We start from the raw sequence: 53,598 nt of genomic DNA, 5'->3' as shown, positions 1-53,598 counted from the left end.
CAGTACCGTGTCTTCATCCAGGGTATCGATGAAGTGCTGCAAACCCTGCAGCAGGATTTCATCGCGGCATTCACTATTGGCGCACAGCACCGGATCTTTCAGGTTACTGACGTCGTCGAGGGTGACCCGATCGCAAGTGCCTTTGCAGCCCGATTGGTTATCGCGCCAGATCACGTCGAGGCCCGCGCGTTTGAGCACGTCCAGCAGGCCTTCCTGATTCTTTGCCTTGCTGGCGTTGTAATCTTTGCGGCCCATGTCGGAGAACATGCACGGCACCGACACCGCGGTTTCCGTCCCGCAGGAATGCACGTTGGTGAAAGCGATCAGGCCAGCTTCTTTATTCAGTTTGGGTGTGGTGTCGCGGTCATACCCTAGAATGCCGAAGTTCTCGGCCCGGGCACTTTCACCCACCACCAGCACCGTCAGGGATTTGCGGCCATGGGTTTGCCAGGCGGGATTTCGCTGGGCATCTTCGCCCAGTGTGACGAAGGGCTGTTGCGCCGACGCGACCTGCTCACGCAGATAGCCAGCCGAGGCACCAATGTAGTTGCTGGGTACTATCATCAGGCGCAACTCATGGTGATTGCGAAACAACGAAGACAGGCCCTGATAGTTAATCAGTGCAACACCTCCGATCACGGCAACCGACGCGACACTTACCAGAGCCTTACTCAATAGCTCACGGTGCCAGCGGCGGTAATCAACCGGAACCCCCCACAACAACAACGACGGCAAAACACCCAGCAAAAGTATATAAACAAGCAACTTCAATGACAGCAAGTCGCGCACTTCCGTCGCATTGGTTTGCGCAAAGTTACGCAACATGCCGGTGTCAATCAAAACACCATATTGGCTCATGAAGTACGCCACGCCCGCACTGACCATGAAGATCAGCGTCAGGACCGGTTTCATCATGGGCCGGAAAGCCAGCAGGGTCAGCACAATGTTAAAAGCGGCCAGGATCATCAATCCGAAAGCCACGCGCATGACGATGCCCTTACCGTCAGACGTCGTGATTTCAAACAGGTGTTGCCAGAGAACAAGATTGAAGCCCGTTAATAGAAAGGCGCTGGCAATCAGTGTCACCCACTCGGGGCGCACGGCTTTAATCTTCAACATGATGATCGGCTGTTCCTGAAAAGAAGTGCCTTCGGTAAATGTGAAAATTTCATTTACCGCGACAGCACTAACTTTAGGCAGCCAACCATCAATTTTTTGTGAAAAAAAAGCCAACAATTAGTTGGCTCATGGCACTAGGCCAAAACTTTTAACTTATTTGAGAATGGTTCAGGTTCTGTTCAGGCTTGATTCAAATACCAGCGCCAGTCCTGCTCACCGACTTCGCCCATGAACTGTCGATACTCGGCACGTTTTACCGCCAGGTAAACGCCGAGGAACTCACCGCCGAACGCTTCCCGTGCCCAGTTCGAACCTTCAAGCGCCCGCAACGTGGTCAGCCAGTCAGTCGGCAACAGTTCCGTGGCCTGGGCGTATCCATTGCCCTCCACCGGCGCGCCAGGATCGAGTTGTTCGCGTATACCGCGATGGATCCCGGCCAGAATCGCCGCGGCCGCCAGATACGGGTTGGCGTCGGCGCCACAGATGCGGTGTTCGATATGCCGGGAAAACGCCGGTCCGCCGGGCACGCGTAAACTCACGGTGCGGTTGTCCACGCCCCAGGTGGCCGCCAGCGGCGCATAGCTGTTGGTCTGGAAGCGACGGTAAGAGTTGGCGTTCGGACAGAACAGCAGCAACGAATCGAGCAAGGTGCTGAGCATCCCGCCGACCGCCTGTTTGAGTAGTGGCGTGCCGTCCGGGGCTTCGCTGGCGAACAGGTTGTTGCCCTCCTTGTCCGCCAGGCTGACGTGCATGTGCATGCCAGTGCCCGCCAAGTCATCGAACGGTTTGGCCATGAAGCACGCCGTCATCCCGTGCTTGTGGGCCACGCCTTTGACCAGCCGTTTGTAGCGCACCGCTTCGTCCATCGCCTGCAAGGCGTCGGTGCGGTGTTCGAGGGTGATTTCCACTTGCCCCGGCGCGTATTCGGAAATCGCCGTGCGCGCCGGAATGCCCTGGAGCTTGCAGGCGCTGTAGAGATCAGCCAGAAACGGCTCGATCTGTTCCAGTTCACGCAAGCCGTAGACCTGAGTCCCACGGGGCCGCCCGCCATCGACATCCCGCGCCGGCTGCGGCCGACCGTCGCTGTCGCGCTGCTGATCCAGCAGGTAGAACTCCAGCTCCGCCGCCATCACCGGGTAATAACCGTCGGCCTGCAAGCCCTCGATGACTTTCGCCAGCAGATGCCGTGGATCGGCAATCGTCGCGGGCATGCCTTCCTTCGGGTGCATGCTGACCTGCACCGCCGCCGTAGGAATCAGCCGCCAGGGCATGCGCGTCAAACTGCCACTGATCGGGTAAGCCCGGCAGTCGATATCGCCAACGTCCCAGACCAGGCCGGAGTTCTCCACGTCGTCGCCGTTGATGGTCAGGCCAAGAATGGTGCTCGGCAATGGCCGTCCGCTTTCGTAAACCGCCAGCAATTCATCGCGATGCAGCAACTTGCCCCGAGGCACACCGTTGTTGTCGAGGATGAACAACTCGAACATCTCGATATCCGGGTTCTGTTCAAGAAAGGTCAGGGCTTCTTGCTTGGAGGCGAAGGATGTCGTGGCAAAACTCATGGGAATTCTCTTATTTCCGCGTCAGGCAAACGCACAGGCGCCGCCACTTTGATCCCGGCGCGCAGCGCGGGACCTGTAAGAACAATCAACGGGAAATGCAGGAATCCGGTGGGCGCGCGTGACGGCAGTGCCACAGCGCCCAGAAGGCTAATTCGGAGGGAAGTGTGACGGGACAACCGTCCATAGAAAAAACCACAGAGAACAGATGACCAGCAGCGTCACACGGGAGGTTAAGTCGTTAAATCGGGATTTGAAGAACTTTGGTTACGGACTCGCTAAACATTGTTCGCGCCTTTCAGCTTCACACCGCCGTATTTAATTTCTAAATACTGCTCCGGACTTTCTGATTTGCGGCCTGCAGACCTCGCGCGCCTAATTGGCTCCTTGTCATTCAAGGTCCGATAGATGGAAAACGTTCGCGCAACCTCCCGCCCTGCCCTCTGGCTGATGTTCAGCATCATCCTGGTCGCCCTGAACCTGCGACCCTCCATCGCCGCCGTCGGTCCTTTGCTGTCGGCGATTCGTGGCGACATTGCGCTGAGTTTCAGCCTGGCCTCGCTGCTGACCATGCTGCCAGTGATGGCGATGGGGCTGGCGATGTTCTTTGGGCTGAGCGTCAGTCAACGAATCGGCGAACAACGCACCGTGGTGCTCTCCCTGCTGATCATCGGCGTGGCTACGGTGTCGCGATTGTTCCTCGATTCGGCGGCCGAACTGATCCTCAGCGCCGTGCTGGCGGGCATCGGTATCGCGATGATCCAGGCGTTGATGCCGACGCTGATCAAATCCCGCTTCAGCGATAACGTTTCCGTGTGCATGGGGCTCTACGTCACGTCGATCATGGGCGGCGCAGCGATTGCGGCGTCGTTTGCACCGCTGGTGATGATCCGCACCGGCAGCTGGCGCATGGGCCTGGCAATCTGGGCGGCGCTGGCGCTGGTAGCGTTGCTGTTTTGGTGCATGCAACGCGAAAGGATGCCGGCGCAGTCAGTTCAGGCGCAACGCAATGGGTCCTTCTTCGGTAATTCCCGCGCCTGGTTACTCGCAATCTTCTTCGGGCTGGGCACGGCGTCCTACACCTGTGTGCTGGCCTGGCTGGCGCCGTACTACGTCGAAAAGGGTTGGAGCGAACAAAACGCCGGGTTACTGCTGGGTTTCTTGACCGCCATGGAAGTGTTGTCCGGCCTGCTGACACCGGCCATCGCCAACCGCAGCCGAGACCGACGCGTGGTACTGGTGGTGTTACTGGCGCTAATCATGGCCGGTTTCTGCGGGCTTATTCTCAGCCCGCAACACCTGAGCCTGTTGTGGCCATGTCTGTTAGGGCTCGGCATCGGCGGACTGTTCCCGATGAGCCTCATCGTGTCCCTGGATCATCTGGATAATCCCCAGCGTGCCGGCGGCCTGACCGCGTTCGTGCAAGGCATCGGCTATCTGATTGCCGGTCTCTCGCCGCTGATTGCCGGGTTGATCCGCGATCAGCTCGGCAGCTTCGAATGGGCCTGGTGGTCACTGACCGGCGTCATGGCACTGATGATCCTGATGGTCTTGCGCTTCGATCCGCGACATTACGCCCAACACATTCACTGACCCGGAACCCACATCATGAAACACACCGGTTTCGTCGCCGCTCACGTCGGCATGTTGCTCTGGGCAATGTTGATCGCTGCATCGTTTTCTGCGGCAGCACAGGTCAGTCAGGCCATCGACCCGATCCTGTTGACCGGTTTGCGCCTGCTGTTCTGCGCCCTGGTGTTTTTGCCACTGCTGCTATTCAAGGGCGATACCACCATGGCCGCCGGCGGACTGATCGGCCATGCCGTGCTCGGCTTGCTGCTGGCGGTGTATTTCGGCTCGCTGTTCGAGGCACTGCGCTACACCTCGGCGGTCAACACCGGAACGATGTTCACCTTGGTGCCACTGCTGACATTACTTTTCGAAGCCGTTTTGATGCCCGACAGCAACCTGAAACAGCGGGTGCTGCCGATGCTGATTGCCGCTGCCGGGGCCGTGCTGCTGGTGTTGAAAGGCGTAGGCCCTGGTGAGGTGCCATCGCCGTATGCAGTGTCGGTCTATGGCGTCGGTTGCCTAGCGATGGCGCTCTACTCGCCCCTGAGTCAACGGCTCAAGGCCACCAGTCTCAAGGGTCGCGGCCCGGTGGGCATGACCTTCTGGAACATGCTGTTCGGCGCGCTGTTTCTGCTGGCGTTCTGTGGATTCAGCGGCGGCTGGCGATCGGCGTCATTGCTGACCGTGAGCGATTTCCGCTGGCTGATCTACCTGGCGGTGTTCGCCACGCTGGCGACCTTCTGGCTGCTGCATCGGGCAATCGGCGTCATCGCCCCTTCCTCGGTCATTTCCTACATTTACCTGAGCACGCTGTTTCTCACGTTGTTTCACTGGTTCTGGTTACGTCAGTCGCCGCTGCCGCTGGAAATCATCGGGGCGTTGCTCGTGGGAGTCGGTATGTTGGCGCTATTGATGTCCAGCCGCCGCGGGTTGCCTGCAGCCGTTCAGGGCTGAAGGCCTCTGGAACTACCCCACAACTTTCCATGAAAGTTCCTACAGGGCATTCTCCTGGCACCATCGTTCCGCTAGGATCACTCGCACAAATTTGCGCACAGTCAGCGCAAGGGGCACAGCGAGACGGAACGGATGCTGAACAGTAACTTGCTTAGAAAGCTCGATATGCAGGACCTCATGGTGTTTATCGCTGTGTATGAGCAAAGCAGCGTCACCGGTGTATCCGAGGCACTCTGCGTCAGCCAGTCCACTGTGAGCTACTGCCTGAAAAAACTGCGCGCCAGTTTCGAAGACGAGCTGTTCATCAATACCCGCGCGGGTATGCGCCCCACCTACAAAGCCAGCACCATGTACACCCACGTGCTGAAGATCCTCGAAAGCATCAACCAGTGCCACGCCGGTACGCAGGCGTTCGACCCGACCTTGCAACCCGTAACCTTCAATATCTGCGCACCTGAATACTTCGAGCAGTTGATCCTGCCGCGCCTGTTGAAAAGCTTCGATTTCGCCGACTTTCCGGTGATGGTCAACATGCACAAGTTCGAAACCGACATCCCGGCCGAAGAACTGCGCGACGGCAGCCTCGACCTGGTAATTTGCTTCGGCCCGAACTTTCATCGCAGTCACGGCGATTTCAAATCCCGGAGGCTGCTGGAGGATGACCTGGTCTGTGTCTTCGACAAACGTGCCACACCGCCGGAGCCGCGTTTAAGCCTGCAAGCCTTTGTCGAACGCCGGCACGTGTTCCCGACACCTTGGACATCCACCACCAACATGGTCGACGGCTGGCTGGCGCAGCAGGCGCAAAAACGGCAGATCGTCGCGCGCTCCAACAGCTACAGCGCGGCGCTGAAGATGATCACCGGCACCGACTTCATCGTGACCCTGCCTCGGCGCATCCAGCAATTGCTGGCCAACGAGGCAATCTTCAATCACTGCGAAGTGCCTGACGGCTTGCCGGGTTTCAGCCTCGACATGCAGTGGAGCCAGAATGCCGATCAGGACAGCGCCAACACCTGGCTGCGCGAACAAGTGATCAAAGCCTGCACCGAGCAGGAAATGACCTGAAACTCAGTGGCTGATGGCTATCTTGGTGTAGGACTCTCGATCGATGTCGAGGATTTCCACGGCCAACTGGACTTCAATGTCCGTCGGCCATTCACACAGCTCCTGCACCACAGCCAGCAAACTTTCGGACAACTGTTTCTTGATCTGCGGTGAGCGACCGCTCAACAGCGCCAGTTTCACATGCACAAAGGCTCGCTCACCCAACACCGTGCCGACCTTGAACGTCTCAACCTTTACCGCTCGGCTCTTGATGTCGTATTCGGCAGCAAACTGACCGGAAGCCACCAACGCATTGTTGAGCCGAATCAACGCCACGTCGGCATTGAGCTCGGGCAGGTTGGCGGTGTATTCCATGTGCAGGTGAGGCATGACGGCGCTCCTAAATTAATGGCAGTGCGAAAAAAAAAGAATGAAGACGATAGCCGCACATTCAATTGTTCCCCCAAATGCTCCGTACTCTACTATCGTTTCCAGATCAGGTCTGAAATTAGAAGTGTGCCGTTAATTGATCATGACGCTGAAACAGCAAGCGTCCTCTCCAGCAGTGAGGAGGTAACCCGGAAAAATCTGAATCAAGGATCGAACACCATGAATCGTCTCTACGTCGCAAGGGCCCTGTCCGTTATTTCTCACTACGCACATGCTCTTGACCCAGGTGAAGAAAGCCGGGAAGGAGCTCCTAGCGCAAACTTTGACTATCTCGCTTATGCCGTCACTTGGCAGCCGACATTTTGCCTGTTGAAACCCGCCACAGCCGGATGTAACAAACCGAAAAACGTCTTTTACACCCACGGTATCTGGCCGTATTACAACAGCACCGACCAATCGGCCAATCGCCACCCCTCTTCCTGCATCAAGTCCGCAGGATGTAATCAGACTGAAGCCGTTTGCGAACTTTCAACAACTGTCCAGGCACAGGCCCAGGCCGACAATCGCTTTTCTAAAATTGTCACCGAGTCACCTGAATACCTGATGAAACACGAATGGCAAAAACACGGCACCTGCTATGGAACCAGCCAACGTGAATACTTCGAGGATTTTGTGAAGTTGCGCAGCGCCGTCAACTACAGTACGGAGTTCAACGAATATCAGGGTAAATCCCTGGATCTGGAAAAATTAAAAGCGCTGTTTCCGTCCAACACCTCATTTCGTTGTGCGAGCCAAGGCGGCAAACAGTATCTATTCGAAGTGTTCTTTCTGATCAACAGGCAGGGGCAGCCGTACACCCAGGATAAAAAGCTGCAAATCGGAGAGAAGTGTCAGTTACAGGAAACCCATATCCCGGCAGCTTGATCACTTGCCTCTCGATCCGAGCGAGTTTCGGCTCGCTCGTCACCTGCCCCGCCTGGCAAAAATTCAGATCCGCAACTCAGGATGTTCACTCATGAACGCCTCCAGCCTCGACCTCAACCAGCGCTCGGCGGGGTCGGTATCGACATGGCTGAGCCAGACCATCGACAGATCCAGTGTCGGTGTCTTGAACGGAAACGGCTCCTGGAACAGCTGGCCGGACGCCGCCATCGCCTCGGCGGTGTAATCCGGCAGACTGGCGATCAGGTCAGTCCCGGCGAGTAAGGCCGGCAGCGAGCTGTATTGCGGCACGGAAAGGACTACCTGACGCGTACGACCAATCTCCGCCAGCCACTCATCGGCGTAGCCGCTGACATTGGCGGTGTGGGAAACCAGCACGTGCGGTCGCGCGCAATATTCATCGAGCGTCAGCGGTGTGTCCGATGCATCCGCGCGCAAAATGCTGGGCTGGATGTGCCGCAACAACTTGCGCTTGGCGTTGGCTGGCAAGCCACGAGTCTGGCTGATACCAACCGTGATATCGCCCGACGCCAGCAAGTCGGGAATCCGCCAGTAATCGACATGCTGCACCACGAACACCACCTTCGGTGCTTCCTGGCGCAAGGCACGCAGCAACGGCGGCAACAGGCCAAACTCGACGTCGTCCGACAGCCCGATACGAAACGTCATGGCGCTGCTGGCGGGGTCGAAATCGTGGGTCAGGCTCAACGCCACCGACAACGAATCCAGGGCCGGCGACAGGTGCAGAATGATCTCCTCGGCCCGCGCCGTCGGCTCCATGCGATGGCCGACGCGAATGAACAGCGGATCGTTGAACAGCGTGCGCAAGCGATTGAGCGCCGAACTGATGGTCGGCTGACCGAGAAACAACTTCTCCGCCACCCGGGTGACGTTGCGCTCGAGCATCAGCGTTTCAAACACCACCATCAGGTTGATGTCGGTCTTGCGTAGTTCGTTGCGATTCATCCACTGCCCCCGATCCCAAATCTTACGACAGTTTAGGTAGGTGTCGTAATCGGCGTCTATGCGACTCAAGCAGTTTGCGTTTAATCAAAACTCAGACAGCGGCTCTCACAACCGTAACGCCGCCTGATTAAAACGAAGCTGCTCTGACTGAGCAGCTTCACCGCCTGGAGCCTAGATTTCCTTGACCGGCGTCTGATCGTGGGTTCCTTTGATCAAACTGATGGCATGCACACAATCAGACTTATTGACGTAAGCCTCCCCGCTGGCAATCGTTTCATTGTTTCCCGCCCTCAAACGCCACCGCCATTGACCTTTGCCAGTCTGGGTGATGCCACGGGTTTGCCTGTAAATCTCAAAATACATTGCTCGCTCCTTGCGATTGCTGGTTACGGCAGATAAGTGACCTGCGAAACCAGAGTAGATGAGGATTTTTTGCCGCAGGGCCTTTCAATGTCAGGGGATATTTCGCAGATACAGCCTTGATTTGCGGGACGACCAATATATTCGGGGGGTGGTAAATTGAGTGACTGGGCTGAGTAACTTTTCCCCTGAAGAAGCATATTTTTCTTACGCTGCAGCGCTGCCTATTCCGACGCAAAAACTCAACGCAAAGGAGGGTCACGAAAAAATGGACGGTACCGGCTGGACGCTTTGAGACGTCCAGCCGACTGTGATGACTTGCTAGCCCAGCGTTGAAGCATGCTTCGATTTCTTCGCCGTGATCGCATCCGGCTGGTTAGCGAAGGCAATAAAACGCTTGGCCTGATCGACATGTTTCGAGCCTTTGATGATCGCCCAGTAATCCATGCCATACAGACTGCCCGGCCAGACCAGCCCGAGGTGGCTGCCACTTTGCGCGGGTTGCGCGCCGGCCTCCCACCATTGGATATAGGGCTTGAGTGCGGTGAGTTTGGCGAAGGTCCGGTCAACACCCTGCGGCGTGTTCAACACTGAATACACGTCCTCGACCTTCACCTCGTCGGCCAGCAAGGCGAATTCCAGGTTGTACGCCGCACGTTCAGCACCCGGAAGCCGGCTGCTAACTGATCTTTGGTCAGCGGCAACCGCAGCGAGTTCGGCGGCGCCAGCACCAACCTGCAACGCGAGATGGAACTGGCCGGTGTGCGCGTGCCGGCGAACTGCACAAACTCGGCATACCGACCACGCCATACGCCCGGCTGTATGGTTGCGACGACAACACCGTCTACCTGCAACACACCGCCAGCGGCGAACCGATGCTGTTCGAAAACATCGACACGCTGGTGTTCTGCCAGGGCCATCAACCGGTCGACACCCTAGGCGCAGAACTTCAAGGCCTGGTGGAGTTTCGGCGTATTGGCGACTGCCTCGCACCGCTTACTGCCGAGGAAGCGATTTACGAAGGGCTGAAAGTCGTCTGGGAGCTTTGAGGCTGTTTTATACTCCGGGACTTTTACGAAGATCCCGGTTTGGAGCACGCCATGAGCAACAGCAGCAACATGCCGCCTGCCACCAGTGCGCCCACTCAGGCCAGCGCGGCGGCAGCACCGCATTTTCTCGGCACACGGATTCGTGGCCTGCGCAAACGTCGGGGCATGACCTTGGCGGAACTGGCGCAGATGAGCGAGTTGACGGCCGGTTATATCAGCCAGTTAGAACGCAATCTGGCTTATCCCTCCATCCCTGCTCTGTTCAACATCGCTCGTAGTTTGGGCGTGACCATTCAGTGGTTCTTCGCCAGCGAGGCGAATACCGCGCCGGAAGATAATGGCGTTGTGGTGCGCAAAAACACCCGAATGAGCGTGCATTACGAAGACGGGATTGTGGATCAGCTGCTGACGCCGCAGCCAAATCGGCAGTTGGAGATGCTGCACTCCCGGTTTCCGCCCGGGACTTACAGTCAGCAAAGTTACAGCCATGAAGGGGAAGAGGCTGGGTATTTGCTGTCGGGGAGTTTTGCGTTGTGGGTGGGGGATCGGTATTTTCAGTTGGGTGAAGGGGATAGTTTTAGTTTTTCGAGCCAGGAGCCGCATCGGTATGGGAATCCTGGCGATGTGGATGCGGTGGTGATTTGGGTGATTACGCCGCCTTCGTTTTGAGCGTCGGCTGTTCGATACATTGTGATCACGGGCAAAATTTACGTGCCCCGTGAACTGCACAAAAAACCGGCGCCTGAAGGTGTAATTAGTCTGTTCCACAGCTTTAATGCAACGGCTCATGCGCTTGCTGAAGCTGCCTTATGACCTCCCGAATCTCCCGTTTCGCTTCCTTGTGCCGCTGACGGGCTGCTTGAATGCCAAGCTCATCAAGGCCGCCGTAACGGCTTAACCAGTGAACGATCATTTCCTCATCCGGGTAGAAGTAATCCTTGTGTTCTTTACCGCCTCTCGGGTAGTTGTTCATGTCGGTATCGAAGCGGCCTGCCGAGAACTCGTCAGGGGGTAAAGAACCTCGTTCGGCAGCACATCCTTCAAACACCCAGGCGATGTCATTGATGTGTTTCTGCGCACCGCGATGTCCGCGTTTGTAAAACACGTACTCACGACAACTCTCTTGGAATCGCTCCGCTATCAGTTCGTCGTTGAACCAACGAAGTATGTCGTGTTGCCCCGCATGCTGAATCACGCCGTTTATCCAGCGCTCGGAAAAACGTTGAAGGAAACCTTCGATGTCCGCTTTTTTCGCGTCCGCAAAAATCATGCAATAACGAGTTTTTACGTGAATGACGTACAACACATGCTTGCGTTGAACAGTGACGGCGTGAACCAGCCACTGTTCGTCTGACTCATCAGGCACATCATCTTCAATGACGGACGATGGCGGTTTGTGCACCGGGCTGATTTTTTTACCCTGGTGCACGCGGCTGAAGAAGTGACTTGCCGCTTCGGTGCAATTGAAGATCCACATCTATCGTTCTCTTATAAAAGGGCTGGTGATAACCGTTTTCAGTCCTCTCGCACGATCTCTTCAACCCATTCAAGCTTATAGGGCTGGCGAACAACGTCAGCGACCTCTTCTAACATTGCTTCGCTAAGAACCGACAGCTCCGCATCGGTCAGCAAGTCGTGCTTGACCATCAATCGCAAAGCTATGAATGCACTGGAACGACTGTAGGGGTCGAAAGTCTGGACGATGTCCTTGTCCCGATCACGCATCAGGCGATAAAGCATTCCATACCTGGCATGAGCCGAGAGCGCGTCATGCTGGGCAATTGTCTTGGCATCAGCCAGCACACCCTGGCAGAAACGATCGAGCGCAAGTTTGTGCAGTTCCTTGAATTTCTTCCAGTCACTTTCGATGATGGACATGACATCCTCCTGCGAAGAATTGTGGTCAGTGCAACGACTCATTCTTGCGAAAAAACTTACCAATACCAACCCCTGAAATAGCGGGATGATTTAGTTGGCCCACATACCCAGCATCACAAACATCAGCAAACCGATATACACCCGCGCATGGATTCGATCCGGTATCCGCCCAATCCAAGGCGCAGCCAACCGAATCCCCACCAGCGATCCGAGCGTCAAAATCGCAAACGCCAGCAGATCCACAAAACCGATAAACCACGGCCCCAGATCAAACTCGGTGAAGCCAGCCATGGCCATGTAAGTCAGCGTCCCAGCCAGCGCCACGGGCAAACTTAGCGGATTGGCCATGGACGTCGCCTGGGACATGCTCAATCCACAGCGCCGCAACAACGGCACGGTCATGACGCTACCGCCTACGCCGAGAAACGTGGCGATGGCGCCGATTCCTACACCGCCGCCAGACACTTCAGCCCTTCCCAATCGCCGTGGGATTGCGGTGTCGGACGCTGTAAGAAAGCCGCGTCGGAACAGGCAATCTGCGATGGTCACGCCCAGGTACGCGATGAACGCATTGCGAATCACCTCGCCACTCACCCACATCGCCGCCACCGCTCCAACCACCGCGCCCAAGCCGATGAACCCGCCCAACGGCCACAGGTAATGGCGAATGAGGTTTGCGGCACGGCGGTGTTTGCCGGTGGCGATCAGTGCGTTGACGATCATGACGCAGGTCGAGGTAGCCACAGCAATGTGCATTGCCGATTGGCCGACGGGGTCGTCTGTGCCGTGGCTGGCCATGAGCATGCGGTAGAGCAATGGCACGACGACGAAGCCGCCACCGAAGCCGAACAGCACCGCGGTGATGCCGGTCATGCAGCCGAAGAGTGCCAACAGGAGATAGAACATTGCGTGTCGTCCATTGGTTGAGGGCGGTCGACGATAGAACGATGCGCCTTGGCCTGCTTCAGCAAGTCAGCCAATAATGTTTGCGTTTACGCCAACCGTTGGGGCTGTTCGATGCGCAATGTTTCGATTGATCTGCTGGACCACACGCCACGGCCGGTGGTGGCCATCGGTACGGATTATTCCCAAGGCCATTTGTTGCCTCGTCATACACATCGGCGGGCGCAATTGTTATACGGCGCCACCGGGGTGATGCAGGTCAGCACGCACGACGGCAGCTGGGTGGTGCCGCCGCAGCGGGCGGTGTGGATTCCGCCGGGGGTGGCGCATGAAGTGCTGATGCTGGGGGTGAGCACGCGCAGTGTGTATATCGAACCGGCGGTGGTGGATCTGGGGGATCGCTGCCAGGTGATCAGCGTTTCGCCGTTGATGCGGCATTTGCTGATGGAGGCGGTGGAAATCCCCCTGGAGTATGACGAGCGCGGACGCGACGGTACGTTGATCGGCTTGCTGCTGCATGAACTTGGGCGCAGCACTCACCTGCCGTTGCACATTCCGCTGCCCGTCGATGCGCGGCTGCTCGCGTTGTGCCAAGGCTTTGTGCAGCAACCCGACGCTCATCAGTCGCCCCAGCAATGGGCCGATCGGTTGCACATCAGCCTGCGTACTTTCAATCGCCTGTTCCGCCAACAGACTGGCCTGAGTTTCAGCCAATGGCGGCAGCGGGCCTGCGTGGTGCTGGCTCTGGCGCGGCTGGTAGTGGGCGAACCAGTAACGCGGATTGCCCTGGATTTTGGCTATGACAGCCCGGCGGCGTTTTCGACGATGTTTCGTCGCGTATTGGGGCAGGCACCGTCTGTCTGGCTGGAGGGGGCGAAATAGCGAGCTCGCGACCAAGCGCAGAACCTGTGGGAGCGAGGCTTGCCCGCGAAGAATGCACCGCGGTTTTTCAGGTATTACGCGTCATCGTTCTTCGCGGGCAAGCCTCGCTCCTTGGTTCTGCGCTTGGCACTTCATTTCCTTTACTGATCGGTCTTAGCCGCTGCCTCGGCCTTACAGCAACTCAAAACTCTGCGCCTTCACATCCTGAGAGTCCAGACCGATCTGCACCTGGAACTCGCCCGGCTCGGCGGCGTATTCCAACTGAGCGTTGAAGAACTTCAAGTCGTTCTCATCAATGCTGAAGTGGACCGCTTTCTCTTCTCCGGCCTTGAGCATGATTTTTTGAAAGTTCTTCAGTTCTTTGACCGGACGGCTGAGGGAGCCAACGACATCGCGGATATACAGCTGAACCACCGTTTCGCCGTCGCGCTGGCCAGTATTTTTCACTATGACGCTGGCGACGAGCTTGTCGGTCTTGTTCAGTGTGGTCGAAGACAGAGCCATGTCGGTCAGGCTGAAATCGGTATAACTCAGCCCATAGCCGAAGGGATAAAGCGGACCATGGGATTGATCGAAATATTGAGACGTGTAGTTGCGAGGCCCACCCGGCAGGTAGGGGCGGCCGGTGTTCAAATGGCTGTAGTAATTCGGGATCTGCCCCACGGAGCGTGGAAAGGTGATGGGTAATTTGCCGGAGGGGTTGTAGTCACCGAACAATACATCGGCAACGGCGTTGCCTCCCTCAGAGCCGCTGTACCAGGTTTCCAGTATCGCATCGGCCTGCTTCTGCTCCTTGCCGATGGAAAGTGGCCGGCCGTTCATCAATACCAGTACCAGCGGCTTGCCGGTAGCTTTCAGGGCGGTGATCAATTCACTCTGGCGTCCTGGCAGATCGAGGCTGGTTCGACTGGCCGCTTCATGAGACATACTGCGGGGCTCACCCACTACTGCAATCACAACATCGGCTTGCTGTGCAGCCTTGACCGCTTCCTCAATCATTTCTGCTGCCGGACGAGCGTCATTCTCGATTTTGGACACTCCCTGGTATTCCAGGTATTTAACAACCTCCTGATCCTCCTCGAGATTGGCGCCTCGGGCATAGATCAGCGAGCCCTGGTTCATGGCGTTTTTCAGGCCGTCGTAGATCGTCACCGATTGCGCGGCCACGCCGCTTGCAGACCAACTGCCCATGATGTCGACGGTGCTTTTTGCCAACGGGCCTATGAGCGCGATCATGCTCTCTTTTTTTAGCGGCAAGAGCCCGTTTTCATTCTTCAGCAGCACCAATGTCTTGCGTGCCACCTCACGGGCTGCCGCTCTGTGCAGACGGTGTTCGGCATTGTTATCAGCGGGGTCTTCACTGGCAACGCCGATGCGCCGATAAGGGTCTTCGAACAGCCCCATGTCGTACTTGGCTCCCAGGACTTCCCGCACGGCGTTATCGATATTGCTCTGGGAAACAGCGCCAGACTCAAGCAGCCCGGGTAGCTCCGGACCATAGGAGAAGTCGTTCATGCTCATATCAACACCGGCCCTGATCGCGAGCCTGGCCGCTTCGCGGTGATTCTTCGCAACACCATGTTGAACCAGATCGTTTATCCCATTGTGGTCGCTGATGACCAGCCCCTTGAAGCCCCATGCTTTGCGAAGCAGGTCTTGCATCAACCATGCATTGGAAGCGGCTGGCACGCCATTTATCGAGTTAAGCGCCACCATCACCGCTCCCGCGCCCCCCTCAATCGCCGAACGATAAGGTGGCAGGTAGTCCTGGTGCATTCTGGCCAGGCCCATGTCGACGCTGTTGTAGTCGCGTCCACCCTCGACAGCACCATACAACGCGAAGTGTTTGGCGCTGGCCATGATGCTGTCGGGTGCATTCAGGCTTTTGCCCTGGTAGGCCTGAACCATCACTTTGGCAATGCGCGAAACCAGATAGGTGTCTTCACCGAAGCCTTCGGATGTACGCCCCCAGCGAGGATCACGGGCGATATCTATCATCGGTGCAAAGGTCAAATCGATACCGTCCGCACTGGCTTCTTTCGCCGCCGTTCGACCGCTCAACTCAATGGCGTCCATATCCCAGCTGGAGGCCAGCGCCAGGCCAATGGGAAAAATGGTTCGATGGCCGTGTATCACGTCCCAGCCGAAAAACATCGGTATTTTCAGGCGGCTTTGTTGAGCCGCGTCCTGCATGGGTCGGTTTACGTAACGGCTCACAGAGCCGTACGTACCCCCGATTCGCCCGGCGGTGATCTCTTGGCGCATCCTTTCGGGAGTCATCTTTTCATCAATAGCGATCAGCCGCAGTTGGCCGATCTTTTCCTCCTGGGTCATCTGATTTATGAGGTGGGTGACAAAGGCATCTTTGTTTGACGATTCCATATCGGCCAGGACCGGCAGACTTGTAAAACCAATCAGGGCACACAGCAGACGTAAACTTTTCATGATTGCCTTCCCTGTGACGCATACCACCTGCTTGCCTTTGAAACGCCACCTTTCCTTGTGTTGAAAATCAGAAAGCTGACGTTCAAACATTGCTGCTGACGGGGGCTGAAAGCCACGAGCTTTCAGGATCCCGCATAGAAATAGCGTAGTCGCTCTGACGCTCCTGCCTGAGAGAAAAAATATAACCGATCAAAAAATGAGTTTGATCCGGGCGCAAAACAACTGTACAAAAACACAGTATATTTTGAATCAGCACTATCGAGCCCGGAGAACCCATGGCCTCTCTTGCGATGAAAATCACCCTGGAACGTATCGCCCTTTTCCAATTCACCCCCGCGCATTGCGCTCAGGCCCGAGCGATGCTGGGTTGGAGTGTGGAGGAGCTGTCTCGCGAATCCGGGGTTTCGGTTGACGCTATTCAGCGTTTCGAGGCAGAGCGTGATGTGCTGGATGTCACCCGGCTTGCGTTGGCTTACCGGTTTGAATCGGAGGGTTTGGTTTTCTTTCCGGGGTTCGCGCCGGGGAGAGGGATTAATGTGAAGGGGTCTACACCGAATCCGGTGGGGCGCGGGGATTATGCGATGGTTGAGTGAGGTGTCAGCGAATGAGTGAAGTCGATGGAAGCGACAGCTGTGTTTATGAGGCGCTGAACTATCCCGATGCGGGTCAGAGGCGGGCCAAATCTGAGTACGTTATGAAGATTGGCATACTCCTCGAAACCGGTCGGCTGAGTAAGACGGAGGCGGCGCAAAAGCTCGGGCTGTCTCAGGAGGAGTTGAATGAAATGCTCCGTGGAAAATTTCGCGATTTGACCGTGGCAAAGATCTCGGAATATCTAAACCTGCTCCAGGATGAACGCAGGTAGTTGTTTGTGAAACTCGGGCCGCTCACGTGAGTCGGCCCGGCAACACATCATCAAGCGTTCTGAGCCGCGACCTGATCGCCTTCATTTTCCAACCCTACCCACCAAGCCCCACCCCGCTTCGGATGCATCACATTAAACGGCTCACCCATCTGCGGCGTGGTAATTGAAACATTCCGCTCCCAGGACAACGCCAGAATGCGGTCGAAGGGCTCGTACCAGGCGTGCATCGACAAATCGAAAGTGCCGTTGTGAATCGGCAGTAACCAACGACCTTTGAGGTCAATGTGCGCTTGCAGGGTTTGCTCTGGCTGCATGTGAACATGCGGCCACTCGACGTTGTAGGCACCGGTTTCCATGAGCGTCAGGTCGAATGGGCCGTACTGTTCGCCGATGCGTTTGAAGCCGTCGAAGTAGCCGCTGTCGCCGCTGAAGAAGATCCGCGTGTCGCCGTCGATCATCACCCACGAGGCCCACAATGTGCTGTTGCCATCGAACAGACCGCGACCGGAAAAGTGTTGCGATGGCGTGGCGATGAACTGGATGCCGTCAACTTCTGTGCCCTGCCACCAATCCAGTTGGCGCACTTTGCTGGCGTCGACGCCCCACTTGATCAACGTATCGCCCACGCCTAGCGGCGTCAGAAAGTACTTGGCCTTGTCCGCCAGTTTGAGCACGGCCTGATAGTCGAGGTGGTCGTAGTGGTCGTGAGACAGGATCACCGCTTCGATCGGCGGCAACTCTTCGAGGCTGATCGGCGGCTGGTGGAAGCGCTTGGGACCGGCCCATTGCACGGGTGAGGCGCGTTCGGCGAAGACCGGGTCGGTAATCCAGAATTTATCCCGCAGTTTCAGCAGTACGGTGGAATGACCGAGTCGGTAAACGCTGTGGTTAGGTGCGGCGATCAACGCTGCCTGAGTCAGGGTTTGCACCGGGACGGGTGCGGTCGGGCGGGTGTTACGCGGTTTGTGGAAGATCATGCTCCACATGATGCGCAGGGTTTTGCGAAAGCCTTCGCGCTTTACCTGCGCATGGTTTCGAAAGAGCCCTTCTGCCTGACGGGAAGCTTCAGGCGTAGAGGCGTTATCCGATGGGGAAGTTGATGTGGCCATGACTGAATGACTCCAGGAAAACCACATGATTCGCGGTTCTCCGCTTGGGACGATAAATGGCCAAGGCACGCACGCATCAGCCGGAGATTCTATTGTTCACTGTGCTGGACTAATCAAAGCATTACACTGCACAGTGTAGTTTCTAGGTTGCATCAAAGCCGATCACAAGTAAACTGCCAAGTGTAATTCTCACTTTTTCCTGCCGAAGCGTACTTATGACAGCTCCACAGCGCCTCACCGACCGAAAACGCGAAGCCATCATTCAGGCGGCGATTGCCGAATTCCGAGCCAACGGTTTCGACATCACCAGCATGGACAAGATCGCTGCCACCGCCGGCGTGTCGAAGCGCACGGTGTACAACCATTTCCCCAGCAAGGAAGAGTTGTTCGCCGAAATCCTCAATCAATTGTGGGCGCGGGTGACGGCAGAACAGGAAACGCTCTACCACCCTGACCTGCCGCTGCGCGACCAGATGCGCCGGATGCTAATGGCGAAAATGCAGATGCTGGGCGATGACAATTTTCTCGACCTGGCGCGAGTGGCCATCGCCGCTACGATCCATTCCCCCGAGCGCGCGCAGAATATGGTCGCCCGAATGGGCGAACGTGAAGAAGGCCTGACCGTGTGGATCCGCTCCGCCCAGGCTGATGGTCGCTTGAAACCGGTCGCTCCCGAATTCGCCGCTCAACAGATTCAGGGAATGCTCAAATCCTTTGCGTTCTGGCCGCAGATTTCCATGGGTTTGCCCGGCCTGTCAGCCGAAATGCAGAGCACTGTTGTCGAGTCGGCGCTGGACATGTTCCTGGCCTGTTATCAGCTCTGAATCGAGCTGCAATAAATGACAAGGTCTGCCGATATACCGATCACAGGTCGCTCTGAATAAAACACCGCAGTGTGTTTCAGAATGAAACTGGCGCTGGGGCTATAGTGAGCCTCAGTCCGAGCGCCATGCAGAGAAGCATCATGACCACCAAGACTTGCGACACTAAACCCGCCGCCCCCGTCGACCCAGCCTGACCTCGCAAATGCATCAGCACTTCGTGGGCAGGATCAGCCCAAGGTCTGATGCCCATCAAGGCAATTTCAACGCCCGCCCCAACTCATCGAACAACGTCACCACCGAGCGCAGGGCGCGGCAGTCAGGGCGGGTCAGCAACCAGAGCGCTGTGTCGTAACCGTGTAGTGGCTCGCTCAACGGTTGCAGCCCGTCACCGATGAGGAAGTCCGGCAATGCCGCGACACCGAGCCCGGCCCGCACCAGCTCAGTCACCGACAACATGCTGTTGCAGCGATAACCCGGCGTGACGCCGGGCAACTGCTGACGGCGCCACGCGACGGTGGGGTGATCGGGCAGGAAGTCGTCCGGGGCGATCCAGGTCAGCGACGCCAGGTCTTTGGTATCGACCGATTTCAGGTACGCCGCACTGGCACAGACTCGATACGACACCGCAGCCAATCGCCGGCCAACCAAGTGCTCGGGCGGTGTGCGGGTCAGGCGCAAGGCAATATCCGCATCCCGACGGCTGAGGTTGGCGAAGTCGTTGGAGGTGCTCAACTCGATGGTCAGCGCCGGGTAGGACGGCATGAACCGCGCCAACGCCGGCAACAGCAAACCTTGCAGGACCGAATCGGTGCAAGTCAGGCACACGGTGCCGCTGATGACTTCACCGCCCTGCTCCACGCCAATGCGCGCCGCCTCCAGCGCTTGTTCGGCCCGCTCAGCCTGCTCGGCCAGGGTCTGCGCCAAGGTGGTGGGCAAGTAGCCGGCGCGGCTCTTTTCGAACAATTGCTGGCCCAGCGCGGCTTCCAGTCGGCGCACGGCGCGAAACACCGTCGAGACGTCGACCTTCAACAGCGTCGACGCCCGCGCCAGAGAGCCGCCGCGCACCAGCGCGAGGATCAGGGACAGGTCGGGGTAGTCCAGTCGATAGTGCATTGGTGCATTGATCAATTGGGATAATGCCAATACTGAGTGCGTGAACGCCAATCTATAGTGGGTGCCAGGAATCAACAAGCGTGGAGCGCACACATGGAAACCCGCCCAATCCGCATCGCCCTGATCGGCGATTACGACCCGCACGTCACCGCTCACCAAGCCATTCCCGTCGCCCTCGGCATGGCCGCCGAACACGCAGGGCTAGACGTGCAGTTCCAGTGGTTGGCCACCGACCACATCAGCGCCGATACGCCGTTGGCTGAATTCGACGGTTTCTGGTGCGTGCCCGCCAGCCCTTACCGCGAAATGGACGGTGCGTTGCGGGCGATTCGTTTTGCCCGTGAACAGCAGCGACCATTCCTGGGTACCTGCGGCGGGTTTCAACACGCCGTACTCGAATACGCCCGACATGTTCTGGGCTGGGACAATGCCGAACATGGCGAGACATCGCCCGATGCGGCGCGAGCGCTGCTCACACCACTGACCTGCTCGCTGGTGGAGGCCGTGGACAGCATTCATCTGGTTGAAGGCTCGTTGATCGCCGAGGCGTACGAATGCGCTGAGATTGTCGAAGGATATCGCTGCCGCTACGGCGTTAATCCAGGGTTCGAACGTGAGTTGTTGACCCAACAGCTGTGCGCCGTTGGACACGACTCAACCGGCGACTTGCGGGCGGTGGAACTCAAAGGTCATCCGTTCTTCGTCGCGACGCTGTTCCAACCTGAACGCGCAGCGCTCAAGGGCAAACTGCCGCCGCTGGTCCGAGCGTTGATCGCAGCCTGCAAAAGGCAGAAATCATGATCGCCAAGACGGGTCAGCGAAGCGGCGATTCTGGCGTGGAAACATCATCCCGAGCACAGTGAAATTCGCGAGCGTGGGCGGTGGACGTGGTATTCGGCGTGTCATACGCGGGTGTGCAAGGTTGAGCGGGATTATCGGTTTCAGCAGTGATGATGTGCGGTGTCTTTCAGGTCGCCATCGCGAGCAAGCTCGCTCCCACATTGGTCTTGTGATCGACACATAACTAATGTGGGAGCGAGCCTGCTCGCGAAAGGGCCAGCGCATTCACTGCAAAAATATCAGCTCTGCACCAGACTGCGAACCGCCGAAATCTCCGGCACTTCCCGCCGATTCATGTACACCCGCAACGGTTCGGTGATGTTGATCCGGTCATCGATGTTCTGATCCAGCAACAACTGAATCAACTCACGTTTGAGCGTCATGGCCTGCCCGGAACCCGAGGTCCAGACGAATTCACTGGTAGGAATAATCCCGTCATCCGCCACGTCCATACCGAACGAGTCTTCGCTGAAACGAACAATGTACTGGCCGGTCTTGCGATTGAGGCCGACGAAGCCTTTGAGTTGGTCGGCGGCCTGGCAGATGAGCTCGGAAGTGATGCGCATGATAAACCTCACAAAAGGTCGTAATGGACCGGTGATCGATGGTTTACACGCAGGGCAAGCGAATGGATTTCCCTCTGCCGGGGAAATTGCCGGGGCCAAGAGTACTGCAAAGACGCGCACAAAAGCGCTGAAAAATATGCTTTAAACACGTTTATGTCGGTCTGGCGATAGCGCAAGCGGCGCTCAGTTGTTAAAAGAGACGTCTTTGTAAATCTGCGAAAGGACCTCGACCATGCCTGTTACCTTCACCAAGAGCGCCCTGTTGCTGAGTCTGATGCTGGGCCTCGGCCAGGCACAGGCCGCCAGCGAGCCAAGCCCCACTGCACTGGCAACCCGCACGGGCATCCCGCATCCGGCAGTGATCGCCCACCGTGGCGCGTCTTTCGATGCACCGGAATCCACCGCCGCCGCCTACAAACTGGCCCGTGATCTGGGTGCCGACTACCTGGAAATGGACGTGCAACGCAGCAAGGATGGCGTGCTCTTCGCCCTGCACGACGACAACCTGCAACGCACCACCGACGTCGCCAGCAAATTCCCTGAGCGCAAGGACCGCCCGGCCAACGAGTTCACCCTCGCCGAGCTGAAAACCCTGGATGCTGGCAGCTGGTTCAACTCCGCCTACCCGGATCGCGCGCGTCCTTCCTACGCTGGTCTGAAAATCCTGACCCTCGATGAAATCATCGATATCGCCCAAGGCAACCCGCTGCACAAGCCGGGCCTGTACATCGAAACCAAAGAGCCGAAGCAATTCCCCGGGATCGAGCGCGACCTCAAGGATAAATTGCAGGACCGCGGCTGGCTGAGCCCGGCGGGTTCGAAACTGGCGAAGAGCAATCTGGCGGTTGGCCAGGGCAAAGGCAAAGTTGTGCTGCAAACCTTCGAGAAGAGCAGCCTCGAACTGCTCGAGAAGGAAATGCCGAAAGTGCCGAAAATCCTCCTGCTGTGGGTCGGCGAAGGCAGCATCGAGCCGAAATCCAAGGTGACGTTTGCTGAATCCGGCGACAAAGACAAAGCCACCTATTACGCCAAACAACAACCGAAAGACAAAGCCGAATTCCAGCAATGGGTCGAGTACGCAAAAGCCCAGGGCGCGATCGGCACCGGTCCTTCTGCGGCGCTGACCAAGGGTGGCGATCAGAGCTACTCGGACCTGGTGCAACCGTGGATGAACCAGTACACCCACGATCAGGGTTTGCTGGTGCACGTCTACACCATCGACGATGCCGTGGATTACCAGAAAGTCATGGACGCCGGCGTCGACGGCATCTTCACCAACCGCGCCAGCGAACTGCTCAAGTTCTACAAGCGCCCGGCAGCTGCCAGTGTTGCGCAATTGCTGCAAAACAACGGTTATTGAACAATCCGAGAAACACTCGAAGGAATTAAGGGTGAATTAAGTTGCGCAAGCTAACCTGATCCCACTTAAACAGAACACCCAAGGAAAGAACCTCATGAAAACCCTGACTGCCCTGTTCACTGCCGCTGCCCTGACCCTCACCGCTGGCCTGGCCCAGGCCGATGTTCGCGTCGACCAGATCCCTGAGCTGGTCAAGAGCGGCAAGATCAAGCCTTTGGAAGAGATGAACCAGGCCGCATTGAAATTGCACCCGGGTGCGACCATCACCGACACGGACTTGGACAACCACTTCAATAACTATGAGTACGAAGTGGAACTGAAAACCGCTGACGGCAAAGAATTTGACGTGGACTTCGATGCCACCACCGGTAAAGTCCTGAGCGACAAGCAAGACACCTGATGCACAAAGACCAAGCCGCATGATCTTCAGATCGTGCGGCTTTTTTGCATGTCCGATTCAGAGAATGACGTGGTATTGACCGAGCAACAGGGCACGACATTTACCTTCGGCGCTTTCCTGCTTGGCCTGGGCCGCTTGCAGTTGCTGCTGTTGCTCCTGCAATTGCTTTTGCAGTTCGGCAATCTGCTTGCGCAGCTCTTTCAACGTATCGGATTCCGCGCTGCTGCGTTACGCGCTTAAACGCGCCGTCACTTCATTCAACTGCCCCGACAACCCATGCAGGTTGTGGCTGGCCGCTTCGGTGCGCTGCACGTTGTCCAGGTTGGTACTGGCGATGCTGGTGATTTCGGTGAGGTTGCGCGAGATGTCTTCGGCCACCGAGGTCTGCTCTTCGGCGGCGGTGGCGATCTGGCGGTTCATGTCGCGGATGGCTTCCACGGCATGGGTGATGCGCTCCAGCATGGCGCCGGCCTGAGTCACCTGCTCGACACTTTCTTCACTGCGCGACTGACCGCTTTCAATCGCTTGGGCCGCATCCACCGCACCGGTTTGCACGGTTTGGATGATCTGGTTGATTTCGATGATCGACGCCGCCGTGCGCTGGGCCAGGCTGCGGACTTCATCGGCCACCACGGCAAAACCGCGCCCGGCTTCACCGGCACGGGCCGCTTCGATGGCTGCGTTGAGCGCCAGCAGATTGGTCTGCTCGGCGATGCCGCGAATCACTTCCAGTACCTTGCCGATGCGCCCGCTGTCGGTTTCCAGACGACGGATGACCATGGCGGTATTGGCAATTTCGCCGCGCATTTGGGTGATGGTGTGAATGGTGCCCTGCATGACTTTTTCGCCCTGCTGAGCGGACTGGTCGGCATCGTCGGCGGCACGCGCGGCATCGGCTGCGTGTCGCGCGACTTCTTGCGCGGTGGCGGACATTTCGTTCATCGCCGTGGCCACCTGATCGGTTCTGTTGAACTGCTCGTTGGTGCCGCTGGCCATCAGGGTGGCGATGGAATTCAGTTCACCGCTGGCGCTGTCCAGATCCGAGGCACTGCGCTGCAAACGGCTGAAGGTTTCGGCGAGGAAATCGCGCAGTGTGTTGGCGGCCATCGCCAGTTTGCCCAGCTCGTCCTGTCGGGTGCTGGCCACGCGTTCGGCGAAACGACCGTGGCTGAGTTGCGCCACGTACTCGATCAGTTTGCGAATCGGTTCCACCAGGTTGCGGTTGACCAGCCACAGGCTCAACAGGCCGATCAGCAGACCCGAGGCGAGCATCACAATGATCCCCAGCAACACGGTGCGATCGGCGTCGGCGCTGATCAGCTTCGATTGCTCGGCACCCTGCTTGCGCAATTCGCTGACCAACTCGCTCATCTGATCGCTGGTCGCCCGGTCCACACCTTTGACCGCCGTGTCGCCAGCCCTTGGGTCGGCACCTGCCGCCACATAAGCGTCACGGCCCTTCTGATAAGCCGTACCCAACAGGCGATGTTCGTCCCGCAGGCGTTCGATGCGAGTCTTGAGTTGCGGCTCAATGCCCTTCTGCCCGGCCAGTTCACCGAGGATGCCCTGCACATCGCGCTGACGCTCCTCGAATTGCTTCCAGTATTTGTCCAGGTCTGCAGGCTGCTTGCCGCGCAGCAAAACGTTTTTCCACTCCTGAACTTGAACCTTGAATTGCAGGTTGGCTTCATCGATCAATTGCGAGGTGTGCAGCGGGCCTTCGATCAGATTCGCGTAGTTCTGAACACCGCTGGACAGAAAGTGAAAGCAGGCCAGGGCGATCAGCAACATGGCCAACAGGCTGCCGCTCAACAAGGCAAGGATTTGTGCTCTCAGGGATTTTTGCAAAAACATCGAGTGATCTCACGACAGGGATAAGGCACGCCCGGCAGGCGTGCAAGGTGTCCGGACATCCCTGTCAGCGACGCTGGCCCAAGACCGCATCGCGAAATTCAACATCAGCATCATCGGCGCGCCAGAGCCTTTCTTGAGCGCTTCCGACCACCGGTAGAAGGCACCTGGCCACCGATTTGCACCTGTCACAAAACCGTCAAAAATCCTTGCAATGATGCGGCTCAAGTGAACCTGTGAAACCCGTGACAGGCACCTCCCCTTGCGAGCCCTCATGAACCACAGCATCGACCAAAGCCATCGAGACCCGGACCTGTTCGGTCTGCTGTACGGTTTCAGTTTTCGCCCCGGTGAGCGCGGCCGGGAGATCAATTCGGCCAAGGCATTGCAATGCCTGCAACAACCCGGCGACAGCGACCAATTTCTCTGGCTGCACCTGAACCTCGCTCATGCCGCCTGCGAGCGCTGGATGAAAAGCCATCTAGAATTGCCGGACGAGTTTTTCGAAGCGCTGCATGAGGGTTCACGTTCGACGCGCATCGAGCATGTGGATTCGGCGTTGCTGGCGGTGGTCAACGACGTGGTGTTCAACCTCAGCAGCATGGTTTCCTCGGATGTCTCGACGCTGTGGGTCTGCGCCCGCAGTCGGCTGATCATCAGCGCACGCCTGCAACCGCTGCACTCGGTGGACAAGCTGCGCTCCTCGGTGAAGGCCGGTGAGTGCTTTCGCTCACCGCTGGAATTGCTGGTGCATTTGCTGCGCGATCAGGGCGAAGTGCTGACCCAGATCGTGCGCAAGACCAGCCTCAGCGTCGATCAGATCGAAGATGAGTTGCTGTCCTCGAGGTTGTCGACCAACCGGGCTGAGTTGGGTGCCAATCGTCGAGTGCTGGTGCGCCTGCAACGCTTGTTGGCGCTGGAACCGGGCTCATTGCTGCGCCTGCTCAATCGCCCACCGCAGTGGTTGCAGAAGGAAGACGTCAAGGAGCTGCGCAAGTCCACCGAGGAGTTCGCGCTGATCATCAACGACCTCACGGCGTTGGGCGAGCGGATCAAACTGTTGCAGGAAGAAATCGCCGCCAACCTCAACGAACAGAGCAACCGCACACTGTTCACCCTGACCGTGGTGACGGTGCTGGCGCTGCCGATCAACATCATCGCCGGGTTCTTTGGCATGAACGTCGGTGGAGTGCCGCTTTCCGGTGATCCGGAGGGGTTCTGGATTCTGGTGGCATTGGTCGCTACGTTTACCGTGATCGCCGGGCGTTGGGCGTTTCGTAAGCGCCAGGGGTGTTGACCTTGCCGGCAGCGATTCTGTTGTCGGGCAGTTTGTATTGGTTGTTCACCCAGCTGCTCTAAGGTCAGTCGATGCGAATCCGCCCAACGAGCGATGCCTCGTCCTGGCGAAACAGCCCTTCGATTTCGTCCATGTGCGACAGCAAATCCTTGCTGCGCTCGTACAACACCAGGCCGTCCTGAGTCGCCTGAACCTTGCGCGTGGTGCGTTGCAGCAAGCGCGTGCCTACGAGCGTTTCGAGGGCCTGGACGTGCTCGGACACAGTGGACCTCGGCAACCCCAGGCTTTCACCGGCGAGGGTAAAACTCGACATCTCGCTGACACGAACGAAGGTGCGCAGCAGTTCCAGCTTGTTCATGGCCCGACCTTCTATTGTTCGGATTAACCGACCAGTGATTCCGATTTCAGCCTGTTTATCACTTCAGGGCGGATAAATAAACTTCCTCCACATCATCACTCACTGCTCTGGAGCAAGTCCCATGAACCGTAAAATCGTACTGATCACCGGCGCCAGCCGCGGCCTTGGCAAAAACGCAGCCCTGCATTTGGCAGCCCAAGGTATCGACGTCATCGGTACCTACAACAGTAAGGCCGATGAGGCGCACGCACTGGTCGCGCAGATCGAAAGCCTCGGCGGTCGCGCCGCCATGCTGCAACTCGACGTTGGCCAGAGTGAAGGCTTCGCAGATTTCGCCAGTCAAGTCGCCGATGTATTGCGCAGCCGTTTTGGTCGCGAGCACTTTGACTTTTTGATCAACAACGCCGGTATCGGCCTGACCGCGAACTTCGTTGACACCACCGTCGCCCAGTTCGATTTGCTGATGAACATCCATCTGAAAGGGCCGTTTTTCCTCACCCAGAACCTGCTGCCATTGATGGTTGACGGTGGCCGCATCCTCAACGTTTCCAGCGGTCTGACCCGCTTCAGCTTGCCGGGCTACGGCGCTTACGCGGCGATGAAAGGCGCGATGGAAGTGTTGTCGCGTTATCAGGCCAAGGAACTCGGTGCGCGCGGTATTTCCGTGAATACCCTGGCGCCTGGCGCGATCGAAACTGATTTCGGCGGCGGTACGGTGCGCGATAACAGCGACGTGAACAGCTACGTGGCCGGCAATACCGCGCTGGGTCGCGTCGGTCAGCCGGACGACATCGGTGCCGCCATTACGTTGCTGCTGGCTCCGGGTAGCCGGTGGATCAACGGCCAGCGCGTCGAAGCGTCGGGCGGGATGTTTTTGTAAGGACCCGCTCCCGCACCACGTCATACGTCCAGTGGTAGACGTAGGTGTATGGCAGGAAAAACAGCAACACACCGATGTCCAGCAGGAACGCTTGCCACAGGCTGATGTTCAGCCACCAGGCGATCAGTGGCACACCGACCGCAACCAGACCGCCTTCAAACAGCAGCGCATGGGCCACACGCACCCAGGCGTTGTGCACGATGGCAAAGCGTTTGAGCACTCGGTCGAACAGGCCGTTGAAGACCACGTTCCAGGCCAGGGCAAGGGCGGCGATGACTAGGGTGACGACGCCCATCTCAAGCATCGGTTTATCCATGATCCACGCCAGCAGCGGCGTACAGATCAAGATGGCCAGTACTTCGAAACCGATGGCCTGGAAAATACGTTCAGTGATGGATTTGTTGACGTTCATGACCAGAGTCTCCTGAGTGACTGTGGTTGCCATGATCCAGCCTCACGCCGATACTTCATAACCAATAACCATCGATCAAGGCGATAGTTCATGGCGTCTCAAGAAGTGCTGCAAGCGTTTGTGCAAGCGGCGACTCAAGGTTCGTTTTCCGCCGCGGCACGCAAACTGGGCCGCAGTCAGTCGACCATCAGCGCTGCGGTGGCGAGCCTTGAAATCGATCTGAACCTGACCCTCTTCGACCGCAGCAGTCGCAAGCCGAGCCTGACCCCGGCCGGGCACGTGATGCTGCGACGGGCCGAGGAAATTCTGGCCGCCACCAGCCGACTGGAAATGACCGCCAGCCAACTGTCTCAAGGGGTCGAGCCGAAGCTGACCGTGGCGATTTCCGACACCTATCAGTCCGACCGATTCGAAGCGGCGCTCAGCGCTTTCGAGCAGCGTTATCCGGACCTGGAACTCGAATGCCTGATCGCCGAATGCGATGACCTGGTGGCTCTGGTGCAACGCGGTCGAGCGCATGTCGCCTTCGCCGAAAAACAAGACAGTTACCCGCCGGACCTGGTCAGTTCGACCGTGGAGGAACGGACGGAGATTGCCCTGTTCGTGTCTCGAAAGCATCCGTTGGCGGCGCTGAGCCACATCAATCAAGACGTGTTGCAACACCATCGGGAACTGCGTCTGGCGACGATCGTCAATCCTTATGAAAGCCGTGCAAAGGGGCGCGTCTGGTCGGCACCGAGTTATCTGATGCTGCTGGAAATGGCCCAGGGCGGATTCGGCTGGGCGCCGTTACCCCGGTGGCTGGTGGAACGGTTTGGTGCAGGGACGCTAGAGGAACTGGACGTGCGCGGCTGGCCGAAACCGGTGTTCGTCGATGCACTGTGGTCGCGGCTGCATCCGCCGGGGCCGGCGGGGAGTTGGTTGCTGAGCAAGATGCTGGAGTAGCGATGGCGATGGTAAGGGCCACCCCTCACCCCAGCCCTCTCCCCACGGGGGAGAGGGGGAAAGGGGCCGATCTCGGTGCTTTTCAAATTCTGAGTTCGGCTCAATTTCCCCGGTCGCAGAATATCTAAATATCGACTCGGTCAGTCCCCTCTACCCCCTGGGGAGAGGGTTAGGGTGAGGGGTCGATCTAACGCCTTGATCCGGGCCTCGATAAACCGTCGTTCCGGTACTTGCTGCGTCAACTCAAGCGCCCGCTCATAAGCCGCCCGCGCCTCCTCAACCCTTCCCAACTGCCGACAAAACTCCGCCCGCGCCGAGTGCGCCAAGTGATAATCCTGCAAATCACCCCGAGCCAGAATTCCTTCAACCAACGTCAGCCCCGCCAATGGCCCATCCCGTTTGGAAATCGCCGCCGCACGGTTCAATTCAATCACCGGCGAAGGCACCGCCCGTAACAGCACGTCATACAGACCCACAATCTCCAGCCAGTCCGTTTGCGCCGCCGTGGGCGCTTCGGCATGCACCGCCGCAATCGCCGCTTGCAGGCAATAAGGCCCAAAACGCCGGGTCGTCAGCGCCCGCTCCACCAGTGCGCAACCTTCAGCAATCATCTCGGCGTCCCACAACGTACGATCCTGCTCATCCAGCACAATCAACTCCCCGCTCGCTGACGTCCGCGCCGGGCGTCGGGACTCATGCAGCAGCATCAGCGCCAACAGCCCCATCACCTCGGATTCGGGCAGCAGTTCCATCAACAAACGACCGAGCCGAATCGCTTCGCGGGTCAAATCCTCACGGGTCAGTTCGGCGCCGACTGACGCGGAATAACCTTCGTTGAACACCAGGTAAATCACCCGCAGCACGCTGTCCAGGCGCTCGGGCAATTCCGCCAGGGTCGGCACCTGATAAGGAATTTTCGCGTCACGGATTTTGGCCTTGGCGCGCACGATGCGCTGAGCGATGGTCGCTGGCGCCGACAGAAAGGCCCGGGCGATTTCCTCCGTGGTCAGGTCGCAGACTTCCCTCAGCGTCAACGGCACCTGCGCGTCCGCCGCCAGTGCCGGATGGCAACAGGTGAAGATCAAGCGCAGGCGATCGTCTTCCACGTCTTCGTCACTCCAGTCGGCCTGCTCCAGCGCCTCCAGTTGAGCGATCAGCATCGGTTGCGACGCGATGAAGCGTGCGCGCCGACGCAACACATCGATGGCCTTGAAGCGCCCCGTGGACACAAGCCAGGTGCGCGGATTGTCCGGCACTCCATCACGCTGCCAGCGCTCGACCGCGATGAAAAACGCTTCGTGCAAGGCCTCTTCGGCGAGGTCGAAATCGCCGAGCAAACGGATCAGGGTCGCCAGAATCCGCCGCGAGTCTTCGCGGTAAACCTGCTCGACCTGCGCCCGTACCGACTCGCCAGACATCAGCCGGGCATGCCTTTGGTCAACTGGCGAACGGGACGCACCTCGACACACCCAACCCGGGCCGCCGGGATGTTGCCGGCGACCTGGATGGCTTCATTGAGGTCCTTGGCATCGATCAGGTAGAAGCCGGCCAACTGCTCCTTGGTTTCGGCGAACGGGCCGTCGGTGATCGACATTTTGCCGTTGCGCATGCGCACGGTGGTCGCGGTCTGCACCGACTCCAGCGCCTCGGCGGCGACCATTCGGCCGCTGCCCTGGATCGACTCGGCATAGGCCATGCACTCGGCGTCTTTCGGGCTGTCGGGCAGCGAGTGCAACACGTGCTCGTTGCTGTAGACCAGGCATAGATATTTCATGTGGTACTCCCTAATCGAACTGATCAACTATGGCTGCTGATTGAGGCTTTAGCGCTGTTTCCCGACGATCAGCCCGACAAATCAGTCCGACGCTCACGGTTCCAGGTTGAACAACGCGGTGCCGCTCATCATGTCGAACGGGGCCGACCAGTGTTCGTGGACGATGCGCCATTGCCCATCGTCGCGCCGATAGCAGGCGGTCACGCGCATCCAGCAGGCCTGGGTTTCGCCCTTATCGTTAGTGCCGCCGCAATGGGCCAGCCAATGGGCGAAGGCGATGTGCTCGTCCGCCACGATGTTCATTTGGTCGAAGTCAAACTTGTGCGCGCCCTGGCACATTTCCAAGCATTCCTGCCAATGCGCGCGGTAGGCCGCTTTGCCCCGAAATTGCAGGGCCTTGACCGCGTCGTAGGAGACGATGTCGTCGGCATACAGGGGCATGAGTTTCTCGACATCCTTGGCGATGACCGCCTGACGATAGGTGTCGATCAGGGTCTGGATCTCGTGTGTAGCGTTCATGGTGGTTCTCCGTGGTTTTTGTAGTGAAGACACCCTTAGTCGTCTGGCGAAAAGCCAAATCGACAGCCGAAATAAAAATAATCCAGGAACGCAAACTCGTTAGAATCCGAAACACATTTATGTTGGAAAAAGGACACTCCAGTGACAGCCCGACTCGTGCCTTACGAAAGCCTGAACGCGCGCCAGCGCCATCAGGTCGAGGCCATTGAAGTTCACAAAGAACAAATCAAATTCTCCGGCGACATCCACGGTGCGTTGCACACCTTGCTGTCCAAACCCGGCCCCGGCGTCAAAGGATTTGCCCTGCTGGCCGAGGAGGTTCCCGTGGCCTTTCTGCTGCTCAAGCGTCCGCCCGTGTTGCCGGCGTGGGCCAATGAACACAGCGCCACCCTGCATGCGCTGCAAGTCGATCATCGGGCCCAGGGCAAAGGCTATGGCAAGGCCTGCCTGCAAGCCCTGCCCGAGGTTGCGCGTCAGGCGTTTCCGGAGATCAAAGCGCTGGAATTGTCGGTGGATGCGGACAATGAGGCCGCCATTGCGCTCTACGCAAAATTCGGCTGGGTCGACAGCGGCGAGGCCTATAAGGGACGGATCGGTTACGAACGGCGGATGGGGCTGATGTTCAAAGAGCTCGATAGTCTCTGCTGACCGACGATCAACAAAAAACCAATGTGGGAGCGAGCTTGCTCCCACAAGGGGTCTTCACTGGGTTTACAACTCGAGCACCATCTCATGCCAAGCCATCCCGCCATGATCGGAGGCTGAAGGCTTGACGTAGACAAACCCGAACCCGGCATAGAGCGGAATGTGCCGCTCCTTGCACATCAGGTTGATGCTGGTCTTGCCCAACGCGCGCATCCGCTCGATGAATTCGCCCATCAAGCGTTTCGCCAAACCTTGACCCTGATAATCCGGGTGCACCACCACCGACATGATCACCACGTGCGGACCGGCCGGGTCGTGACCGATCAGTTCCTTGAACGCCTCGTCTGACATTTCAACCTGATAAGCCGCACCGGAATTGATGAAGCCGGCTACAACGCCGTCGACTTCAGCCACGATGAAACCTTCGGGCCAGGTGGCGATGCGGGTGGCGATTTTCTCGCGGGTGGCGGCTTCGTCGCCTTCGTAGGCAACGGTTTCGATGGCGTAGCAGCGGTCCAGATCAGCAGGTGTGACGTGGCGGATGACGGTGTTCATGGCAGCTCGAAATCAGCGAGGGAAAGGCTGAGGATCATAAATCAGCGCCACCACGACATCGAGAGGCGAATCGTCGATCCGCCTCTCGATGCAGTTATTGCGGCTTGAGTGGCAGCCAGATCTCCAGCACGCCGGTGTTGAGCTTCGGGTTGAAGTCTTCACTGTAGCGTTCGAATTCCGGGGCGTCTGCCGCTTGACGACCGGACTGCGGCAGCCAGGTTTTCCAGATGTACTGAAAGGTCGCAGGCAACTGTTCCAGTGTGCCTTTGTGCTCGAACACCGCATAGTGCTGAGGCTGGACCTCGACCCAACGGTATTTCTCCGGCAGGTCGTCGAGTTTTTCGATCTCGACGCCGGCAATGTATTCGAAGCCGCCCTTGCCATCCGGATTGCAGCAGATGCCGTAGGTCACTTCGCTTTTTTGACCGGGAATTTTGCCCATCTCGGGGATGAATTTCTCCCAGAGCTCGGGAATTGCACTGGTCGTATCCGCGGTAAATCTTCCGCCAAGCCCGGCAATGAGCAGGAAATGCCCATGTTCGAAGCGCGGCTTGGCCGATTCGACGCCTGTTTGCTCATCCATGACTCAACTCCTGGAACAAAAAAGTGGGTTCGGCTGGGAGTATAGAACTCAAACCCGATTCGCCCAGTTACAGCGCGTGCAATTGCTCGACGGCACCTGTGCCAACGAACTCGTTATAACCCGATAGGATCACGTAGACCGCGAAATAGCAGAAGATCGCCGCCGATGCCATGTAGGAGTAACGCAGCAGTTTGTCACCCAACAACTTGCCGCCGTGACTTGCTGCGAAGCACAAGGCGACGCACCAGAGCACGCCGGCGCAAAGAAACCCGCCGAGAAACAACGCCGAACTGAGTGCATCACCGCCGCCAGAACGCGCGATCAGAGTCCCGCCCACCGCTGCGAACCAGAGAATGGCGCTGGGTGACGACATGGCGAGGAAGATCCCGCGGAAAAACTCGCGCCGATGGGAGTTCTGACCCACCTCTTCGGCCTGCGCCAGTACCGCCTCATGGTGAATCGCCGAATAGATCATCTTCGCTGCGAAGTACAGCAACAGCGCCGAGCCACCGATCCACAACACCCAGCGCACGGTTTCGTACTGCAACAAAACAGTCATCCCGGCCAAGGCCAGCACGGCGTAGATCAGGTCGCCGACACACGTCCCCAAACCCAGCGCAAAGCCTTGAAAATAGCCGCGTTGCATCGCCAACGTGATCATCGCGACATTGGCCACGCCGATGTCCAGGCACAGCGAAAGGCTCAGCAAGAAGCCACTGGTAAATTCCATCAACCGATTTCCTTAGGACAAATTTGTGTACATAGTCGCTGGACAGTTTGCCACATCAGCCCTTACATTCCGCCACAGGTCACCGCAGTGACCAGCGTCGCTCGGACGGTTCCGGGCGCTCACGTTATCCGAGGCAACAATGGCTAACCCAGGTTCGCCGCGCCGCTTTGCGCGCATAGATCGACTCCCCCCTTACGTATTCAACATCACTGCCGAGCTGAAGATGGCCGCCCGTCGTCGTGGCGAAGACATCATCGACTTCAGCATGGGCAATCCTGACGGCCCGACACCGCCGCACATTGTCGAAAAACTCGTCACCGTCGCCCAGCGCGAGGACACTCACGGCTACTCGACGTCCAAGGGCATTCCGCGTCTGCGCCGGGCGATTTCCAATTGGTACAAGGATCGCTACGAGGTCGACATCGACCCGGAAAGCGAAGCCATCGTGACCATCGGTTCCAAGGAAGGCCTGGCGCATTTGATGCTGGCCACCCTCGACCAGGGCGACACCGTGCTGGTGCCGAACCCGAGCTACCCGATTCACATCTACGGCGCGGTGATTGCCGGCGCCCAGGTGCGTTCGGTGCCATTGATTCCGGGCGTGGACTTCTTCGCCGAACTGGAAAGCGCAATTCGCGGCTCGATTCCGAAACCGAAAATGATGATCCTCGGCTTCCCGTCGAATCCCACTGCTCAATGCGTGGAGCTGGATTTCTTCGAGCGGGTGATCGCCCTCGCCAAGCAGTACGACGTTTTGGTAGTTCACGACCTGGCTTACGCCGACATCGTCTACGACGGCTGGAAAGCACCGTCGATCATGCAAGTGCCGGGCGCCAAGGACATTGCGGTGGAGTTTTTTACCCTGTCCAAGAGCTACAACATGGCGGGCTGGCGCATCGGTTTCATGGTCGGTAATGCCGAACTGGTCAACGCTCTGGCCCGAATCAAGAGCTACCACGACTACGGCACGTTCACCCCGCTGCAAGTCGCGGCCATTGCTGCGCTGGAAGGCGATCAACAGTGCGTCAAGGACATCGCCGAGCAGTATCGGCAGCGTCGCAACGTGCTGGTCAAAGGCCTGCATGAACTGGGCTGGATGGTCGAGAATCCGAAAGCGTCGATGTATGTCTGGGCCAAGATTCCCGAGGTTTATGCGCACTTGGGCTCCCTGGAGTTCGCCAAGAAACTGCTGGCCGAGGCCAAGGTTTGCGTCTCGCCGGGCGTAGGGTTTGGGGAGTATGGGGATGATCACGTGCGCTTCGCGCTGATCGAAAACCAGGACCGGATTCGTCAGGCCGTACGCGGGATTCGCGGGATGTTTCGGGCGGATGGGTTAGTACCGAAAACTAACGGTTAACACATAACACTGTGGGAGCGAGCTTGCTCGCGATGAGGACCTGACATTCAGCGAAGATGTTGAATGTTAGTCCGCCATCGCGAGCAAGTTCGCTCCCACATTTGTTTTGCGGCGTGACTTAGACGAACAGCGACAACAACAGGATAAAGCCCAGCGCAACGATGGACAGGATGGTTTCCATCGCGGTCCAGGTCTTGAAGGTTTCCGCCACGGTCATGTTGAAGTACTGCTTCACCAGCCAGAAACCTGCGTCGTTGACGTGAGACAGGATCAACGAACCGGCACCGGTCGCCAGTACCAGCAACTCACGGTTCACACCCGGAATCATCCCCACCACCGGCACCACAATGCCGGCGCCGGTAATGGTCGCCACGGTCGCCGAACCGGTCGCGATACGGATCACCGCCGCCACCAGCCACGCCAGAAGGATTGGCGAGATCTGCGCTTCCACCGCCATGTTGCCGATGACATTACCAACGCCGCTGGTCACCAGCATCTGCTTGAAGCCACCACCGGCACCGATGATCAGGATGATTGCGGCGGTTGGCGCAAGGCTGGCATCCAGCCATTTGAGCATCTGGTTGGAGCCAATGCCCTGCTTGTAACCGAAGGTGTACAGCGACAGCAGCAACGCCAGCAGCAGTGCCGAGATCGGATGACCGATCAGGTCCATGAAAGTGCGGAAGAAGTTGCCGTCCGGCAGCGCCACATCGGCAAAGGTCTTGAGCAGCATCAGGAACACCGGCGACAGCACGGTGATCAAGGTGATGGAGAAGCTCGGGAGATCGGCAGAATCGTTATCACGCGCCAGTTGATCGACCAGTTCCTGGTTAGGATGACCCGGAATGTATTTGGCAATGAAGGTGCCGTAGATCGGGCCGGCGATGATGGCCGTCGGCAGTGCAACGATCAGGCCGTACAGAATGGTTTTACCGATGTCGGCACCGAACACGCCGATGGCGAGCAGCGGGCCCGGGTGCGGCGGAACAAGGCCATGCACGGCGGACAGACCGGCCAGCAGCGGGATACCGATCTTGATGATCGACACGCCGGTACGCCGGGCCACGATGAACACCAGCGGGATCAGCAGCACGAAGCCGATTTCGAAGAACAACGGAATGCCGACCAGGAAGGCCGCGAACATCATCGCCCACTGCACCTTGTCCTTGCCGAACGCGCGAATCAGGGTCTGGGCAATCTGATCCGCCCCACCCGACTCGGCCATCATTTTGCCGAGCATGGTGCCCAGCGCCAGGATGATCCCGACGAAACCGAGCACCCCACCGAAGCCGTCCTGGAACGCCTTGATGATGGTGCCGATCGGCATGCCGGAAGTCAGCCCGAGAAAGGCTGCGGCGATGATCAGGGCAATGAACGGGTGAAACTTGAACTTGGTGATCAAGACGATAAGTCCAATCACCGTGACCACTGCGTCTAGCAGCAGGAACGTCTCGTGGGACATGCCAAACATTAGGGGTGTCTCCTGGTTGTTGTTGTTATTGAAGCGAGTAATTCGCAAGCCATCAGGACAGCGCTATCTCTTCGAGAAAAACTCATACGGCGAGTTTCAGGCCATGCGCCTGCCACCAGACATGAGCTTGCTTCGCCAATTGCTCGACGCTGTGGTTCGAAGCGTCCAGAGCCAGGGTCAGGGGCTCGCCAACGGGCGACTCAAGTGTGGCGAACTGGCTTTCGATCAACGTCGACGGCATAAAATGGCCGGGCCGATGAGACACACGATCGGCGGCGACTTCAGGGGTCAGCTCAAGGAACACGAAGCCCAGGCCCGGCAAGGCGCTGCGCAGACGTTCGCGGTAAATGTGTTTGAGGGCCGAGCAGGTCAGCACCGGGCGTTCGCCCTTGGCGTCAATGCGGCGCAGTTCATCGCACAGGCTGTCGAGCCAGCCGGCACGGTCTTCGTCGTTCAGGGGGATACCCGCGCTCATCTTTTCGATATTGGCGGCAGGGTGGAAAGTGTCGCCTTCAATGGCGGTCGCGCCGCTGAGTTGGCACAAGGCCTCGCTGACGCAAGTCTTGCCGCAACCGGCAACACCCATGATGACCAGGGCGGTGATGGGATGATTCATGTAACACCTCAGCGCGCAGACAGCGCTACCTTTGCCAGTTATGACACTAGAAAAAGCAGAAGTTGCCGACGCCTTCTTGTCATTTTTGTGGGTTGCAGCATGTTCGTTCCCAACGCCAAAAAACGGGGATCAGGCAAACCCCGCTCACGCATTTGCAGCTGCGTCGAGACAGCGCTACCTTAGTGCCTCGAATTTTGTTTGGCAAGCCGTCCGATGATCTCCTCTAAAAACGATAAAAATACGCGCACCACTGGCCGCCCCACTTTGAACGAAGTCGCACGCCTGGCCGGTGTCAGCCCGATCACCGCCTCTCGCGCCCTGCGCGGGGTCAGTACGGTGGCCACCGAACTGGTGGAAAAAGTCCAGAAAGCCGCCCTCGACCTCAACTACGTGGTCAACCCTGCCGCCCGCGCGTTAGCCTCGGCCCAGAGCCATTCGGTGGTGGTTTTGGTGCCGTCACTGTCCAACTTATTGTTCATCGACACACTGGAAGCCATTCATCAGGTTTTACGCCCCAAAGGCTTCGAAGTGCTGATCGGGAACTTCCATTACTCACGTGATGAAGAAGAAAACCTGCTGCGCAATTACATGGCGTATCAGCCTCGCGGATTGCTGCTGACCGGTTTCGACCGCACCGAAAGTTCGCGACGGATGATCGAGGCCAGCAACATTCCGTGCGTGTACATGATGGAACTGGACAGTGCCGCCGGTCTGAATTGCGTGGGTTTCTCGCAACTCGCTGCCGGCGAGACAGCGGCCGGGCATTTGCTGTCACGCGGTCGTAAGCGTCTGGCCTACATCGGCGCGCAACTCGATCAACGCACATTGCTGCGCGGCGAAGGTTTCCGCAAAGCCCTGCAAAAGGCCGGTTTGTATGACCCGGCTCTGGAAGTACTGACGCCTCGTGCCTCCTCAGTCGGTCTCGGTGGCGAACTGTTCCTGCAGCTGCTCGCCAGTCATCCCGATGTCGATGCCATCTTCTTCGGCAACGACGACCTGGCCCAGGGCGCACTGCTCGAAGCCATGCGCTGCGGGATCAAAATCCCCGAACAAGTGGCGATCCTCGGCTTCAACGACCTGCCGGCCTCGGCCCACATGGTTCCGCGCCTGAGCAGCATCAGCACCCCGCGCGAGGCGATTGGCCGGCGCGCAGCGGAGCAGATGCTGACCTTGATGGCCGGCAACACGGTGGCGAAACCGGTGCAGGACATGGGGTTTGAGTTGAAGGTGCGCGAGAGTACCTGATGCAACACTGATCGTTCCCATTCTTGCCGTCAGTCCTTGCGGGGCACACTATTGAATATCCGTAGCAACCCGCTGAAGGAGTCGCTCAATGGAACATTCACTGAAGATTTTGGGTAAAGCCTCGTCCATCAACGTCAGAAAAGTCTTGTGGACGTGTGAGGAACTGGGTGTTGCCTACGAACGTGAGGACTGGGGCGGCGGTTATGCGTCGACCCACACGCCGGAGTTTCTCAGGCTCAATCCCAATGCTCAGGTGCCGGTGATCATCGACGATGCGGGCGTGCTGTGGGAGTCCAACACCATCTGCCGCTATCTGGCCGGCAAACACCACAACACCGATCTGTTACCGCACGAACCGGCGGCACGCGCTCGGGTGGAGCAGTGGATGGATTGGCAAGCCACCGAACTCAATGCCTCCTGGAGCTACGCATTCACAGCATTGGTACGCAAAGATCCGGAATTTCAGGACCTGCATCACATTGCCACCGGCGTACGCGGCTGGAACCAGAAAATGGGCATCCTCGAGCATCAGCTCGCGGCGACCAAAGCGTATGTCGCCGGGCCACACTTCACGCTGGCAGATATCGTCATCGGGCTGTCGGTCAACCGCTGGTTGATGACACCGATGGAGCGACCCGACTACCCCGCCATCGACGAGTATTTTCAACGATTGGCACAACGCCCGGGATTCCTCAAACACGTCTGCAATGGCCTGGCTTGAGCGGCTCCCGCACTACCCGAACAACATCCGCGACAGCATTCTGCAAGAGATGGGGCTGACGGAAGAAGAAGTAAAAGCCATGCCGCCGGAAAAACAACAGGCGATCACTAAAGAGATTGCCGAGCGCATGCAAGACAAGATCAAACTGGCGCAAGCCGAGAAAGAAAACAGCAGCGAAAACGGCAGCAGCCAGGTGGTCGACAAGTTTCTCGCTTCGCTTTAAAAGTGCGGAAATCAATAAAAAAGGGTCCCCTCGAGGGACCCTTTTCAATGTGCCGCGATCAACTTATCTGCAAGGTCGAGTTGAACTGACTGATCGCATCCACCACATGCCGAGACCCTTGTTGAATCTCCAGAATCACCGCTCCTGCCTCATTCGCCAGTTCTACCCCAAGCCCGGTTCGACTCAAACTGGACTGCATGCTCGAGACCGCACTCAATGACAAATCATGGTTCTTGCGCACCACTTCAACGATTTCCAGCGTTGCCTGGCTTGTTCGTGCCGCAAGGCTGCGAACTTCATCGGCGACTACCGCGAACCCGCGCCCGTGTTCCCCGGCCCGGGCCGCTTCGATCGCGGCGTTGAGTGCCAACAGGTTGGTCTGATCGGCAATGCCGCGAATGGTCTGAACGATAGTGCCGATGATGTCGGACTGTTTGCTGACGGCATCAATGCTCAGCGCCGCTTCGTTCAAGTTTTTGGAAATGTCCTGGATGATCTGCACCGTTTGCTGCACCACCTGAGAACCTTTCTGCGCACAAGCGTCGTTTTGAACCGAGGTGCTGTGGGCTGACTCCGCAGCGGTTTGCAGGGTGGTCACCTGATCGGTGATGTCGCTGGCGAACTTGACCACTTTGTACAATCGACCCTTGGTGTCGAACAGCGGGTTGTAGGAGGCCTCCAGGAAAACCGTATGACCCTGTTTATCTTTGCGCTCGAAACGGTGCGAGTGATATTCGCCGCGATTGAGTGAAGCCCAGAATGCTTTGTAGGCCTGCGATTCGGCCTCAGCACGATGGCAAAACAGACTGTGGTGCTGGCCAACCACTTCGTTGAGCGAGTAATGCATCGTCTTCAAGAAGTTTTCGTTGGCCGAGATGACTTTGCCATCCGGGGTGAATTCGATCACGGCCATGGAACGACCGATCGCCGCGAGCATGCTCTCGCTTTCGTGTTCCTTGTAGGCCCTGGCTGAAATATCAGTGGCGACTTTGATCACACTCCGGACCTGACGATCAGCGCCGAACACTGGCATATAGCTGGCTTCGAGCCACATCTCCTTGCCGCTCTTGTTCAAGCGCAAGAAGGTCCCGCTCACCGGTTCGCCACGGGCAAGGTCACGCCACAACTTGGCATAGGCATCGCTTCGATAAAACGCTTCTTCGCAGAATATCCGGTGATGTTTTCCGCGCACTTCTTCGGCGCTGTATCCCATGACACTGCAAAAGTTGTCGTTGGCATCGAGCACGATACCTTCGGGGGTGAACTCGATCATCGCCATCGAGCGGCTGACCGCGGCCAACTTCGCGTTAGCCTCGGTCAGCGCGCAACTGAATCGTTCGATTTCCAGCAGGTCAGTCTTGTGACGTCGATTAAACATGGTCGTATCACCTTCAGCGCGGTCTTTTGTTTGATGAAAGTTCTTTGGTCTTTCAACGGCTCCACCACTACGTTCCAAGGAACAGGCACACGCATCCCTCCACTGGAAGGACTGGGTCAGGTGATCAATGATGTTTAATTGGAGAGTCCATGCAGCGACGCTCTTATCAAGACATCCTTCTCTTGATAGCCTGGGATCGAGCCAGCCCTAACGTTCTGATAAATCGCTCCATTGACCGGACAGCTCCTTGTTGTTCAGTGTCGGCGCCTTGGGTTGCACACGCTTTTAACGTGTATGACGGCCTTCACATCGTGGTCGATATAGTTAGTCACGAGTCAGCATAGACAGGCGAGGCAGGTAAGCAAGGCCACTAGTCGGCCAGTATCGAGGACAAAATCGGTTCAGCGTCGGTTTGAGTCATTTCTCGGCAAGCAGACTCATCAGCGCCTGCACTGCCGCCGAGGGTGGCTTGTTCGCAGGGACCACCAAGGCAAATTCGCGATCGATACGCGGTTTGACCGGCACCACGCGCAGCCCTTGGCGGTGGCTCGGCAGCGTCATCTCCGGCACCAGCGTCACACCGATGTTTTCCCGCACCAGGGTGAACGCACTGCTCCACTCGCGGACCTCGACCCGAACATCGCGCAACTGCAGCCCGGCATCGGTTGCCAGGCTGCGAGCGTTGGTCGAACAACCGCCCGTGGCCAGTACAAAAGGTTGCTCCGCCAACTCTGCCAGGGAGACCCCTTCTTCATTCGAACGGCGAGCCAGGGCGTGGCCGCCGGGCACCACCGCCATCCAGGTATCACTGCCCAGGCGACCGGCATTGCGCTCAGGCGCTGGGTTCAACACCACGCCGACATCCACCAGCCCGGTGCCGAGCAGTGTTTCCACTTCATCGTCGCTGACTTCCAGCGCGACCACCTGAATGCCGGGATAAAGCCGATTGAACTGACGCAGCAGCGGCGGCAGGAAAGTCGCCAGCACCATGGGGAAACTGGCCAGGCGAATCGTCCCGCGCTGAATGTCTTTGGTGGCATCAACGCTGCTGCGGATGTTTTCCAGGGCTCCGAGCATGGTTCTCGCGTGTTCGATGACAGACAAGCCGATTGCCGTCGGCAAGGTCTGGCGGCTCTCCCGACTGAACAACTGAACGCCCAGGGTTTCTTCGATCAATGCCAAGGCCTGGCTGGCACCGGACTGGGTCATGCCGACCCGCTCGGCAGCCCGGGTAATGTTGCCCGTGTCAGCCACTGCCACCACCATTCGCCAGTGCATCAGATTCATCATGGCAGTAGCTTTCCTTATGGCCGTTTTCTGAAAGATTAATTTTACCGAGGGTGCAGCGCACTATGACACTGGCGCAAACCCCCAACCAGAGCCCTGCCGATGAAGTTGTATTACGCCCCACACGCCTGCTCGCTCGCGCCGCATATCGTGCTGCGCGAGTTGGACCTGCCGTTCGAATTGATCCGCGTCGACAACACCACCAAGAGAACCGCAAGTGGTGAGGACTTCCTCGCCATCAACCCAAAGGGTTACGTCGCGGCATTGCAACTGGACAATGGCCAAGTGCTGACCGAAGGCCCGGCGATCCTGCAATACCTGGCAGACCTGCGACCCGAAGCAAACCTGGCGGCAGCGAACGGGATGTTCGAGCGGGTACGGTTGCAGGAGTGGCTGAATTTCATCTCGACCGAGATTCATGGCGGGCTGGGTTGGCTGTTCAGTACGCAGTTTCCGAATGAGGTGAAAGCGCTCATCAAAGCGAAACTGTTCAAGCGATTTGTTGTGTTGAGCCAGACGCTGGAGCGCCAGGAATATTTGATGGCTGACGGGTTCAGCATTGCCGATGCGTATTTGTTTACGGTGTTGCGTTGGGTGCCGTTGTTTTCGATTGAGTTGAATCAGTGGCCGGTGTTGGCGCGGTTTCAGGCGCGGGTTGATCAGCGGCCTGCGGTGAAAACTGCGTTGGCCGCTGAGTTGGAGTAAGGCCTGCGTGAAGGCTATCTTCCTGGCGCCACTGAGTTACAAACTCGCACTCGCTTTGGTAGCCACTTCACCCGGCACCCAACCCTTCCACACCTGGGGCTGATCACGCAAAAACGCTTCGGCCACTCGGTGCGAGCGGTCAGGCGCTGGCGCAGGATTTCGATTTCTTTTCGGTGGGCAGCATCGAAGTAATGGGGCATGGCGTTGCTCAGATCGGGGACCAGTCCCCTTCTGTGCAATGGCGCAGGGTTTTCTTGCAGATTATTTGGTTATTTCGTTAGAAGCAGCGGGAGCCCGAGGGTCGGGCTCCCTTGTCACGGGATCAATGACCGAACACATCCACCTTCTTGGCCTTCTTGTCGGCGCGCTTTTCATCGGCGGTTTTTGCCGGTTTCTTTTTTGCTGCTTTTTTTGAATCCATGCCTTTGGCCATGATACGTACTCCACTCATACGGGATGTGAGATCAGGTATACACCTATCGCTGCGCGCGCGTTCTTTTATAATCGCCCGCTTTGCGCACCGACAGTCGAAGACCATGCCCAACACCCAATACACCTTGCTCGCCGAGCCTTTATGGCCCTTGATGAACAAGTTTTATCGCGCTCACCAATCGTCGATGAAAGCGGTCCGCGACGCTCAACTCTGGGTGGCCAGGCGCAACGAGATCATTGGTGCGCTGTGTTTGCGACCGGTGGCGGACGGGCATTGGCTAACGGGTTTGTTTGTCGATCCAGCCTGCCGTGAACAGGGAATCGCTGCGGCGTTGATCGCCGAGGCGCTCAAGGATCTTGAAGGCCCGGTGTGGCTGTTTTGTCATCCGGACCTGCGCGGGTTTTATGAACGTCGTGGTTTTACCTTCGACCCGCCACTGCCCTACTCCATGGCCGAACGCTTGAGCCGTTACGCACGCAGCAAGCCGATGATCGCCATGGGTATGGAACCGTCTGGATGATTCACGGAGTGTGTCAGTCGTCTGCAGCAGGATCGAGATCCGGAAACATCACGTCGGTAAACCCGAACTTGCTAAAGTCACTGATGCGCGACGGGTATAACCGGCCGATCAGGTGATCGCATTCATGCTGCACAACCCGCGCATGAAACCCTGAGGCAATGCGCATGACTGGCTGCCCCTTGGGATCAAAACCTTCGTAACGAATGTGCTGATAGCGATCCACCGCGCCGCGCAGGCCCGGCACCGACAGGCAACCTTCGAAACCCTCTTCCAGCGTCGGGCTCAACGGCGTAATCAACGGATTGATCAGAATCGTCTGCGGCACGGCCTCGGCATCCGGATAGCGCTCGCTGTGCTCGAAACCGAAGATCACCAGTTGCAGATCGACGCCGATCTGCGGTGCAGCCAGACCCACGCCACCGACGCTTTCCATGGTCTGGAACATGTCGTCGATCAGTTGCCACAGCTCGGGGCTGTCAAACATTTCGGCGGGCACCGGCGGGGCAATGCGCAGTAGGCGCTCGTCGCCCATTTTCAGAATTTCACGGATCATTTGATGACTTCGTCAGTGGTCGGTTTGATCGAGTGATCCCGACCCAGTCCCGACACGTGGTGTTTGGGTTCGTGGTCGTTCTCGCCGGGGGTCTTTTCGCCAGGGTCCTTGCCTTCAGTCGACATATGTTCGATCACGGCATTCATCTCGGCGCCCAGCAACAGCACCGCGGCGGAAATGTAGAAGTACAGCAACAGCACGATGATCGCACCGATACTGCCATACATAGCGTTGTAATTAGCGAATTCCTTGACGTACAGACCGAAGCCCAGTGACGCGATGATCCACACCACCACCGCCAGCACCGAACCCGGCGTGATGAAACGAAACTCTTGTTTGACGTCGGGCATGACGTAATAAATCAGCGCCACCGCCATCATCAACAGAATCACGACCACCGGCCAGCGCACGATGGTCCAGAGCGTCACGATGAAGTCTTCGAGGCCGACTTGCGAAGCGATCCAGCCCATCACCTGCGGCCCGAGCACCATCAGCGCAGCGGCGATCAGCAGCATGCCGGCGATGCCGATGGTGTAGAAAATCGACAGCGGGAAACGCTTCCACGCCGGGCGGCCTTCGACTACGTCGTAGGCGGCGTTCATCGCGCTCATCATCAGGCGCACACCGGCGGACGCGGTCCACAGGGCAATCACGATACCGACCGACAGCAAGCCACCCTTGGATTGCTGGAGCTGGTCAATGACCGGGTTGACCTGTTCCAGCGCCTGGGGTGGCAACACCAGTTCTGACTGCAGGCGCAGCCAGGAGAAGAAGTCCGGCAGGTGCAGGAAACCGATCAGGGCGATGAGGAACAGAATGAAGGGAAATAGCGAGAACAGCATCTGATAGGCCAGCGCCGAGGCATAGGTCGACATCTCGTCGTCGACGAACTCAGTGACCGTGCGCACCATGACACGGTGCAGGCGCAAACCTTTCATGTGAGGAAAAAACATTAGCGTCTCCTTTCGCCGCAAAATTTGGTCAAAGTCGTGGCGACTCAGGGGCCGTTTTTTACATCAAATTAGCCTACTTGGCGATTTTGATCTTGCTCAAGCTCAGACTGACACAAAAACGGCCATCCGCGGATGGCCGTTTCTGACACGCTTTAAAGGCCGGATCACGCCTTGTCGATGCCTTTCTTGATCGCATCCTTGGCTTTGCCGACCGCTTGCTGGGTTTCGCCTTTCTTTTCCTGCACCACGCCCTCGGCGCGCATTTTGTCGTTACCGGTGGCCTTGCCGACGCCTTGCTTGACGTTGCCGGCGGCTTCGTTGGCCATGCCTTTTACTTTATCGCCAGTGCTGCTCATGGTGTTTCTCCTGTGAACAATTCAACGGGGAAAGTTGTTACACAAAGATTGACCGGAGGCGTTTGCGCGGAGTTTCATTTATTTTTCACCGCGACATTTCATCGTTCAGTGCAGGTTGGGCTTTATGTTTGTCGACCAACCCCCGAGAATGCGCAACGTATTCAGGCCATGGCGCTGAAGATCCAATCCCGTAGGAATGTTATGAAACTCGATAAAAAGCAGGCCATTGCCCGCAGAAACCAAGAACTTGGCGGTGCTGTGCTTGGCGTCAATAACTGCCATTTCACCGAATTGAACCGCAACCGCAACATCTGGTGGTTCGATATTCCGGTCGCGCGCCTAGCCATTGGTCAGTACGAGTGGGTTCACCTGTTGATGCATACGCCGGACACCGACGAACTGCTGCACCTGAAAGTGCCGACGGTGTTCCTTCGCGAGAAGCTTGAAGGCCTGGTGGTGCGCAACGAAGGCAAGCGCAAAGCCGCTCTGAGCCTGGAACTGAGCGCCGACAAGGACTCGTACCTCCAGGACATGCGCCCGGCGGGTACCAACGTAAACTTCGCGCAGTTCCGCCTCTAAAGAGATCGTTCCCACGCTCCGCGTGGTAACGCATCCCGGGACGCTCTGCGTCCCTGCAGCAGCGGACGCGGAGCGTCCGGGGCGGCATTACCACGCAGAGCGTGGGAACGATCAGCTATAAACAAGAAGCCCCGCGTCTGCGGGGCTTCTTGTGTGTTACGCGCCTACCTTCTTGACGCCGAGCTTCTTCAATTCTTCGTCGCGCAACTCGCGTCGCAGGATCTTGCCGACGTTGGTGGTCGGCAGCGCATCGCGGAACTCCACGGAGCGCGGAACCTTGTAACCGGTGACGTTGGCGCGCATGTGCTCCATCACCTGTTCCTTGGTCAGTGTCACGCCCGGTTTAGCGACGATGAAGATCTTGATCGCCTCACCCGACTTCTCGTCCGGCACGCCGATGGCTGCGCATTGCAGCACGCCCGGCAGAGTTGCAAGCACGTCTTCCAGTTCATTGGGGTACACGTTGAAACCGGACACCAGGATCATGTCTTTCTTGCGATCGACGATGCGCATGTAACCGTCAGGCTGGATCAGCGCAATGTCACCGGTCTTCAACCAGCCTTCGCTGTCGAGGATTTCATCGGTGGCATCCTGACGCTGCCAGTAGCCCTTCATGACTTGCGGACCTTTCACGCACAGCTCGCCGATTGCGCCCAACGGCTGTTCAACGCCGGCATCGTCGATGATTTTGCACAGGGTCGACGGAACCGGAATACCGATGGTGCCGATCTGGATGTTCTGGATCGGATTGACGGTGGCCACCGGGCTGGTTTCGGTCATGCCGTAACCTTCGCAGATGGCGCACCCGGTGACCGCTTTCCAGCGTTCGGCGGCGGCCAGTTGCAGGGCCATGCCACCGGACAGGGTGACTTTCAGCGCCGAGAAGTCCAGCTTGCGGAAGCCTTCGTTATTGCACAGGGCCACGAACAACGTATTGAGCCCGACAAAACCGCTGAACTTCCACTTCGACAGTTCCTTGACCATCGCCGTCAAATCGCGCGGGTTGCTGATCAGCACGTTGTGGTTACCGATCAGCATCATCGCCATGCAATGAAAGGTGAAGGCATAGATGTGGTACAGCGGCAGCGGCGTGATCAGGATCTCGCAGCCTTCATGAAGGTTGGAACCCATCAGCGCCTTGCACTGCAGCATGTTCGCCACCAGGTTGCGGTGGGTCAGCATCGCGCCCTTGGCCACGCCGGTGGTGCCGCCGGTGTATTGCAGCACGGCAACGTCGCTGCTGGCCGGGTTGGCTTCAGCCACTGGCTGGCCATGGCCCTTGCTCAGCACGTCGTTGAACTTGATGGACTTGGGCAAGTGATACGCCGGGACCATCTTCTTCACATACTTGATGACGCTGTTGACCAGCAGACGCTTGAGCGGCGGCAGCAGGTCGGCCACTTCGGTGACGATCACGTGCTTGACGCCGGTTTTCGGCACGACAGTCTGCGCCAGGTGCGCCATGTTGGCCAGGCAGACCAGGGCTTTGGCACCGGAGTCGTTGAATTGGTGTTCCATTTCCCGCGCGGTGTACAGCGGGTTGGTGTTGACTACAATCAGCCCGGCGCGGATGGCACCGAAGACGGCGACCGGGTACTGCAACACGTTGGGCAGTTGCACGGCGATTCGATCGCCTGGCTGCAAGTCGGTATGCTGTTGCAGGTAAGCGGCAAAGGCACCGGACAATTCGTACAGTTCACCGTAGGTGATTGTCTTGCCCAGGTTGCTGAATGCCGGTTTGTCGGCAAAGCGCTGGCAGGACTGCTTCAACACCGCCTGAATATTCGGATACTCGTCCGGATTGATGTCGGCAGCAATCCCGGCAGGGTACTTATCCTTCCAAAAGTCTTCGATCATGGAAGCCCACTCCTCAGCAACGCGAATTCATCACCGCATTTGATGCGATTATTATTGGTGTGTGTTTGTTGGTGAGTCTGGCTTTTTAACAGGCCGAGAAGTCACAAAGCGCGCCGAGAGTAGCAGCTTTGCCAAGGGCCGACTAGAGCCAAAAGCGGCCTCCATAGTCACATTTATGACTCTTGAATATTTAATAGTCATTTTTAGAGCAAAGATTCTATAGCGCTCTGCAAGCCTCTGGATTCAGGCCTTCTGCCCCACAAAAAGCATCGCGAGCAAGCTCGCTCCCACAAGGTCATCGGTGATCCCTGTGGGAGCGGGCTTGCCCGAGATCCCCGCGAAGCGCGGCCATTCAACGATCAGGCGATATCCCGCAACTCCCGCCGCAATATCTTGCCCACCGGCGTCATCGGCAACGACTCACGCAAGACAATGTGCTTGGGCACTTTGTACGCCGTGAAGTTTTCCTTGCAGTAGGCTTTCAGCTCTTCAAGGCTGACACCCGTTTCACGGGCCACCACAAACAGCTTCACCGCCTCCCCCGACCGCTCGTCCGGCACCCCGATCACCGCGCAGTTGGCGACTTTCGGGTGAGCCATCACCACGTCTTCGATCTCGTTCGGGTACACGTTGAAACCCGAGACGATGATCATGTCTTTCTTGCGATCGACGATGCGCACAAATCCGTCCGGGTCGATCACCGCGATGTCGCCCGACTTGAACCAGCCCTCGGCATCCAGCACTTCGGCGGTGGCTTCGGGTTTCTGCCAGTAGCCCTTCATGATCTGCGGGCCCTTGATGCACAGTTCGCCGCGCTCGCCCAAGGGTTGCTCGACGCCTTCATCGTTGATGACCTTCAGCGTGGTGCCCGGCACCGGCAGGCCGACTGTACCGAGGCGCGACTTGTCGCCGTACGGGTTGGTGCAGGCCACCGGCGAGGTTTCGGTCAGGCCGTAACCTTCGGTGATGCGGCAACCGGTGAGCTGTTCCCAGCGCTCGGCGGTGGCCTTGACCAGCGCGGTGCCGCCGGAGTTGGTGAGTTTCAAGTTGGAGAAATCCAGGGTCTTGAAATCCGGGTGGTCCATCAGCGCGACGAACAGGGTGTTGAGCCCCAGCAGCGCCGAGAACCGCCAATTCTTCAACTCCTTGATGAAGCCCTTGATGTCTCGCGGATTGGTGATCAGCACGTTGTGGTTGCCCGAAACCATCATGCACATGCAATTCGCGGTGAACGCATAGATGTGGTACAGCGGCAGCGGCGCGACCATGACCTCTTGCCCTTCGCGCAACAGCGGCTGGCCGTCATTGCCGAACTGCTCCAGACACGCCCGCACTTGCTGCATGTTGGCCACCAGGTTGCCGTGGCTCAGCATCGCGCCCTTGGCCAGGCCGGTGGTGCCGCCGGTGTATTGCAACACGGCGATGTCGTCGAGACTGGCGTTCAGCGGCTTGATGCCCAGGCCCCGGCCCAGACGCAGCGCGCTCTTGAAGGAAATGGCCTGGGGCAAGGAGTACGCCGGGACCATCTTCTTGACCTTGCTCACCATCGTATTGACCAGCCAGCCCTTCGCGGTGGGCATCAGGTCGCCCATCCGGGCTTCGATCAGGTACTGGATGTCGGTGTCGGGCAGCACTTCCTGGACTTTGGCCCCGAACATGTTCAGGTACACCAGCGCCCGGGCACCGGAGTCCTTGAATTGATGACGCATCTCCCGCGCGGTGTACAGCGGGTTGGTGTTGACCACGATCAGCCCGGCGCGCAAGGCACCGAACACGGCAATCGGGTAATGCAGGACGTTGGGCATCTGCACCGCAATGCGATCCCCCGGCACCAGGTCGGTGTGGGCTTGCAGGTAACCGGCGAACGCTGCGCTGTAGCGTTCCAGTTCGGCGTAGGTCAGGGTTACGCCCATGTTGCTGAATGCCGGGCGGTCAGCAAATTTCTTGCAGGAACGCTCGAACACCTCGATCACCGACTTATAGGCCCCTTGAACGATGTCCAGGGGCACGCCGGCCGGGCGTTTGTCATTCCAGAAATCAGGTTGCATTGTTCTTGTCCTCTTTACCTGAACCTATCCGGGGCCGCTTTTCTGTCCTTCTTCAAAACAAAGAGCGAAAAGCGGGGCTCCACGGACACTAGCAGCTATGGCGAATCAGGCAAATATGCGCACGGTCGACATTGATCGTGTGAATCTTGCTGCCACGGCGTGGCCTGATCAGACGGCACGCTATGGATGCGCTATACAATGCAACGACGCCCATGCCACATGCAGCCCTATGCAAAGGAACCGCCATGATCCACGACACTTTCTGGCTGACCGCGAGCGACCGCAGCCGCCTCTTCGTCAACCAGTGGCTGCCCGCCGCGCCTTTAAAAGCAGTGATCCTGCTGGCCCACGGCATGGCGGAACACAGTGGCCGCTACGCGCGCCTGGCGGAAAAACTCTGTGATCAGGGCTACGGTGTGTATGCACCAGACCTGCGTGGACATGGCAAAACTGCTGAAAACGGGACCCTCGGCCATTTCGCCGACGATGACGGCTGGTGCAAAGTAGTCGGCGACCTGGCGAGCCTCAACCAGCACATCGGCCAACAACATGCGGGAATGCCGATTGTGTTGCTCGGTCACAGCATGGGCAGCTACATCGCCCAGGCCTATCTGCTGCATCACAGCGCCAGCCTGCACGGGGCCGTTCTCAGCGGTTCGAACTTCCAACCGGTGGCGCTCTATCGCGCGGCGCGGCAGATTGCGCGGGTAGAACGATTGCGCCAAGGCCCGAAGGGGCGCAGCGTGCTGATCGAATGGCTGTCGTTCGGCTCGTTCAACAAAAAATTCAAACCGGTGCGCACGCGGTTCGACTGGCTCAGTCGCGACCCGGCGGAGGTCGATCTGTACACCAGCGACCCGCTCTGTGGCTTTCGCTGCACCAATCAGCTGTGGATCGATTTGCTCGGTGGGTTGCAGCAAATCAGCAAAGCGTCCAATCTCGCTCAGATTGATCCGGGCCTGCCGTTGCTGGTCATTGGCGGTGAATGTGATCCGGTGAGCGATGGCAAGCGTCTGAAAGATCTGGCCCATGCGCTGCGCGCTGCCGGCAGCCAGAGCCTGCAACTGACTATTTACCCGCAGGCACGGCATGAACTGTTCAACGAGAGCAACCGTGATGAAGTGATCAATGACGTGTTGAGCTGGATCGCTCAGGCGCTGAGCCACCGTCGGCCACCCAGATCGGAATAGTTTTTCTGAATTTATTTATTCGTGACAGGAATTGAAACAGATGACCCAGGTTACCAACACCCCTTACGAAGCCCTTGAAGTCGGCCAGACCGCCAGCTACAGCAAGACGGTCGAAGAGCGCGACATTCAGTTGTTCGCCGCGATGTCCGGCGATCACAACCCGGTGCACCTGGACGCTGAATTCGCCGCCGGCACCATGTTCAAGGAGCGCATCGCTCACGGAATGTTCAGCGGTGCGCTGATCAGCGCTGCCGTAGCCCGCGAATTGCCTGGGCCGGGGACTATTTATATCGGTCAGCAGATGAGCTTTCAGAAGCCGGTGAAGATTGGCGACACACTGACCGTGCGTCTGGAGATTCTCGAGAAGCTGCCGAAGTTTCGGGTGCGGATCGCCACTCGCGTGTTTAACCAGCGTGATGAGCTGGTGGTGGATGGTGAGGCGGAGATTCTGGCGCCGCGTAAGCAGCAGACTGTGTCGTTGCCTAAGCTGCCGGCAATCAGCATCGGCTGATACCTGACACTGATCGTTCCCACGCGCAGCAAAGGAATGCCTCAACGGACGCTCCGCGTTCGGCTGTTGATGGAACGCGGAGCGTCCCGGGCTGCATTCCCACGCGGAGCGTGGGAACGATCACTTTGAACCCTCCTGCACCTGCACACTCGCCGTCATCCCCGAACTCAAATTAATCCCCTCCGGCAACTTATCAATCTTGATTCTTACCGGAATTCGCTGTGCCAACCTGACCCAGTTAAACGTCGGTTCCACCTCCGCCAACAACTGCCCATCCGGCGTGGTGTTGCGATCAGTAATCCCGCGACTGATGCTTTCGACATGCCCTTGCAACGCGTCGCCCGCGCTCATCAACCAGACCTTCACCGGATCGCCGACGCGAATCCGCGGCAGTTTGGTTTCTTCGAAATACGCCTGCACATAAAAAGTCGAATCGTCGATCAACGCCATCACCGGTTGCCCGGCATTCACGTAATTGCCTTCAGCGAGGCGCAGATTGGTGATGTGGCCGCTGCGGGGCGCGTGAACCTGACTGCGGGCGAGGTTGAGTTCGGCGACCTTGGCTTCGGCCTGAGCTTCACGCAGTTCACCACGGGCGATGCCGGCGTTGATTTGCGCGTTCTCGCGCAGTTCGGCACTGATCGCTTGCGGCCCGAGGCTGGCACGGCGACTGGCTTCGCGTTCACGCAGATTGAGTTGCTGTTGCCGTGTCTGGACCACCGCTTGAGATTTCTCCAGCGCGGCTTCGAAACGATCGCGGTCGATGCTCAGCAATAAATCGCCGGCCTTGACCGGCTGGTTATCAAAAGCCTTGAGCTCACGCACCCAACCCGAGACGTCCGGGGCGATCACCACCACGTCGGCACGGATCCGCGCGTCCCGGGTCCATGGGGTGAGCATGTAGTACTGCCACAAATGGATGCCGGCAAAAATCGCCACCGCCACCAGGCACAAGGTTACGGCGACACGTACGGGTGTACGCATTTTCAACTCCTTATAAAGGTCCGAGGACGACGGTGATCAGGGTCAATACACAGACGTACAAGGCGCAATCAAACAATGCTTCGTGCCAGATCCAGCGGCCCACCGGCGTCAGGCGCAAGAGCATGCGCAAGGCTGCGGTCACGAGCAGCGCCAGCAGCACATAAATCAGAAACGGACTGAGCAACACGCCGCCCACCGACCACTCACGCAAGCCCATGGCTTTGCTCCTGTTGATGGCACCAGGCACGCCAGCTGCTTTGCAACTGCAGCACCGCGCCTTGGGCCAGTTTCACCGCATCGCTGGGGGGCAACGCATACAAGGTCTTCAAGAACTCTTCACTCGGTGGAGCCAGCGCCTCGGCGCGCTTGCCGGCCGGGCGTTGCTCGAGGATTTTTTCCAGCTGTTCGAGATAACGCCGCTGAGGCGCGCTGACCGGCAGCTGCGCCACCGCCAGGCTCAAACGCAAATGCAGCAATTCGTCGCCGATATCGAGGCCGAGCAAGCCATCGTCCCAGCGGCTGCGCGCCGGTTCCGGCAACTCGGGATAGTGCCGCGCCAGTTGCAGCAGGCGGTCGGCCATGCGCCCGCCAAACCAGCTTTCGGCACCGCGCAGATTACGCCGGGTAAGGCGCACCAGATCGTGGAGTGTCGCCGCCAGCAAACGTCGGCCATGCCACGCCGGGTTGCGCAGGATCAACAAATGAAACGCCAGCACGGCGGCGCCAACACCGACCACGATGGATTGAGCGCTGTTGAAGAACGTCGCCACATCGAATTTCATCGCGTTGAGCGGCGAGACCAGCACGATGAAGTGCAGACAAAATGAGGTAGCTGTCGCACCGATCTGCGGTTTGGCCATGCCCAGCGCGCCGAGGAACAACGGCACCCCCATGCCCATGCACAGCAATGCAAAACCGC

Annotated in this window: 56 protein-coding genes and 8 pseudogenes (2 of these 64 running past the window's edge); 27 read left to right on the top strand and 37 right to left on the bottom strand. The window is 58.1% G+C overall.

Annotated features, from left to right (window positions below; translation table 11 throughout):
- Nucleotides 1–1,119, bottom strand: partial view of a phosphoethanolamine transferase gene (locus tag ACYZT7_RS08450; protein WP_462040678.1) — the 5' portion only. Its footprint begins 531 nt before the window's first position; only the first 1,119 of its 1,650 coding nucleotides appear in the window; its start codon is at nt 1,117–1,119; the stop codon falls past the left edge of the window.
- Nucleotides 1,120–1,298: 179 nt separating this feature from the next.
- Nucleotides 1,299–2,681 (bottom strand): glutamine synthetase family protein, encoded by a 1,383-nt coding sequence (locus ACYZT7_RS08445; RefSeq protein WP_462040677.1) that lies wholly within the window; start codon nt 2,679–2,681, stop codon nt 1,299–1,301.
- Between the two features lie 405 nt (nt 2,682–3,086).
- Between ACYZT7_RS08445 and ACYZT7_RS08440 the strand changes: the two genes are divergently transcribed.
- The 3 genes from ACYZT7_RS08440 (at nt 3,087) to ACYZT7_RS08430 (ending at nt 6,272) form a co-directional block, all read left to right on the top strand.
- Entirely contained in the window at nt 3,087–4,271 is a 1,185-nt protein-coding gene (locus tag ACYZT7_RS08440; RefSeq protein ID WP_462040676.1) for a cyanate transporter, read from the top strand.
- 15 nt (nt 4,272–4,286) lie between these two features.
- Complete coding sequence (locus ACYZT7_RS08435) at nt 4,287–5,204, top strand: DMT family transporter (protein WP_462040675.1); 918 nt, start codon at nt 4,287–4,289, stop codon at nt 5,202–5,204.
- A gap of 132 nt (nt 5,205–5,336) precedes the next feature.
- Nucleotides 5,337–6,272 carry a LysR family transcriptional regulator gene (locus ACYZT7_RS08430; protein WP_462040674.1) on the top strand — a complete coding sequence of 312 codons (936 nt, stop codon included), beginning with the start codon at nt 5,337–5,339 and terminating at the stop codon, nt 6,270–6,272.
- A 3-nt stretch (nt 6,273–6,275) separates the two neighbouring features.
- Here the strand turns inward: ACYZT7_RS08430 and ACYZT7_RS08425 are convergent, their stop codons facing one another.
- Nucleotides 6,276–6,641 (bottom strand): 5-carboxymethyl-2-hydroxymuconate Delta-isomerase, encoded by a 366-nt coding sequence (locus ACYZT7_RS08425; protein ID WP_462040673.1) that lies wholly within the window; start codon nt 6,639–6,641, stop codon nt 6,276–6,278.
- 219 nt (nt 6,642–6,860) lie between these two features.
- Between ACYZT7_RS08425 and ACYZT7_RS08420 the strand changes: the two genes are divergently transcribed.
- Nucleotides 6,861–7,565 (top strand): ribonuclease T2 family protein, encoded by a 705-nt coding sequence (locus ACYZT7_RS08420; RefSeq protein WP_462040672.1) that lies wholly within the window; start codon nt 6,861–6,863, stop codon nt 7,563–7,565.
- Nucleotides 7,566–7,628: 63 nt separating this feature from the next.
- Here the strand turns inward: ACYZT7_RS08420 and ACYZT7_RS08415 are convergent, their stop codons facing one another.
- The 3 genes and pseudogenes from ACYZT7_RS08415 to ACYZT7_RS08405 form a co-directional block, all read right to left on the bottom strand.
- On the bottom strand, nt 7,629–8,549 hold the full coding sequence (locus ACYZT7_RS08415) for a LysR family transcriptional regulator (protein ID WP_462040671.1): 921 nt from the start codon (nt 8,547–8,549) through the stop codon (nt 7,629–7,631).
- A 171-nt stretch (nt 8,550–8,720) separates the two neighbouring features.
- A complete protein-coding gene (locus ACYZT7_RS08410) occupies nt 8,721–8,912 on the bottom strand; it encodes a YegP family protein (protein ID WP_462040670.1) in 192 nt (63 codons plus the stop codon).
- Nucleotides 8,913–9,272: 360 nt separating this feature from the next.
- Nucleotides 9,273–9,569, bottom strand: a pseudogene (locus ACYZT7_RS08405) (ABC transporter substrate-binding protein); the annotation flags it as partial.
- 110 nt (nt 9,570–9,679) lie between these two features.
- On the opposite strand from ACYZT7_RS08405, the pseudogene ACYZT7_RS08400 reads away from it, so the two are divergent.
- Nucleotides 9,680–9,958 (top strand): annotated as a pseudogene (locus ACYZT7_RS08400) (oxidoreductase); the annotation flags it as partial.
- Nucleotides 9,959–10,027: 69 nt separating this feature from the next.
- Nucleotides 10,028–10,627 carry a cupin domain-containing protein gene (locus ACYZT7_RS08395; RefSeq protein ID WP_462041762.1) on the top strand — a complete coding sequence of 200 codons (600 nt, stop codon included), beginning with the start codon at nt 10,028–10,030 and terminating at the stop codon, nt 10,625–10,627.
- 103 nt (nt 10,628–10,730) lie between these two features.
- Here the strand turns inward: ACYZT7_RS08395 and ACYZT7_RS08390 are convergent, their stop codons facing one another.
- The 3 genes from ACYZT7_RS08390 to ACYZT7_RS08380 form a co-directional block, all read right to left on the bottom strand.
- Nucleotides 10,731–11,435, bottom strand: a complete 705-nt coding sequence (locus ACYZT7_RS08390) for a DUF6933 domain-containing protein (protein WP_462040669.1) — start codon at nt 11,433–11,435, stop codon at nt 10,731–10,733.
- Between the two features lie 38 nt (nt 11,436–11,473).
- Nucleotides 11,474–11,836 carry a hypothetical protein gene (locus ACYZT7_RS08385; protein WP_462040668.1) on the bottom strand — a complete coding sequence of 121 codons (363 nt, stop codon included), beginning with the start codon at nt 11,834–11,836 and terminating at the stop codon, nt 11,474–11,476.
- A gap of 90 nt (nt 11,837–11,926) precedes the next feature.
- Nucleotides 11,927–12,742 carry a sulfite exporter TauE/SafE family protein gene (locus ACYZT7_RS08380; RefSeq protein ID WP_462040667.1) on the bottom strand — a complete coding sequence of 272 codons (816 nt, stop codon included), beginning with the start codon at nt 12,740–12,742 and terminating at the stop codon, nt 11,927–11,929.
- A 111-nt stretch (nt 12,743–12,853) separates the two neighbouring features.
- Between ACYZT7_RS08380 and ACYZT7_RS08375 the strand changes: the two genes are divergently transcribed.
- Nucleotides 12,854–13,621, top strand: coding sequence for an AraC family transcriptional regulator (locus ACYZT7_RS08375; RefSeq protein ID WP_462040666.1), 768 nt, complete (start codon nt 12,854–12,856; stop codon nt 13,619–13,621).
- 171 nt (nt 13,622–13,792) lie between these two features.
- On the opposite strand, the gene bglX is transcribed toward ACYZT7_RS08375, so the two are convergent.
- The gene (gene bglX / locus ACYZT7_RS08370) at nt 13,793–16,066 is read right to left on the bottom strand and encodes a beta-glucosidase BglX (RefSeq protein ID WP_462040665.1); all 2,274 of its coding nucleotides are present in this window, start codon (nt 16,064–16,066) and stop codon (nt 13,793–13,795) included.
- 275 nt (nt 16,067–16,341) lie between these two features.
- On the opposite strand from bglX, the gene ACYZT7_RS08365 reads away from it, so the two are divergent.
- Together ACYZT7_RS08365 and ACYZT7_RS08360 are read left to right on the top strand one after the other, a co-directional pair.
- Nucleotides 16,342–16,659, top strand: coding sequence for a helix-turn-helix domain-containing protein (locus ACYZT7_RS08365; RefSeq protein WP_462040664.1), 318 nt, complete (start codon nt 16,342–16,344; stop codon nt 16,657–16,659).
- 11 nt (nt 16,660–16,670) lie between these two features.
- Nucleotides 16,671–16,931: an XRE family transcriptional regulator gene (locus ACYZT7_RS08360; protein ID WP_462040663.1), complete on the top strand. Its 261-nt coding sequence runs from the start codon at nt 16,671–16,673 to the stop codon at nt 16,929–16,931.
- Nucleotides 16,932–16,981: 50 nt separating this feature from the next.
- On the opposite strand, the gene ACYZT7_RS08355 is transcribed toward ACYZT7_RS08360, so the two are convergent.
- Nucleotides 16,982–18,040, bottom strand: coding sequence for an MBL fold metallo-hydrolase (locus ACYZT7_RS08355; RefSeq protein WP_462040662.1), 1,059 nt, complete (start codon nt 18,038–18,040; stop codon nt 16,982–16,984).
- A gap of 215 nt (nt 18,041–18,255) precedes the next feature.
- Here ACYZT7_RS08355 and ACYZT7_RS08350 point away from each other — a divergent pair, with 215 nt between their 5' ends.
- Nucleotides 18,256–18,864 (top strand): TetR/AcrR family transcriptional regulator, encoded by a 609-nt coding sequence (locus ACYZT7_RS08350; RefSeq protein WP_462040661.1) that lies wholly within the window; start codon nt 18,256–18,258, stop codon nt 18,862–18,864.
- Between the two features lie 249 nt (nt 18,865–19,113).
- On the opposite strand, the gene ACYZT7_RS08345 is transcribed toward ACYZT7_RS08350, so the two are convergent.
- Nucleotides 19,114–20,055: a LysR family transcriptional regulator gene (locus ACYZT7_RS08345; RefSeq protein WP_462041761.1), complete on the bottom strand. Its 942-nt coding sequence runs from the start codon at nt 20,053–20,055 to the stop codon at nt 19,114–19,116.
- 15 nt (nt 20,056–20,070) lie between these two features.
- On the opposite strand from ACYZT7_RS08345, the gene ACYZT7_RS08340 reads away from it, so the two are divergent.
- Complete coding sequence (locus tag ACYZT7_RS08340; RefSeq protein ID WP_462040660.1) at nt 20,071–20,778, top strand: CTP synthase C-terminal region-related (seleno)protein; 708 nt, start codon at nt 20,071–20,073, stop codon at nt 20,776–20,778.
- Nucleotides 20,779–20,793: 15 nt separating this feature from the next.
- Nucleotides 20,794–20,928 (top strand): annotated as a pseudogene (locus tag ACYZT7_RS08335) (antibiotic biosynthesis monooxygenase); the annotation flags it as partial.
- A 128-nt stretch (nt 20,929–21,056) separates the two neighbouring features.
- Here the strand turns inward: ACYZT7_RS08335 and ACYZT7_RS08330 are convergent.
- Complete coding sequence (locus tag ACYZT7_RS08330) at nt 21,057–21,383, bottom strand: DUF2025 family protein (protein ID WP_282375523.1); 327 nt, start codon at nt 21,381–21,383, stop codon at nt 21,057–21,059.
- A 232-nt stretch (nt 21,384–21,615) separates the two neighbouring features.
- On the opposite strand from ACYZT7_RS08330, the gene ACYZT7_RS08325 reads away from it, so the two are divergent.
- Together ACYZT7_RS08325 and ACYZT7_RS08320 are read left to right on the top strand one after the other, a co-directional pair.
- On the top strand, nt 21,616–22,743 hold the full coding sequence (locus ACYZT7_RS08325; protein WP_462040659.1) for a glycerophosphodiester phosphodiesterase: 1,128 nt from the start codon (nt 21,616–21,618) through the stop codon (nt 22,741–22,743).
- A gap of 94 nt (nt 22,744–22,837) precedes the next feature.
- Entirely contained in the window at nt 22,838–23,143 is a 306-nt protein-coding gene (locus ACYZT7_RS08320; protein WP_010457288.1) for a PepSY domain-containing protein, read from the top strand.
- 57 nt (nt 23,144–23,200) lie between these two features.
- On the opposite strand, the gene ACYZT7_RS08315 is transcribed toward ACYZT7_RS08320, so the two are convergent.
- Both ACYZT7_RS08315 and ACYZT7_RS08310 read right to left on the bottom strand, forming a co-directional pair.
- Nucleotides 23,201–23,347 carry a hypothetical protein gene (locus ACYZT7_RS08315; protein ID WP_462040658.1) on the bottom strand — a complete coding sequence of 49 codons (147 nt, stop codon included), beginning with the start codon at nt 23,345–23,347 and terminating at the stop codon, nt 23,201–23,203.
- Nucleotides 23,348–23,371: 24 nt separating this feature from the next.
- A complete protein-coding gene (locus ACYZT7_RS08310; protein ID WP_462040657.1) occupies nt 23,372–24,997 on the bottom strand; it encodes a methyl-accepting chemotaxis protein in 1,626 nt (541 codons plus the stop codon).
- 271 nt (nt 24,998–25,268) lie between these two features.
- Between ACYZT7_RS08310 and ACYZT7_RS08305 the strand changes: the two genes are divergently transcribed.
- Complete coding sequence (locus tag ACYZT7_RS08305) at nt 25,269–26,291, top strand: transporter (protein ID WP_462040656.1); 1,023 nt, start codon at nt 25,269–25,271, stop codon at nt 26,289–26,291.
- Between the two features lie 67 nt (nt 26,292–26,358).
- Here the strand turns inward: ACYZT7_RS08305 and ACYZT7_RS08300 are convergent.
- Nucleotides 26,359–26,649, bottom strand: a pseudogene (locus tag ACYZT7_RS08300) (LysR family transcriptional regulator); the annotation flags it as partial.
- Between the two features lie 121 nt (nt 26,650–26,770).
- Here ACYZT7_RS08300 and ACYZT7_RS08295 point away from each other — a divergent pair.
- Complete coding sequence (locus tag ACYZT7_RS08295; protein WP_462040655.1) at nt 26,771–27,529, top strand: SDR family NAD(P)-dependent oxidoreductase; 759 nt, start codon at nt 26,771–26,773, stop codon at nt 27,527–27,529.
- Here the strand turns inward: ACYZT7_RS08295 and ACYZT7_RS08290 are convergent.
- Nucleotides 27,486–27,941: a multidrug/biocide efflux PACE transporter gene (locus ACYZT7_RS08290; protein ID WP_449643506.1), complete on the bottom strand. Its 456-nt coding sequence runs from the start codon at nt 27,939–27,941 to the stop codon at nt 27,486–27,488. The two genes, ACYZT7_RS08295 and ACYZT7_RS08290, sit on opposite strands and share 44 nt — an antisense overlap.
- A gap of 90 nt (nt 27,942–28,031) precedes the next feature.
- Between ACYZT7_RS08290 and ACYZT7_RS08285 the strand changes: the two genes are divergently transcribed.
- A complete protein-coding gene (locus ACYZT7_RS08285) occupies nt 28,032–28,886 on the top strand; it encodes a LysR family transcriptional regulator (RefSeq protein WP_462040654.1) in 855 nt (284 codons plus the stop codon).
- Nucleotides 28,887–29,026: 140 nt separating this feature from the next.
- On the opposite strand, the gene ACYZT7_RS08280 is transcribed toward ACYZT7_RS08285, so the two are convergent.
- The 3 genes from ACYZT7_RS08280 to ACYZT7_RS08270 all read right to left on the bottom strand — a co-directional run bounded on the left by ACYZT7_RS08280 (nt 29,027) and on the right by ACYZT7_RS08270 (nt 31,179).
- Nucleotides 29,027–30,304, bottom strand: coding sequence for an RNA polymerase sigma factor (locus ACYZT7_RS08280; protein WP_462040653.1), 1,278 nt, complete (start codon nt 30,302–30,304; stop codon nt 29,027–29,029).
- Entirely contained in the window at nt 30,304–30,660 is a 357-nt protein-coding gene (locus ACYZT7_RS08275) for a YciI family protein (RefSeq protein ID WP_462040652.1), read from the bottom strand. Before ACYZT7_RS08275 ends, ACYZT7_RS08280 begins: the two co-directional genes overlap by 1 nt.
- Nucleotides 30,661–30,753: 93 nt before the next feature.
- On the bottom strand, nt 30,754–31,179 hold the full coding sequence (locus ACYZT7_RS08270; RefSeq protein ID WP_462040651.1) for a YybH family protein: 426 nt from the start codon (nt 31,177–31,179) through the stop codon (nt 30,754–30,756).
- 141 nt (nt 31,180–31,320) lie between these two features.
- Between ACYZT7_RS08270 and ACYZT7_RS08265 the strand changes: the two genes are divergently transcribed.
- Nucleotides 31,321–31,827 (top strand): GNAT family N-acetyltransferase, encoded by a 507-nt coding sequence (locus ACYZT7_RS08265; protein ID WP_462040650.1) that lies wholly within the window; start codon nt 31,321–31,323, stop codon nt 31,825–31,827.
- A gap of 63 nt (nt 31,828–31,890) precedes the next feature.
- Here the strand turns inward: ACYZT7_RS08265 and ACYZT7_RS08260 are convergent, their stop codons facing one another.
- The 3 genes from ACYZT7_RS08260 to ACYZT7_RS08250 all read right to left on the bottom strand — a co-directional run bounded on the left by ACYZT7_RS08260 (nt 31,891) and on the right by ACYZT7_RS08250 (nt 33,692).
- Entirely contained in the window at nt 31,891–32,379 is a 489-nt protein-coding gene (locus ACYZT7_RS08260; protein ID WP_462040649.1) for a GNAT family N-acetyltransferase, read from the bottom strand.
- Nucleotides 32,380–32,473: 94 nt separating this feature from the next.
- Nucleotides 32,474–32,962 (bottom strand): GyrI-like domain-containing protein, encoded by a 489-nt coding sequence (locus ACYZT7_RS08255; RefSeq protein WP_462040648.1) that lies wholly within the window; start codon nt 32,960–32,962, stop codon nt 32,474–32,476.
- Between the two features lie 67 nt (nt 32,963–33,029).
- The gene (locus tag ACYZT7_RS08250) at nt 33,030–33,692 is read right to left on the bottom strand and encodes a LysE family translocator (protein ID WP_462040647.1); all 663 of its coding nucleotides are present in this window, start codon (nt 33,690–33,692) and stop codon (nt 33,030–33,032) included.
- A gap of 139 nt (nt 33,693–33,831) precedes the next feature.
- Here ACYZT7_RS08250 and alaC point away from each other — a divergent pair, with 139 nt between their 5' ends.
- Entirely contained in the window at nt 33,832–35,049 is a 1,218-nt protein-coding gene (gene alaC, locus ACYZT7_RS08245) for an alanine transaminase (protein WP_462040646.1), read from the top strand.
- Nucleotides 35,050–35,167: 118 nt separating this feature from the next.
- On the opposite strand, the gene ACYZT7_RS08240 is transcribed toward alaC, so the two are convergent.
- On the bottom strand, nt 35,168–36,520 hold the full coding sequence (locus ACYZT7_RS08240; protein WP_462040645.1) for a GntP family permease: 1,353 nt from the start codon (nt 36,518–36,520) through the stop codon (nt 35,168–35,170).
- A gap of 82 nt (nt 36,521–36,602) precedes the next feature.
- On the bottom strand, nt 36,603–37,136 hold the full coding sequence (locus tag ACYZT7_RS08235; protein ID WP_462040644.1) for a gluconokinase: 534 nt from the start codon (nt 37,134–37,136) through the stop codon (nt 36,603–36,605).
- 213 nt (nt 37,137–37,349) lie between these two features.
- Here ACYZT7_RS08235 and gntR point away from each other — a divergent pair, with 213 nt between their 5' ends.
- The 3 genes and pseudogenes from gntR to ACYZT7_RS08220 form a co-directional block, all read left to right on the top strand.
- Nucleotides 37,350–38,381, top strand: a complete 1,032-nt coding sequence (gntR, locus tag ACYZT7_RS08230; protein ID WP_462040643.1) for an HTH-type transcriptional regulator GntR — start codon at nt 37,350–37,352, stop codon at nt 38,379–38,381.
- A gap of 88 nt (nt 38,382–38,469) precedes the next feature.
- Nucleotides 38,470–39,102, top strand: a complete 633-nt coding sequence (locus ACYZT7_RS08225) for a glutathione S-transferase family protein (protein ID WP_462040642.1) — start codon at nt 38,470–38,472, stop codon at nt 39,100–39,102.
- A gap of 25 nt (nt 39,103–39,127) precedes the next feature.
- A pseudogene (locus tag ACYZT7_RS08220) lies at nt 39,128–39,325 on the top strand (hypothetical protein); the annotation flags it as partial.
- A gap of 58 nt (nt 39,326–39,383) precedes the next feature.
- Here ACYZT7_RS08220 and ACYZT7_RS08215 read toward each other — a convergent pair.
- From ACYZT7_RS08215 to ACYZT7_RS08205, 3 genes and pseudogenes are all read right to left on the bottom strand, one after another.
- A pseudogene (locus ACYZT7_RS08215) lies at nt 39,384–39,815 on the bottom strand (methyl-accepting chemotaxis protein); the annotation flags it as partial.
- 111 nt (nt 39,816–39,926) lie between these two features.
- Nucleotides 39,927–40,598, bottom strand: a pseudogene (locus tag ACYZT7_RS08210) (PAS domain-containing protein); the annotation flags it as partial.
- A 522-nt stretch (nt 40,599–41,120) separates the two neighbouring features.
- A complete protein-coding gene (locus tag ACYZT7_RS08205; protein WP_462040641.1) occupies nt 41,121–41,993 on the bottom strand; it encodes a LysR family transcriptional regulator in 873 nt (290 codons plus the stop codon).
- 99 nt (nt 41,994–42,092) lie between these two features.
- On the opposite strand from ACYZT7_RS08205, the gene gstA reads away from it, so the two are divergent.
- Complete coding sequence (gene gstA, locus ACYZT7_RS08200; protein ID WP_462040640.1) at nt 42,093–42,695, top strand: glutathione transferase GstA; 603 nt, start codon at nt 42,093–42,095, stop codon at nt 42,693–42,695.
- A gap of 86 nt (nt 42,696–42,781) precedes the next feature.
- Here the strand turns inward: gstA and ACYZT7_RS08195 are convergent.
- Nucleotides 42,782–42,907 (bottom strand): annotated as a pseudogene (locus tag ACYZT7_RS08195) (fatty acid desaturase); the annotation flags it as partial.
- A 324-nt stretch (nt 42,908–43,231) separates the two neighbouring features.
- Here ACYZT7_RS08195 and ACYZT7_RS08190 point away from each other — a divergent pair.
- On the top strand, nt 43,232–43,648 hold the full coding sequence (locus ACYZT7_RS08190) for a GNAT family N-acetyltransferase (RefSeq protein ID WP_462040639.1): 417 nt from the start codon (nt 43,232–43,234) through the stop codon (nt 43,646–43,648).
- 13 nt (nt 43,649–43,661) lie between these two features.
- On the opposite strand, the gene def is transcribed toward ACYZT7_RS08190, so the two are convergent.
- The 3 genes from def to ACYZT7_RS08175 form a co-directional block, all read right to left on the bottom strand.
- A complete protein-coding gene (gene def, locus ACYZT7_RS08185) occupies nt 43,662–44,201 on the bottom strand; it encodes a peptide deformylase (RefSeq protein WP_462040638.1) in 540 nt (179 codons plus the stop codon).
- Nucleotides 44,198–45,154 (bottom strand): YihY/virulence factor BrkB family protein, encoded by a 957-nt coding sequence (locus tag ACYZT7_RS08180; protein WP_462040637.1) that lies wholly within the window; start codon nt 45,152–45,154, stop codon nt 44,198–44,200. Before ACYZT7_RS08180 ends, def begins: the two co-directional genes overlap by 4 nt.
- Before the next feature lie 164 nt (nt 45,155–45,318).
- Complete coding sequence (locus ACYZT7_RS08175) at nt 45,319–45,510, bottom strand: CsbD family protein (RefSeq protein WP_462040636.1); 192 nt, start codon at nt 45,508–45,510, stop codon at nt 45,319–45,321.
- Between the two features lie 201 nt (nt 45,511–45,711).
- Here ACYZT7_RS08175 and ACYZT7_RS08170 point away from each other — a divergent pair, with 201 nt between their 5' ends.
- Nucleotides 45,712–46,089 (top strand): hypothetical protein, encoded by a 378-nt coding sequence (locus ACYZT7_RS08170; RefSeq protein ID WP_033056806.1) that lies wholly within the window; start codon nt 45,712–45,714, stop codon nt 46,087–46,089.
- A 156-nt stretch (nt 46,090–46,245) separates the two neighbouring features.
- Here the strand turns inward: ACYZT7_RS08170 and fadD1 are convergent, their stop codons facing one another.
- Both fadD1 and fadD2 read right to left on the bottom strand, forming a co-directional pair.
- A complete protein-coding gene (fadD1, locus tag ACYZT7_RS08165; RefSeq protein WP_462040635.1) occupies nt 46,246–47,946 on the bottom strand; it encodes a long-chain-fatty-acid--CoA ligase FadD1 in 1,701 nt (566 codons plus the stop codon).
- A gap of 359 nt (nt 47,947–48,305) precedes the next feature.
- Nucleotides 48,306–49,994 (bottom strand): long-chain-fatty-acid--CoA ligase FadD2, encoded by a 1,689-nt coding sequence (gene fadD2, locus ACYZT7_RS08160; RefSeq protein ID WP_462040634.1) that lies wholly within the window; start codon nt 49,992–49,994, stop codon nt 48,306–48,308.
- Between the two features lie 245 nt (nt 49,995–50,239).
- Here fadD2 and ACYZT7_RS08155 point away from each other — a divergent pair, with 245 nt between their 5' ends.
- Nucleotides 50,240–51,184, top strand: coding sequence for a lysophospholipase (locus ACYZT7_RS08155; protein ID WP_462040633.1), 945 nt, complete (start codon nt 50,240–50,242; stop codon nt 51,182–51,184).
- 40 nt (nt 51,185–51,224) lie between these two features.
- Nucleotides 51,225–51,695, top strand: a complete 471-nt coding sequence (locus tag ACYZT7_RS08150) for a MaoC family dehydratase (protein WP_462040632.1) — start codon at nt 51,225–51,227, stop codon at nt 51,693–51,695.
- Between the two features lie 120 nt (nt 51,696–51,815).
- Here the strand turns inward: ACYZT7_RS08150 and ACYZT7_RS08145 are convergent, their stop codons facing one another.
- The 3 genes in view from ACYZT7_RS08145 to ACYZT7_RS08135 are tightly spaced (at most 10 nt apart) and all read right to left on the bottom strand, a layout consistent with a single transcriptional unit that may run on beyond the window.
- Nucleotides 51,816–52,679 carry an efflux RND transporter periplasmic adaptor subunit gene (locus ACYZT7_RS08145; protein ID WP_462040631.1) on the bottom strand — a complete coding sequence of 288 codons (864 nt, stop codon included), beginning with the start codon at nt 52,677–52,679 and terminating at the stop codon, nt 51,816–51,818.
- Between the two features lie 10 nt (nt 52,680–52,689).
- Nucleotides 52,690–52,896, bottom strand: coding sequence for a DUF1656 domain-containing protein (locus ACYZT7_RS08140; RefSeq protein ID WP_094471041.1), 207 nt, complete (start codon nt 52,894–52,896; stop codon nt 52,690–52,692).
- A protein-coding gene (locus ACYZT7_RS08135) for an FUSC family protein (protein ID WP_462040630.1) crosses the window boundary here: on the bottom strand, nt 52,883–53,598 show its final stretch. Its footprint extends 1,273 nt past the window's final position; the window shows 716 of its 1,989 coding nt (coding positions 1,274–1,989); its start codon lies beyond the right edge, outside the window — the gene reads right to left on this strand; the stop codon is at nt 52,883–52,885. Before ACYZT7_RS08135 ends, ACYZT7_RS08140 begins: the two co-directional genes overlap by 14 nt.

The sequence above is a fragment of the Pseudomonas sp. RT4P38 genome (genome assembly GCF_054897765.1).
This window is presented reverse-complemented; position numbering and strand designations above follow the sequence as displayed.

What these genes read in the sequence shown, in the direction of transcription:
- ACYZT7_RS08445 (WP_462040677.1), bottom strand. Translation starts at nt 2,681, where the DNA reads ATGAGTTTTGCCACGACATCCTTCGCCTCCAAGCAAGAAGCCCTGACC.
- ACYZT7_RS08440 (WP_462040676.1), top strand. Translation starts at nt 3,087, where the DNA reads ATGGAAAACGTTCGCGCAACCTCCCGCCCTGCCCTCTGGCTGATGTTC.
- ACYZT7_RS08435 (WP_462040675.1), top strand. Translation starts at nt 4,287, where the DNA reads ATGAAACACACCGGTTTCGTCGCCGCTCACGTCGGCATGTTGCTCTGG.
- ACYZT7_RS08430 (WP_462040674.1), top strand. Translation starts at nt 5,337, where the DNA reads ATGCTGAACAGTAACTTGCTTAGAAAGCTCGATATGCAGGACCTCATG.
- ACYZT7_RS08425 (WP_462040673.1), bottom strand. Translation starts at nt 6,641, where the DNA reads ATGCCTCACCTGCACATGGAATACACCGCCAACCTGCCCGAGCTCAAT.
- ACYZT7_RS08420 (WP_462040672.1), top strand. Translation starts at nt 6,861, where the DNA reads ATGAATCGTCTCTACGTCGCAAGGGCCCTGTCCGTTATTTCTCACTAC.
- ACYZT7_RS08415 (WP_462040671.1), bottom strand. Translation starts at nt 8,549, where the DNA reads ATGAATCGCAACGAACTACGCAAGACCGACATCAACCTGATGGTGGTG.
- ACYZT7_RS08410 (WP_462040670.1), bottom strand. Translation starts at nt 8,912, where the DNA reads ATGTATTTTGAGATTTACAGGCAAACCCGTGGCATCACCCAGACTGGC.
- ACYZT7_RS08395 (WP_462041762.1), top strand. Translation starts at nt 10,028, where the DNA reads ATGCCGCCTGCCACCAGTGCGCCCACTCAGGCCAGCGCGGCGGCAGCA.
- ACYZT7_RS08390 (WP_462040669.1), bottom strand. Translation starts at nt 11,435, where the DNA reads ATGTGGATCTTCAATTGCACCGAAGCGGCAAGTCACTTCTTCAGCCGC.
- ACYZT7_RS08385 (WP_462040668.1), bottom strand. Translation starts at nt 11,836, where the DNA reads ATGTCCATCATCGAAAGTGACTGGAAGAAATTCAAGGAACTGCACAAA.
- ACYZT7_RS08380 (WP_462040667.1), bottom strand. Translation starts at nt 12,742, where the DNA reads ATGTTCTATCTCCTGTTGGCACTCTTCGGCTGCATGACCGGCATCACC.
- ACYZT7_RS08375 (WP_462040666.1), top strand. Translation starts at nt 12,854, where the DNA reads ATGCGCAATGTTTCGATTGATCTGCTGGACCACACGCCACGGCCGGTG.
- bglX (WP_462040665.1), bottom strand. Translation starts at nt 16,066, where the DNA reads ATGAAAAGTTTACGTCTGCTGTGTGCCCTGATTGGTTTTACAAGTCTG.
- ACYZT7_RS08365 (WP_462040664.1), top strand. Translation starts at nt 16,342, where the DNA reads ATGGCCTCTCTTGCGATGAAAATCACCCTGGAACGTATCGCCCTTTTC.
- ACYZT7_RS08360 (WP_462040663.1), top strand. Translation starts at nt 16,671, where the DNA reads ATGAGTGAAGTCGATGGAAGCGACAGCTGTGTTTATGAGGCGCTGAAC.
- ACYZT7_RS08355 (WP_462040662.1), bottom strand. Translation starts at nt 18,040, where the DNA reads ATGGCCACATCAACTTCCCCATCGGATAACGCCTCTACGCCTGAAGCT.
- ACYZT7_RS08350 (WP_462040661.1), top strand. Translation starts at nt 18,256, where the DNA reads ATGACAGCTCCACAGCGCCTCACCGACCGAAAACGCGAAGCCATCATT.
- ACYZT7_RS08340 (WP_462040660.1), top strand. Translation starts at nt 20,071, where the DNA reads ATGGAAACCCGCCCAATCCGCATCGCCCTGATCGGCGATTACGACCCG.
- ACYZT7_RS08330 (WP_282375523.1), bottom strand. Translation starts at nt 21,383, where the DNA reads ATGCGCATCACTTCCGAGCTCATCTGCCAGGCCGCCGACCAACTCAAA.
- ACYZT7_RS08325 (WP_462040659.1), top strand. Translation starts at nt 21,616, where the DNA reads ATGCCTGTTACCTTCACCAAGAGCGCCCTGTTGCTGAGTCTGATGCTG.
- ACYZT7_RS08320 (WP_010457288.1), top strand. Translation starts at nt 22,838, where the DNA reads ATGAAAACCCTGACTGCCCTGTTCACTGCCGCTGCCCTGACCCTCACC.
- ACYZT7_RS08310 (WP_462040657.1), bottom strand. Translation starts at nt 24,997, where the DNA reads ATGTTTTTGCAAAAATCCCTGAGAGCACAAATCCTTGCCTTGTTGAGC.
- ACYZT7_RS08305 (WP_462040656.1), top strand. Translation starts at nt 25,269, where the DNA reads ATGAACCACAGCATCGACCAAAGCCATCGAGACCCGGACCTGTTCGGT.
- ACYZT7_RS08295 (WP_462040655.1), top strand. Translation starts at nt 26,771, where the DNA reads ATGAACCGTAAAATCGTACTGATCACCGGCGCCAGCCGCGGCCTTGGC.
- ACYZT7_RS08290 (WP_449643506.1), bottom strand. Translation starts at nt 27,941, where the DNA reads ATGAACGTCAACAAATCCATCACTGAACGTATTTTCCAGGCCATCGGT.
- ACYZT7_RS08285 (WP_462040654.1), top strand. Translation starts at nt 28,032, where the DNA reads ATGGCGTCTCAAGAAGTGCTGCAAGCGTTTGTGCAAGCGGCGACTCAA.
- ACYZT7_RS08280 (WP_462040653.1), bottom strand. Translation starts at nt 30,304, where the DNA reads ATGTCTGGCGAGTCGGTACGGGCGCAGGTCGAGCAGGTTTACCGCGAA.
- ACYZT7_RS08275 (WP_462040652.1), bottom strand. Translation starts at nt 30,660, where the DNA reads ATGAAATATCTATGCCTGGTCTACAGCAACGAGCACGTGTTGCACTCG.
- ACYZT7_RS08270 (WP_462040651.1), bottom strand. Translation starts at nt 31,179, where the DNA reads ATGAACGCTACACACGAGATCCAGACCCTGATCGACACCTATCGTCAG.
- ACYZT7_RS08260 (WP_462040649.1), bottom strand. Translation starts at nt 32,379, where the DNA reads ATGAACACCGTCATCCGCCACGTCACACCTGCTGATCTGGACCGCTGC.
- ACYZT7_RS08255 (WP_462040648.1), bottom strand. Translation starts at nt 32,962, where the DNA reads ATGGATGAGCAAACAGGCGTCGAATCGGCCAAGCCGCGCTTCGAACAT.
- ACYZT7_RS08250 (WP_462040647.1), bottom strand. Translation starts at nt 33,692, where the DNA reads ATGGAATTTACCAGTGGCTTCTTGCTGAGCCTTTCGCTGTGCCTGGAC.
- alaC (WP_462040646.1), top strand. Translation starts at nt 33,832, where the DNA reads ATGGCTAACCCAGGTTCGCCGCGCCGCTTTGCGCGCATAGATCGACTC.
- ACYZT7_RS08240 (WP_462040645.1), bottom strand. Translation starts at nt 36,520, where the DNA reads ATGTTTGGCATGTCCCACGAGACGTTCCTGCTGCTAGACGCAGTGGTC.
- ACYZT7_RS08235 (WP_462040644.1), bottom strand. Translation starts at nt 37,136, where the DNA reads ATGAATCATCCCATCACCGCCCTGGTCATCATGGGTGTTGCCGGTTGC.
- gntR (WP_462040643.1), top strand. Translation starts at nt 37,350, where the DNA reads ATGATCTCCTCTAAAAACGATAAAAATACGCGCACCACTGGCCGCCCC.
- ACYZT7_RS08225 (WP_462040642.1), top strand. Translation starts at nt 38,470, where the DNA reads ATGGAACATTCACTGAAGATTTTGGGTAAAGCCTCGTCCATCAACGTC.
- ACYZT7_RS08205 (WP_462040641.1), bottom strand. Translation starts at nt 41,993, where the DNA reads ATGATGAATCTGATGCACTGGCGAATGGTGGTGGCAGTGGCTGACACG.
- gstA (WP_462040640.1), top strand. Translation starts at nt 42,093, where the DNA reads ATGAAGTTGTATTACGCCCCACACGCCTGCTCGCTCGCGCCGCATATC.
- ACYZT7_RS08190 (WP_462040639.1), top strand. Translation starts at nt 43,232, where the DNA reads ATGCCCAACACCCAATACACCTTGCTCGCCGAGCCTTTATGGCCCTTG.
- def (WP_462040638.1), bottom strand. Translation starts at nt 44,201, where the DNA reads ATGATCCGTGAAATTCTGAAAATGGGCGACGAGCGCCTACTGCGCATT.
- ACYZT7_RS08180 (WP_462040637.1), bottom strand. Translation starts at nt 45,154, where the DNA reads ATGTTTTTTCCTCACATGAAAGGTTTGCGCCTGCACCGTGTCATGGTG.
- ACYZT7_RS08175 (WP_462040636.1), bottom strand. Translation starts at nt 45,510, where the DNA reads ATGAGCAGCACTGGCGATAAAGTAAAAGGCATGGCCAACGAAGCCGCC.
- ACYZT7_RS08170 (WP_033056806.1), top strand. Translation starts at nt 45,712, where the DNA reads ATGAAACTCGATAAAAAGCAGGCCATTGCCCGCAGAAACCAAGAACTT.
- fadD1 (WP_462040635.1), bottom strand. Translation starts at nt 47,946, where the DNA reads ATGATCGAAGACTTTTGGAAGGATAAGTACCCTGCCGGGATTGCTGCC.
- fadD2 (WP_462040634.1), bottom strand. Translation starts at nt 49,994, where the DNA reads ATGCAACCTGATTTCTGGAATGACAAACGCCCGGCCGGCGTGCCCCTG.
- ACYZT7_RS08155 (WP_462040633.1), top strand. Translation starts at nt 50,240, where the DNA reads ATGATCCACGACACTTTCTGGCTGACCGCGAGCGACCGCAGCCGCCTC.
- ACYZT7_RS08150 (WP_462040632.1), top strand. Translation starts at nt 51,225, where the DNA reads ATGACCCAGGTTACCAACACCCCTTACGAAGCCCTTGAAGTCGGCCAG.
- ACYZT7_RS08145 (WP_462040631.1), bottom strand. Translation starts at nt 52,679, where the DNA reads ATGCGTACACCCGTACGTGTCGCCGTAACCTTGTGCCTGGTGGCGGTG.
- ACYZT7_RS08140 (WP_094471041.1), bottom strand. Translation starts at nt 52,896, where the DNA reads ATGGGCTTGCGTGAGTGGTCGGTGGGCGGCGTGTTGCTCAGTCCGTTT.